General features: G+C 74.2%; 55 protein-coding genes, 1 tRNA gene and 1 pseudogene (2 of these 57 running past the window's edge). 31 read left to right on the top strand and 26 right to left on the bottom strand.

All coding sequences use genetic code 11. From position 1 onward, the window contains the following. The 3 genes from ACFCY1_RS02110 to ACFCY1_RS02100 form a co-directional block, all read right to left on the bottom strand. Window positions 1-607: the 5' portion of an RNA ligase family protein gene (locus tag ACFCY1_RS02110; RefSeq protein ID WP_375873209.1), read on the bottom strand. Its footprint begins 419 nt before the window's first position; the window shows 607 of its 1026 coding nt (coding positions 1-607); the start codon lies at window positions 605-607; its stop codon lies beyond the left edge, outside the window. Between the two features lie 84 nt (window positions 608-691). Then, window positions 692-1939: a 3-phosphoshikimate 1-carboxyvinyltransferase gene (gene aroA / locus ACFCY1_RS02105; protein ID WP_049656576.1), complete on the bottom strand. Its 1248-nt coding sequence runs from the start codon at window positions 1937-1939 to the stop codon at window positions 692-694. Between the two features lie 160 nt (window positions 1940-2099). Beyond that, complete coding sequence (locus tag ACFCY1_RS02100; RefSeq protein ID WP_375873208.1) at window positions 2100-2762, bottom strand: TetR/AcrR family transcriptional regulator; 663 nt, start codon at window positions 2760-2762, stop codon at window positions 2100-2102. Window positions 2763-2897: 135 nt separating this feature from the next. On the opposite strand from ACFCY1_RS02100, the gene ACFCY1_RS02095 reads away from it, so the two are divergent. Then, window positions 2898-4310 (top strand): amidase, encoded by a 1413-nt coding sequence (locus tag ACFCY1_RS02095; protein WP_375873207.1) that lies wholly within the window; start codon window positions 2898-2900, stop codon window positions 4308-4310. 110 nt (window positions 4311-4420) lie between these two features. Here the strand turns inward: ACFCY1_RS02095 and ACFCY1_RS02090 are convergent, their stop codons facing one another. After that, on the bottom strand, window positions 4421-5128 hold the full coding sequence (locus ACFCY1_RS02090) for a response regulator transcription factor (protein WP_049649405.1): 708 nt from the start codon (window positions 5126-5128) through the stop codon (window positions 4421-4423). Window positions 5129-5175: 47 nt separating this feature from the next. After that, window positions 5176-6390 (bottom strand): histidine kinase, encoded by a 1215-nt coding sequence (locus tag ACFCY1_RS02085; protein ID WP_375873206.1) that lies wholly within the window; start codon window positions 6388-6390, stop codon window positions 5176-5178. Between the two features lie 311 nt (window positions 6391-6701). Here ACFCY1_RS02085 and ACFCY1_RS02080 point away from each other — a divergent pair, with 311 nt between their 5' ends. The 3 genes from ACFCY1_RS02080 (at window position 6702) to ACFCY1_RS02070 (ending at window position 9825) form a co-directional block, all read left to right on the top strand. After that, entirely contained in the window at window positions 6702-7058 is a 357-nt protein-coding gene (locus ACFCY1_RS02080) for a hypothetical protein (RefSeq protein WP_375873205.1), read from the top strand. 278 nt (window positions 7059-7336) lie between these two features. Further along, window positions 7337-8563: a hypothetical protein gene (locus ACFCY1_RS02075; RefSeq protein ID WP_375873204.1), complete on the top strand. Its 1227-nt coding sequence runs from the start codon at window positions 7337-7339 to the stop codon at window positions 8561-8563. A 44-nt stretch (window positions 8564-8607) separates the two neighbouring features. Beyond that, window positions 8608-9825, top strand: a complete 1218-nt coding sequence (locus ACFCY1_RS02070) for a hypothetical protein (protein ID WP_375873203.1) — start codon at window positions 8608-8610, stop codon at window positions 9823-9825. A gap of 36 nt (window positions 9826-9861) precedes the next feature. Here ACFCY1_RS02070 and ACFCY1_RS02065 read toward each other — a convergent pair whose 3' ends face one another. After that, entirely contained in the window at window positions 9862-10446 is a 585-nt protein-coding gene (locus tag ACFCY1_RS02065; RefSeq protein WP_375873202.1) for a LuxR C-terminal-related transcriptional regulator, read from the bottom strand. 288 nt (window positions 10447-10734) lie between these two features. On the opposite strand from ACFCY1_RS02065, the gene ACFCY1_RS02060 reads away from it, so the two are divergent. From ACFCY1_RS02060 to ACFCY1_RS02040, 5 genes are all read left to right on the top strand, one after another. Continuing rightward, entirely contained in the window at window positions 10735-11004 is a 270-nt protein-coding gene (locus ACFCY1_RS02060; RefSeq protein WP_375873201.1) for a hypothetical protein, read from the top strand. A 352-nt stretch (window positions 11005-11356) separates the two neighbouring features. Beyond that, window positions 11357-11626 carry a hypothetical protein gene (locus ACFCY1_RS02055; RefSeq protein ID WP_375873200.1) on the top strand — a complete coding sequence of 90 codons (270 nt, stop codon included), beginning with the start codon at window positions 11357-11359 and terminating at the stop codon, window positions 11624-11626. A gap of 133 nt (window positions 11627-11759) precedes the next feature. After that, window positions 11760-12716 (top strand): hypothetical protein, encoded by a 957-nt coding sequence (locus ACFCY1_RS02050; protein ID WP_375873199.1) that lies wholly within the window; start codon window positions 11760-11762, stop codon window positions 12714-12716. A 133-nt stretch (window positions 12717-12849) separates the two neighbouring features. Then, window positions 12850-13311 carry a hypothetical protein gene (locus ACFCY1_RS02045; protein WP_375873198.1) on the top strand — a complete coding sequence of 154 codons (462 nt, stop codon included), beginning with the start codon at window positions 12850-12852 and terminating at the stop codon, window positions 13309-13311. 112 nt (window positions 13312-13423) lie between these two features. Continuing rightward, window positions 13424-13831 carry a hypothetical protein gene (locus ACFCY1_RS02040; RefSeq protein ID WP_375873197.1) on the top strand — a complete coding sequence of 136 codons (408 nt, stop codon included), beginning with the start codon at window positions 13424-13426 and terminating at the stop codon, window positions 13829-13831. A 17-nt stretch (window positions 13832-13848) separates the two neighbouring features. On the opposite strand, the gene ACFCY1_RS02035 is transcribed toward ACFCY1_RS02040, so the two are convergent. The 8 genes from ACFCY1_RS02035 to ACFCY1_RS02000 all read right to left on the bottom strand — a co-directional run bounded on the left by ACFCY1_RS02035 (window position 13849) and on the right by ACFCY1_RS02000 (window position 19050). Continuing rightward, entirely contained in the window at window positions 13849-14205 is a 357-nt protein-coding gene (locus ACFCY1_RS02035; RefSeq protein ID WP_375873196.1) for a peptidase inhibitor family I36 protein, read from the bottom strand. A 254-nt stretch (window positions 14206-14459) separates the two neighbouring features. Then, on the bottom strand, window positions 14460-14849 hold the full coding sequence (locus ACFCY1_RS02030) for a peptidoglycan-binding protein (RefSeq protein WP_117489846.1): 390 nt from the start codon (window positions 14847-14849) through the stop codon (window positions 14460-14462). Window positions 14850-15105: 256 nt separating this feature from the next. Then, entirely contained in the window at window positions 15106-15636 is a 531-nt protein-coding gene (locus ACFCY1_RS02025) for a hypothetical protein (protein ID WP_159028326.1), read from the bottom strand. 248 nt (window positions 15637-15884) lie between these two features. Next, window positions 15885-15968: transfer RNA gene (locus tag ACFCY1_RS02020), tRNA-Leu, on the bottom strand. 73 nt (window positions 15969-16041) lie between these two features. Further along, on the bottom strand, window positions 16042-16446 hold the full coding sequence (locus tag ACFCY1_RS02015) for a type II toxin-antitoxin system VapC family toxin (RefSeq protein WP_049649392.1): 405 nt from the start codon (window positions 16444-16446) through the stop codon (window positions 16042-16044). A gap of 9 nt (window positions 16447-16455) precedes the next feature. Continuing rightward, on the bottom strand, window positions 16456-16653 hold the full coding sequence (locus ACFCY1_RS02010) for a hypothetical protein (RefSeq protein ID WP_049649391.1): 198 nt from the start codon (window positions 16651-16653) through the stop codon (window positions 16456-16458). Window positions 16654-16956: 303 nt separating this feature from the next. Beyond that, window positions 16957-17958, bottom strand: coding sequence for an alpha/beta hydrolase (locus ACFCY1_RS02005; RefSeq protein ID WP_375873195.1), 1002 nt, complete (start codon window positions 17956-17958; stop codon window positions 16957-16959). A gap of 24 nt (window positions 17959-17982) precedes the next feature. Continuing rightward, window positions 17983-19050, bottom strand: coding sequence for an alcohol dehydrogenase catalytic domain-containing protein (locus ACFCY1_RS02000; RefSeq protein WP_375873194.1), 1068 nt, complete (start codon window positions 19048-19050; stop codon window positions 17983-17985). Between the two features lie 97 nt (window positions 19051-19147). Between ACFCY1_RS02000 and ACFCY1_RS01995 the strand changes: the two genes are divergently transcribed. Next, on the top strand, window positions 19148-19741 hold the full coding sequence (locus tag ACFCY1_RS01995; RefSeq protein WP_375873193.1) for a CGNR zinc finger domain-containing protein: 594 nt from the start codon (window positions 19148-19150) through the stop codon (window positions 19739-19741). A gap of 74 nt (window positions 19742-19815) precedes the next feature. Here ACFCY1_RS01995 and ACFCY1_RS01990 read toward each other — a convergent pair whose 3' ends face one another. The 3 genes and pseudogenes from ACFCY1_RS01990 to ACFCY1_RS01980 all read right to left on the bottom strand — a co-directional run. After that, window positions 19816-20073, bottom strand: a complete 258-nt coding sequence (locus tag ACFCY1_RS01990; RefSeq protein ID WP_375873192.1) for a DUF397 domain-containing protein — start codon at window positions 20071-20073, stop codon at window positions 19816-19818. Window positions 20074-20096: 23 nt separating this feature from the next. Beyond that, window positions 20097-20306, bottom strand: coding sequence for a DUF397 domain-containing protein (locus ACFCY1_RS01985; protein WP_375873191.1), 210 nt, complete (start codon window positions 20304-20306; stop codon window positions 20097-20099). 31 nt (window positions 20307-20337) lie between these two features. Continuing rightward, window positions 20338-21090: pseudogene (locus tag ACFCY1_RS01980) on the bottom strand (helix-turn-helix domain-containing protein); the annotation flags it as partial. Window positions 21091-21299: 209 nt separating this feature from the next. Between ACFCY1_RS01980 and ACFCY1_RS01975 the strand changes: the two are divergent. Both ACFCY1_RS01975 and ACFCY1_RS01970 read left to right on the top strand, forming a co-directional pair. Beyond that, window positions 21300-21728 carry an ATP-binding protein gene (locus ACFCY1_RS01975; protein WP_375873190.1) on the top strand — a complete coding sequence of 143 codons (429 nt, stop codon included), beginning with the start codon at window positions 21300-21302 and terminating at the stop codon, window positions 21726-21728. A gap of 14 nt (window positions 21729-21742) precedes the next feature. Continuing rightward, on the top strand, window positions 21743-22294 hold the full coding sequence (locus tag ACFCY1_RS01970; protein ID WP_375873189.1) for a hypothetical protein: 552 nt from the start codon (window positions 21743-21745) through the stop codon (window positions 22292-22294). A 117-nt stretch (window positions 22295-22411) separates the two neighbouring features. Here ACFCY1_RS01970 and ACFCY1_RS01965 read toward each other — a convergent pair whose 3' ends face one another. Both ACFCY1_RS01965 and ACFCY1_RS01960 read right to left on the bottom strand, forming a co-directional pair. After that, window positions 22412-22978 carry a LysM peptidoglycan-binding domain-containing protein gene (locus ACFCY1_RS01965; RefSeq protein WP_049649385.1) on the bottom strand — a complete coding sequence of 189 codons (567 nt, stop codon included), beginning with the start codon at window positions 22976-22978 and terminating at the stop codon, window positions 22412-22414. A gap of 308 nt (window positions 22979-23286) precedes the next feature. Next, the gene (locus ACFCY1_RS01960) at window positions 23287-24651 is read right to left on the bottom strand and encodes an alpha/beta hydrolase (RefSeq protein ID WP_375873188.1); all 1365 of its coding nucleotides are present in this window, start codon (window positions 24649-24651) and stop codon (window positions 23287-23289) included. A 68-nt stretch (window positions 24652-24719) separates the two neighbouring features. Here ACFCY1_RS01960 and ACFCY1_RS01955 point away from each other — a divergent pair, with 68 nt between their 5' ends. The 4 genes from ACFCY1_RS01955 (at window position 24720) to ACFCY1_RS01940 (ending at window position 29249) form a co-directional block, all read left to right on the top strand. Beyond that, a complete protein-coding gene (locus ACFCY1_RS01955) occupies window positions 24720-25337 on the top strand; it encodes a TetR-like C-terminal domain-containing protein (RefSeq protein ID WP_375873187.1) in 618 nt (205 codons plus the stop codon). 157 nt (window positions 25338-25494) lie between these two features. Further along, window positions 25495-26889: a tetratricopeptide repeat protein gene (locus tag ACFCY1_RS01950; RefSeq protein WP_375873186.1), complete on the top strand. Its 1395-nt coding sequence runs from the start codon at window positions 25495-25497 to the stop codon at window positions 26887-26889. Continuing rightward, window positions 26886-27917 carry an LD-carboxypeptidase gene (locus ACFCY1_RS01945; protein WP_375873185.1) on the top strand — a complete coding sequence of 344 codons (1032 nt, stop codon included), beginning with the start codon at window positions 26886-26888 and terminating at the stop codon, window positions 27915-27917. The genes ACFCY1_RS01950 and ACFCY1_RS01945 overlap by 4 nt, the downstream gene beginning before the upstream one ends. A gap of 105 nt (window positions 27918-28022) precedes the next feature. Next, entirely contained in the window at window positions 28023-29249 is a 1227-nt protein-coding gene (locus tag ACFCY1_RS01940) for an alpha/beta hydrolase family protein (RefSeq protein WP_375873184.1), read from the top strand. Window positions 29250-29261: 12 nt separating this feature from the next. Here ACFCY1_RS01940 and ACFCY1_RS01935 read toward each other — a convergent pair whose 3' ends face one another. Then, window positions 29262-29441 (bottom strand): hypothetical protein, encoded by a 180-nt coding sequence (locus tag ACFCY1_RS01935; RefSeq protein WP_147409168.1) that lies wholly within the window; start codon window positions 29439-29441, stop codon window positions 29262-29264. 215 nt (window positions 29442-29656) lie between these two features. Between ACFCY1_RS01935 and ACFCY1_RS01930 the strand changes: the two genes are divergently transcribed. After that, the gene (locus ACFCY1_RS01930) at window positions 29657-30847 is read left to right on the top strand and encodes a pentapeptide repeat-containing protein (protein ID WP_375873183.1); all 1191 of its coding nucleotides are present in this window, start codon (window positions 29657-29659) and stop codon (window positions 30845-30847) included. A gap of 206 nt (window positions 30848-31053) precedes the next feature. Continuing rightward, window positions 31054-32196, top strand: coding sequence for a hypothetical protein (locus tag ACFCY1_RS01925; protein WP_375873182.1), 1143 nt, complete (start codon window positions 31054-31056; stop codon window positions 32194-32196). A gap of 60 nt (window positions 32197-32256) precedes the next feature. Here ACFCY1_RS01925 and ACFCY1_RS01920 read toward each other — a convergent pair whose 3' ends face one another. Together ACFCY1_RS01920 and ACFCY1_RS01915 are read right to left on the bottom strand one after the other, a co-directional pair. Further along, complete coding sequence (locus ACFCY1_RS01920; RefSeq protein ID WP_375873181.1) at window positions 32257-32967, bottom strand: alpha/beta fold hydrolase; 711 nt, start codon at window positions 32965-32967, stop codon at window positions 32257-32259. 165 nt (window positions 32968-33132) lie between these two features. After that, a complete protein-coding gene (locus tag ACFCY1_RS01915; RefSeq protein ID WP_375873180.1) occupies window positions 33133-34518 on the bottom strand; it encodes an aspartate aminotransferase family protein in 1386 nt (461 codons plus the stop codon). 118 nt (window positions 34519-34636) lie between these two features. On the opposite strand from ACFCY1_RS01915, the gene ACFCY1_RS01910 reads away from it, so the two are divergent. The 3 genes from ACFCY1_RS01910 to ACFCY1_RS01900 all read left to right on the top strand — a co-directional run bounded on the left by ACFCY1_RS01910 (window position 34637) and on the right by ACFCY1_RS01900 (window position 37941). Next, window positions 34637-35386, top strand: coding sequence for an SDR family oxidoreductase (locus ACFCY1_RS01910; RefSeq protein ID WP_074005568.1), 750 nt, complete (start codon window positions 34637-34639; stop codon window positions 35384-35386). Between the two features lie 304 nt (window positions 35387-35690). Further along, complete coding sequence (locus tag ACFCY1_RS01905) at window positions 35691-36218, top strand: hypothetical protein (RefSeq protein WP_147409167.1); 528 nt, start codon at window positions 35691-35693, stop codon at window positions 36216-36218. A 172-nt stretch (window positions 36219-36390) separates the two neighbouring features. Further along, window positions 36391-37941, top strand: a complete 1551-nt coding sequence (locus ACFCY1_RS01900) for an AMP-binding protein (RefSeq protein WP_375873179.1) — start codon at window positions 36391-36393, stop codon at window positions 37939-37941. Between the two features lie 229 nt (window positions 37942-38170). Here the strand turns inward: ACFCY1_RS01900 and ACFCY1_RS01895 are convergent, their stop codons facing one another. Then, entirely contained in the window at window positions 38171-39022 is an 852-nt protein-coding gene (locus tag ACFCY1_RS01895; RefSeq protein ID WP_375873178.1) for a helix-turn-helix domain-containing protein, read from the bottom strand. A gap of 162 nt (window positions 39023-39184) precedes the next feature. On the opposite strand from ACFCY1_RS01895, the gene ACFCY1_RS01890 reads away from it, so the two are divergent. After that, on the top strand, window positions 39185-40390 hold the full coding sequence (locus tag ACFCY1_RS01890) for an MFS transporter (RefSeq protein ID WP_375873177.1): 1206 nt from the start codon (window positions 39185-39187) through the stop codon (window positions 40388-40390). A gap of 29 nt (window positions 40391-40419) precedes the next feature. Here the strand turns inward: ACFCY1_RS01890 and ACFCY1_RS01885 are convergent, their stop codons facing one another. Continuing rightward, entirely contained in the window at window positions 40420-41382 is a 963-nt protein-coding gene (locus ACFCY1_RS01885) for a GlxA family transcriptional regulator (protein ID WP_074005563.1), read from the bottom strand. Between the two features lie 15 nt (window positions 41383-41397). On the opposite strand from ACFCY1_RS01885, the gene ACFCY1_RS01880 reads away from it, so the two are divergent. Further along, on the top strand, window positions 41398-42048 hold the full coding sequence (locus ACFCY1_RS01880; RefSeq protein WP_338016376.1) for a cysteine hydrolase family protein: 651 nt from the start codon (window positions 41398-41400) through the stop codon (window positions 42046-42048). Between the two features lie 225 nt (window positions 42049-42273). On the opposite strand, the gene ACFCY1_RS01875 is transcribed toward ACFCY1_RS01880, so the two are convergent. Beyond that, the gene (locus ACFCY1_RS01875) at window positions 42274-43056 is read right to left on the bottom strand and encodes an SDR family oxidoreductase (protein WP_375873176.1); all 783 of its coding nucleotides are present in this window, start codon (window positions 43054-43056) and stop codon (window positions 42274-42276) included. 103 nt (window positions 43057-43159) lie between these two features. On the opposite strand from ACFCY1_RS01875, the gene ACFCY1_RS01870 reads away from it, so the two are divergent. Then, window positions 43160-44092 carry a sigma-70 family RNA polymerase sigma factor gene (locus ACFCY1_RS01870; protein ID WP_375873175.1) on the top strand — a complete coding sequence of 311 codons (933 nt, stop codon included), beginning with the start codon at window positions 43160-43162 and terminating at the stop codon, window positions 44090-44092. A gap of 107 nt (window positions 44093-44199) precedes the next feature. Here ACFCY1_RS01870 and ACFCY1_RS01865 read toward each other — a convergent pair whose 3' ends face one another. Next, window positions 44200-44775 (bottom strand): nucleosidase, encoded by a 576-nt coding sequence (locus ACFCY1_RS01865; RefSeq protein WP_049649370.1) that lies wholly within the window; start codon window positions 44773-44775, stop codon window positions 44200-44202. A gap of 351 nt (window positions 44776-45126) precedes the next feature. Between ACFCY1_RS01865 and ACFCY1_RS01860 the strand changes: the two genes are divergently transcribed. The 7 genes from ACFCY1_RS01860 to ACFCY1_RS01830 all read left to right on the top strand — a co-directional run. Then, window positions 45127-46668 (top strand): hypothetical protein, encoded by a 1542-nt coding sequence (locus ACFCY1_RS01860; RefSeq protein WP_375873174.1) that lies wholly within the window; start codon window positions 45127-45129, stop codon window positions 46666-46668. A 112-nt stretch (window positions 46669-46780) separates the two neighbouring features. Then, complete coding sequence (locus ACFCY1_RS01855; protein WP_375873173.1) at window positions 46781-47686, top strand: glutamate ABC transporter substrate-binding protein; 906 nt, start codon at window positions 46781-46783, stop codon at window positions 47684-47686. A gap of 284 nt (window positions 47687-47970) precedes the next feature. Continuing rightward, window positions 47971-49332: a hypothetical protein gene (locus ACFCY1_RS01850; RefSeq protein ID WP_234348701.1), complete on the top strand. Its 1362-nt coding sequence runs from the start codon at window positions 47971-47973 to the stop codon at window positions 49330-49332. Between the two features lie 5 nt (window positions 49333-49337). Then, a complete protein-coding gene (locus tag ACFCY1_RS01845) occupies window positions 49338-51878 on the top strand; it encodes a tetratricopeptide repeat protein (protein WP_375873172.1) in 2541 nt (846 codons plus the stop codon). A 3-nt stretch (window positions 51879-51881) separates the two neighbouring features. Next, complete coding sequence (locus tag ACFCY1_RS01840; protein WP_375873171.1) at window positions 51882-53192, top strand: protein phosphatase 2C domain-containing protein; 1311 nt, start codon at window positions 51882-51884, stop codon at window positions 53190-53192. Between the two features lie 110 nt (window positions 53193-53302). Beyond that, window positions 53303-54658: a VWA domain-containing protein gene (locus ACFCY1_RS01835; protein WP_049660919.1), complete on the top strand. Its 1356-nt coding sequence runs from the start codon at window positions 53303-53305 to the stop codon at window positions 54656-54658. A 73-nt stretch (window positions 54659-54731) separates the two neighbouring features. Further along, a protein-coding gene (locus ACFCY1_RS01830; RefSeq protein WP_375873170.1) for an FHA domain-containing protein crosses the window boundary here: on the top strand, window positions 54732-55617 show its 5' portion. It continues 422 nt past the right edge of the window; 886 of the gene's 1308 nt are visible here — the first part of the coding sequence; it begins with the start codon at window positions 54732-54734; the stop codon falls past the right edge of the window.

Below are 55617 nucleotides of genomic sequence, written 5' to 3'. Positions count from 1 at the left end.
CGGGCAGGCCGAGCAGGGCGGGCACCTGGCTGGGGTAGCGGACCGGCAGGTCGTGCAGGGTGTTCAGCGGGCCGTGGCCGAGCAGGGGGACGCAGGTGAGTCCGGCGGCCCGCGCGGCCGTGCGCAGGGTCCGGTCGGCGATCCACCAGCGGCCCTCGGGTGTCTCGACGGTGGCGTCGAAGGGCAGCCAGCGCAGGCCGGGGGCGTACCAGACGCCGGTCTGGACCGGGTCGACGCCGGGGACGGCGGGCACCCCGGGGTGCGGGTAGCGGCCGCCGGCCAGTTCGCCGTAGACCGTCACCACGGCGGCGGCGCCCCACGGTTCGCGCACCGCGGCGGCGAACCGGGCGGCCGCGACGGACAGTTCGGGCCAGATCCGGCTCACCCCGAAGAAGCCGTCCAGCCCCTCGTCGTCCAGCAGTTCACGCCGTTTCGCGGCCCGTACGGAGCCGCCTTCGCAGACCACGGCGAAGTGTGCCCCGTGCACCTTCTCGGCCGCGGTCCACTCGCGGCTGCCGGGCCCGCCGGAGCGGCCCCGGGCGGGGATCTTGGGGTAGGGCCGCAGCCCGGGCCCGTCGGACACCGTCTCGAACACCGTCTCGGACACGAACGGAATCCTCGCCGCCGGGGCCGCCGCCTGGCAACCGGGATTTCCCGGCCCGGACGACGACCCAGGTCGGAGCGGCGCGGGTCAGACCCCCCACTCCGCGCGCAGCGCCGCGAAGGCCTCGTGGAACCCCGGGAAGGTCTTCCGCACGCAGCCCGGGTCGTCGAAGGTGATGCCGGGGGTGCGCAGCGAGGTGACAGCGAAGGACATGACGATCCGGTGGTCGGAGTGGGTGGTGACCTCGGCCGGGCGGGGCGTGCCGGGCCGGATCTCGATCCAGTCGTCCCCGGTGGCCACGGTGACGCCCATCGCGCGCAGGTTGTCGGCGCAGGCCTCCAGGCGGTCGCACTCCTTGACCCGGGTGTTGTGGACGTCCTCGATCCGCACCGGCCCGGTGGCGAACGGGGCGATGGCCGCGAGGGTGGGCATGGTGTCGGAGATGTCCCGCATGTTGACGGTGATCCCGCCGAGCGGGCCCTCGCCGGCCACCGTGGTGCGGTCGGCGCCGACGTCCACCCGGGCGCCCATCCGCCGCAGCACGTCGACGAAGCGCAGGTCGCCCTGGAGCGCGTCCCGGCCGAGGCCGGGGACGGTGACCTCCCGGCCGGCCAGGGCCGCGGCGGCGAAGAAGTAGCTGGCCGTGGAGGCGTCCGGCTCGATCGGGTAGTCGGCGGCCCGGTAGCCGCCGGGGGGCACCTCGAACAGCTCGCCGGCGGGCGTCCGCTCGCGCTTCACCTCGACCCCGAAGTCGCGCATCATCGCCAGGGTGATGCCGATGTACGGCGCGGAGACCAGCCGGGTGACGGTGATCCGCAGGCCGTCCCGGGTGAGCGGGCCGAGCAGCAGCAGCGCGGTCAGGTACTGCGAGGACTGCCCTGCGTCCAGGGTGAGTTCACCGCCGCGGACGCCGTCGGCGAGGACCGTCAGCGGGTGGTGCCCCTCGGCCTCCTCGTGCCGCAGGTCCACGCCCAGGTCGCGCAGCGCCCGGGTGAGCGGGGCGACCGGGCGGCGGCGCATCTGGGCGGAGGCGTCGAAGCGGTACGTGCCGTGGCCGGCGGCGGCGAGGGTGGGCAGGAAGCGCGCGGTGGTGGCGCCGTCGCGGCAGTACACCTCGGCCTCCGGGACGGCGGGACCGGCTGGGCGGCCCTCCACCCGCCATGCCGCGGCCGTCCGCTCGATCCGGTACCCGAGGGTGTCCAGCCCCTGCGCGAAGCCCTCGGTGTCGTCCGAGGACAGCGGCCGGCGCAGGGTGGTCACGCCCTCGGCGGCGGCGGCCAGGAACAGCGCCCGGGCGGTGATGGACTTGGACCCGGGGATCTCCACAGCAGTCACGGCAGGCTCTCCCAACACGAGTGTCCGACAGGTGTCTCCGGTGACGTCGGGCCCGATCCTGCCCGACCCGGCCACCGCCGTGGCCGACCATCCACGGACTGGACGGTGACGGGGGCGACAACAGTGGGCGAAGGCTTCAGCCGCGTGCCGAGGGGCCGTTTCAGCAGCGCGCCCAGAGCCCGGCCAGGTGCGTGTGCAGGACCTCCTCCGCCTCCGCCACCGTCCGGTGCCCGACCAGTACGTGCGCGGTGAGCCCGTCGGCGAGGGCGAGCAGCGTACGGGCCTCGGTCCGCGCGTCCACCGCCCCGGCGGTGTCCGCCCCGCCCAGCGCCGATCCCCCGGCCGCCGGCCCGCCCGCCGTCGCCCCGCCCAGCGCCGATCCCCCGCCTGCCGCCTCCGCGACCAGCCGCACCACCAGCTCCTCCAGCGCCGCGTAGCTGCTCCGCAGGGTGGCCGCCAGCGCCGGGTTGACGGCGGCGCCGGCGACGAAGGCGAGCCAGATCCTGGCCTCGGCCCGGTGCTCCTCGCGCAGCAGCGCCACCTCGCCCGCCACCAGCCCGAGTTCGGTGGCCGCCGACTGCGCAGGGCCGGCCGTGAGCCGGTTCCGCACCCGCGCGGTGACCCGCTCCCCGACGTGCGCGAGCGCGGCCAGCAGCATCTCCTCCTTGGTGCGGAAGCAGCGCTGGACGGCCCCCATCGAGACCTCCGCCCGGGTGGCGACGTCCCGCAGGGTGACGCCCTCCAGCCCGTGCTCGTCCACCAGCAGGCAGACGGCCTCGGCGATCCGCCGGCGCCGGCCCTCGTGGTCCACCTGTTTCGGCATGCCCGTCCTCCTCGCCGCCGTGTTCTCCGATATTCGATATTCCGATGCAAGCGTATCGGTTCCGGGCTAGGGTTCAGTTCCGTTCCGATGCGACCGCATCGGAACGAGCCCGACGACCCGCCGAGGAGCGCCCCCATGTCCCTGTGGAGCAAGCCCGCCACCGAACTCGCCGCCGCCGTGCGCGGCGGCGAGGTGTCGGCCCTGGAGGTGGTGGACAGCCACCTGGCCCGGATCGACGAGGTCAACCCCCGCCTGAACGCCGTCACCCAGCTCCTCGCCGACCGGGCCCGCGCGGCCGCGCGGGACACCGACCGACGCCGGGCCGCCGGCGAGCCCCTCGGGCCGCTCGCGGGCGTGCCGTTCACCGTGAAGGAGTGCACCCCGATCGCCGGCGTGGCCACCACCTTCGGCACCCCGCGCTTCCGCGACCACGTCGCCACCGACGACGCCGTCCCGGTGGCCCGGCTGCGCGCGGCCGGGGCGATCCCGATCGGCCACAGCAACCTGCCGACCCTGATCCTCGCCGGGATGCACACCCGCAGCGAGCTGTACGGCGACACCTACAACCCCTGGGACCGGCGCCGCACCCCGGGCGGCACCAGCGGCGGGGACGGCGTGGCCGTCGCCGCCGGGATGGCCCCGCTCGGGCTCGGCAACGACTCCGGCGGCTCGGTCCGCATCCCCGCCTCCTTCTGCGGGGTCGCCGCCCTCGATCCGACCACCGGCCGCTTCCCCGCCGACCAGCGCCTGATCGGCCCGGACGACCCCGGCCCGGCCTCCCAGGTCCTGGTCACCGACGGCCCGTTGGCCCGTACGGTCGCCGACCTGCGGCTCGCCTACGAGACGCTGGCGGGCACCGACCCGCTCGACCCGCGCGCCGTGCCCGTCCCGCTGTACGGCGAGCCGCTCGCCGCCCCCGTCCGGGTCGCCGTCGTCGCCGACCCGGGCGGCCACGGCGTCCACCCCACCGTCCGCCGCGCCGTCGAGACCGCCGCCGACGCGCTGCGCGACGCCGGGTACGACGTCCAGGAGGTCCCCGACGTCCCGCGGCTGGACGAGGCGCTCGACACCTACCACCGCCTGACCGGCACCGAGTTCGCGCCGAACTGGCCCGCCGTCCGGCAGCTGCTGGGCGAGGGCGGCGACCGCTTCATCGAGCTGACGATGCGCAGCTCCCCGCCCGTGGACGGCCCCGGCCTGATCCGGCTGCTGGGCACCTGGATGAACATCCGCCGCTCCTGGGCGGAGTTCCTGCACGCGTACCCGCTGCTGCTGGGCCCGGTGTTCACCGAGCCGCCGGTCGAACCGGGCCTGGAGTCGCGGGACCAGGCGGGCCGGGACCGGGTCGCCTCGGCCATGCGGCTCTGCTCGGTGACCAGCTTCGTCGGCGTCCCGTCCGTCGCCGTCCCGACCGGTCTCGCCGCGGACGGCCTCCCCACCGGTGTGCAGCTCGTCGGCCGGGCCTTCCGGGAGGACCTCTGCCTGGCCGCCGCCCAGGCCGTCGAGGACCGCCTCGGCACCCTCGCCCCGATCGACCCGAGGCCGTAAGCCGCAGGCCGTAAGCCACAGGCCGCACGCCCACACACCGCACACCGCAGGCCGCACCGACCGCCGGGGCTGCTCCCGCCGTGGCCACATCACCGTGGCCGCACCGCCGCTCAGGCGCCGGGCAGCCCCGGCACCACCAGCCCGCTCTCGTACGCGATCACCACCGCGTGGGTCCGGTTCTGCGCGCCGAGCTTGCCCAGCACGTTCCCGACGTGCGTCTTCACCGTCTCCTGGCTCACCGCGAGGGCCTGCGCGATCTCCGGGTTGGAGAGCCCGGTCGCCATCAGCCGCAGCACCCCCTCCTCCCGGCCGGTCAGCGCCGCCCTGGGCAGCGCCTCGGCCGACTCCAGCGGCCGGGCCGCGACCATCCGGCGCAGCGCGGCGGGGAACAGCACCGCCTCCCCGGCGGCCACCACCCGTACCGCCTCGGCGATCTGCGGGACGGGCCGCCGCTTCAGCACGAAGCCGCTGGCGCCGGCGCTCAGCGCGGCGGTGACGTAGCCGTCGTTCTCGAAGGTGGTGATCACCACGACCTTGGGCGGGTCGGCGTCCTTCAGCAGTTCGCGGGTCGCCTCGATCCCGTTGCGGCGCGGCATCCGCACGTCCATCAGCACCACGTCCGGCCGCAACATCCGCACCTGCTGGACCACTTCGACGCCGTCGGCGGCCCGCCCGACCACCGTGATGCCCTGCTGGGCGCCCAGCAGGGTGCTCAGGCCGCTGCGGGTGACGGGGTCGTCGTCGGCGATCAGGAGGGTGACGTCGGGCGCCGCCCCCGCGGCGGGGTCGGCCGCCCTGTCCTCACCGGCCCCGCTCACGCTCCCGTCGGCCCCGCTCCCCCCGGAGCCGCGACCACCGCCCCCGCTCACGCCGACCACCGCATCGGCAGCCGGACCGCCAGCCGCCACTGCCCCTCGCCGTACGGGCCGGCCTCGAACTCGCCGTGCAGCAGCCGCACCCGCTCGGCCAGCCCGGGCAGGCCGTGCCCGGAGGTCGGGAAGCCACCCGCCCCGGCCCCGTCCGCCACCCCGTTGACCACGCTCAGCTCCAGCTTGTCCGCCCCCGCCGCCACCCGCAGCTCGATCGTCCCGCCCGAGCCGTGCCGCAGCGCGTTGGTCAGCCCCTCCTGGACGATCCGGTACGCGGCCCGGGAGAGCGTGCCCTGCACCTGCGCCAGGTCCCCGGTGGTGCGCGGCGCCACGACGGCGCCCGCGTGCCGGAGCCGGTCGATCAGTTCGGGCAGGTCGGTGAGGGTGCGGGTCGGCGCGGTGCCGGACTGCTCCTCGCGCAGCGCGCCGAGCACGTAGTCGAGGTCCTCCAGCGCGGCCCGGGTCGACTCCTCGATGCTGCGCATGGCGGCCCGCGCCGCGACCGGGTCGTCGGCCAGCACCTCGCCCGCGACGGCGGCCTGGATGGTGGCGGCGGTCAGGGTGTGCCCGATGGAGTCGTGCAGTTCGTGGGCCAGCCGGTTGCGTTCGGCCAGCAGCCGCTCCCGCTCGGCGGCCATCGCGAGCCGCTCGGCCGGCGAGGGCCCGAGCAGCCGGGGCGCCAGCCACCGCAGCGCGCCCGACACGGCCACGAACAGCGCCGCCGCGAGCACCAGGGCGAGCACTCCCACGATCCAGGCCCAGACGCCCGTCACGTCCGTGGCCCAGCCGAGGAGGCTCACCCTCGCCGTGCCCTCCGCCCAGCGCCCGGGCAGCGCCACGGCCGTCACCAGCAGCGTGCTGCCGCCGATCAGCACGGTCCAGCCCAGTGCCACGTACGCCACCACGAACGCCGGCGTCCGCCACCACTCCGCCGCGGCGGCCCCCTTCACCGGGGCGGGCACCGCGACGCCCAGCGTCCTGCGCGCCCCCGCCGCCAGCACCCGGCGCACCACCCGGGGCAGCCCGCACAGCCCGAGCAGCACCGCCCACAGGGGCAGCGCCACCCAGACCGAGTCCGGCCGGCCCGACAAGCCGAGCGGCACCCCGAGCGCCACCATCGCCACCGGCAGCGCGGCCACTGCCCCGACCACCGCGAACAGCACACCTGTATACGTCGACCCGCGCAGCAGCGGCTTCAGTCCCTTGATCATGTCCGCCAGTATCACCGGCCTTCGCACCCTCGCCCTCCCCCGATCGAGGGAGGATCTCCGCAGGTCCGCGCTGTGCCCCCGCGCCGTCCGCCACCCGCCGGCTCCGCCGACTCCGCCGAGCGCGACGCGGCTCCCCGCGGCGGGGCCCCGGGCGCGGTCCCACGCCGCCCGCCCGAGCGCCGCCCGTCCGAGGGCCGCCGACCTTCACCGACGAGGGCCCGCGTCGAACTCGGCCGGAACGCGACCACTCGTTCGCGTGATTCGGGGTCGAAGCCACCGCCGGGGCCGCCGGAGATCAGACCATCGCAAGGATGACGATCAATCAAAAGCTCTTCCGGCAAGGCCTGTTGGCGACCGCCTCCACTGCCACGGCGCTGGCCGTCACGACCGGCACCACGACGACCACCCCGGCCGCACCCGCCCAGCGGGACGGCGGCCCGCAGGCCTACCGGGTGTCCGTCCGGGCCGGTGGGGCCTGGGAACTGCCCCCCGGCCTGACCTCCTTCACGGTGTACGTCCGGGGTTCCGGCGGCGGCTCCGGTGGCGGCTCTGGTGACAGCTCCGGTGGCGGCTCCGGTGGCGGCGGCTCCGGAAGCGGCTGGAGCGGCGGCCGGGACGCCGCCGAGGGCACCACCGGCAGCGGCGGCCCGGCGATCGCACCCGGCTGACGCAGCCGGGCGGAGGCGGAACGACGCCCGCCCCGGCACCCCCACCGCCCCGCTCGGCCGAACCACGGGAAATCGGCCGCCGCCCCGGATCCGCACCCCTCCCGACCTGCCCGATGCGGATCCGGGGGTGCGGATTCCGGCCGTTTCGGTGATCGGCCTGCCAACGAACGGACGGTGGCCGAGACTTGGCCACCGGACCGGGCACCCGACCAGCCTGACTCCGACGAAACGTCAATTCGCTTGATCCACAAGGTCATTGAAGAGACAGGAGTTTCCGGATGGCTGGTTCATCCACCCCGCGCACGGCCGCCCTCGCCGCCGCCGCGACGGCCGTCGCCCTGCTCCTCGGCCCGGTACCCGCCGCAACGGCCGACCCCGGCCCACCGCTCCCGACCCCACACCTGCTCCCGACCCCCCACCTCCTACCGCTGCCCGCCAACGCCGGCCCGCTCAGCACCGCGTACAGCCTGAACAACGCGGGCGACGTCCTCGGCGAGTGCTACCTGGACATCCCCGGCCGGTTCGCCCCGCGCGCCCTCCGCTGGAACACCGGCAACCTCGGCCTCACCGCCCTGGAACCGCTGCCCGGCGAGATCGGCACCCGCCCGGGCGCCATGAACGAGGCCGGCACCGCGGTCGGGGTCTCCTTCGCGACGCTGACCGACAACCACCCGGTCCGCTGGGCCCTCGACGGCACCTCGACCGCACTGGAACTTCCGGCCGGAGCCCGCGGCGGCGGCGCGAACGGGATCAACAACACCGGTGTCGTGATAGGCGATTCGTACGACGCGGTGTTCCGCCCCCTGCCCGTGAAGTGGCGGGCCGACGGCACCAGGGTCGCCCTGCCGCTGCTGGACGGCGACGACACCGGTGCGACCACGGCCGTCAACGACGCGGGCTTCGTCATCGGCTGGTCCGAACGACGTCTCAGCGGCGAGCCCCGGAAGCGCGCGGTGGTCTGGAGCCCGTCGGGCACCGTGACCGCGCTGCCGCTCCCGCCTGGGATCGACGTGGCCGGGGTCTACCGGATCACCGACGCCGGTGTGATCGTCGGCCCCGGACGGCGAGAGGGGAGCACCGAGCTCGACCGGGTGGTGCTCTGGGCGGCGGACGGCACCGTCCGGGACATCGGCGAGGGCCGGCCGAACTCCATCACCAACACCGACACCGTCGTCGGGGCGGCGTTCGACGCCGCCCGCTCCCTGCACGCCGCCTACTGGAACCCGGACGGCACCCGGACGCTGCTCGACGGCCCGGCAGGCCAACAGAGCACGGCGCGCACGATCAACAGCGCGGGCACCGCCGTCGGCACCGCGACGGGTTCGGACTGGGACCACGGCACGGCACTGCTGTGGAAGCGCGACGGGACGGCCGTCACGCTCCCGCCGTCCTCGCTCAGCCCGTACGCCTCGGCCTCCCTCGTCAACGAGTCCGGGGTGATCGTCGGACACGCCACCGTGCCCGGCGAGCAGTCGCTGCCGCGCGCGATGGTCTGGAAGCCCTGATGGCCACGACCCGAAGTCGCCCCGACGAAACAGGAGTTCTCCGCATGACCGGTTCACGCACTTCTCGTACGGCCGCCCTCGCCGCCGCCGCGACGGCCGCCGCCCTGCTCCTCGGCCCGATACCCGCGGCGGCTGCCGCTCCCGCCCACTACCTGGCCTCCCCGCAGTTCCTGCCGACCCCGCCGGACACCGCCTACAGCGAGGTGTGGGGCCTGAGCCGCGACGGCGCCGTCGTCGGCGAGTACTCCCCGAACACCCCCGGCCGGTACACCGTGAGCGCCATCCGCTGGAGCCCCGACCACCTCGGCTACACCGTCCTGGCGCCGCTACCCGGCGACCTGTCCAGCCGCCCGAGCGGGTACAACGACACGGGCACCGTGGTCGGGGCCTCCTTCGTGTCGATGAGCGACAACCACCCGGTCCGCTGGGCCCCGGACGGCACCCCGACCGCCCTGGAACTGCCGGCCGGGGTCCGCGGTGGCGGCGCGGGAGCGGTCAACGACGCCGGTGTCGTGGTGGGCGGCTCGTACGACGAGGTCTACCAGCCCAAGCCCTTGAAGTGGCGGGCCGACGGCACCCGGGTCGACCTGCCGCTGCTGCCCGGCGACACCATGGGCTCGACCGCCTCCGTCACCAACGCGGGCTTCGTCGCCGGCAGTTCCGTACGGCGCCTCGCCGACGGCGACTACCAGGAGACCCCGGTGCTCTGGAGCCCGACGGACACGGTGACCGCGCTCCCGCTCCCGCCGGGCGTCGACGGCGCCCGGGTGGACCGGATGACCGACGACGGCGTGGTGCTCGGGCACGGGCGGCGGGCCGGCGGCACGGAGTTCGACCGGGTGCTGGTCTGGACGGCCGACGGCACCGTCCGCGACGCCGGCTACGGCCGGACACGGGCCGTCAACAGCGCGGGCACCGTCGTCGGGGCCACGTTCGACGCGGCGCACTCCACGTTCGCCGCCCGCTGGAACCCGGACGGCAGCCAGACCCTGCTCGGCGGCCCGGCGGGCCGGCAGAGCGAGGCCATGGCGGTCAACAGCGCGGGTACCGCCGTCGGCAGCGCCCAGGGCCCGGACTGGACCCGCGCCACCGCCCTGCTGTGGCAGCCCGACGGAACGACCGTCACGCTCCCGCCGTCCCCGCTCAGCCCGTACGCCCAGGCCAGGTACATCAACGACGCCGGACTGGTCGCCGGTCACGCCGTCGAGCTGAACGCGGCCGGCCAGCCGGTCGCGTCCCACCCCGTGGTCTGGAAGCCCTGACGCGGAACGGCCGGTCCCCTCTCGGACCGGCCGTTCTCAGCCCTGCTCCGGCGCGGGCCCGAGGGCGTCGCGCAGCATGGTGCGGGAGGTGATGCCGAGCCGCTCGTAGATCTGGTACCGGTGCGCGCCGACGGTCCGGTGCGAGAGGAACAGCCGTTCGGCGATCTGCTTGTTGGTGAGTCCGGAGGCGGCGAGGCGGGCGATCTCCAGCTTCTGGACGCTCAGGCCGTGGGTGTTCGAGGCGTCGGCCCCCGGCCTGCTCGCGCCCGTCGCCCGCAGTTCGTTCCGCGCCCGCTCGGCCCACGGCCGGGCGTCCGGCTCCTCGAACACCTCCAGGGCGGCGGCGAGTTGGGCCCGGGCCCGGACCGTTGCCCGGGCCCGGCGGAGCCGTTCGCCGTGGGCGAGCCGGACCCAGGCGTGCTCGAAGCGCCACCGGTCGGCTCCGGGGGTGTCCAGCGCGAGGGCGAAGCGGCGCAGGGCGTCCCGGTCCTCCTCGGCGCAGAGGGCGGCCGACGCCTCCAGCAGCATGGCGTGCCGGGAGGACACCGCGCCGAGGCGGTCGAGGTAGAGGGCGCCGGTGCCGACCCGGGTGACCAGGACGGGGTCGGGCTCGTCCGCCAACGAGGCCGACCGCAATCCACGGCCCCGTGAGCCCGGCGGCCGGTCGGCCCTCGGGTCGGACGGCCGCCGCCGCTGTCTCCTGACGCACCGCCTGCTCCGCCCGAACGACCTCGGCGATCGACCGCCCGAGCGGCCGTTTCCGCAGGTCGGCGCGGCGCGCCTGACGCACCGTGGGCACCGTTCGGATGGCGACCCCGCTTGCGCGGGGCGGCGGCGCGTGTCCCGCTGGTTCCGGCGGGCCGATCGGCGCCGCCGCTCATGACCTCGAATCCCACGGAGGAAACCACCATGCGTGCTCTCAAGCGTGTTCTGGCCGCCAGCGCCCTCACCGTCCCGCTCGTGATCGGCGCCGCCGGCATCGCCTCGGCCCAGGAGGGCCTGGACGCGAACTTCGGCAAAGGTCAGTTCGTCGTCAACCAGAACGGCGCCGGCGTCGCGGATACGAACTCCACCGTCAACTCCGACGGCCTCCAGCACACCGACTTCTGGATCTGGTCCGACGACACCGGCGTCTCCGGCGCGTTCACCGGCTCGGGCGCCACCTGGCAGCAGGGCTGACGATCCCCGCACCGCCGCCGGCCGTACGGGGCCCCGGGACAGGGCCCCCGCCGAACCGGATCCCGGAATGACGAAACGGCCGGTCGACCACGAGGTCGACCGGCCGTTCCCATGGCCCCACCCGGAGAGGAACCACCTACCACAGGCCCGCAGGGCTGCTCCGCCCGAACGACGTCGGCGGATGATCGCCCGATCGGCCATTTCCGCAGGTCGGCGCGGCGCGTCTGACGAACCGTTAGGCCTGTTCGGATGGCGGCCTCGCTTGCGGGGGCTGGCGGTGCGTGTCTGGCTGGTTCCGGCGGGCCGATCGGCGCCGCCGCTCATGACCTCGAATCCCACGGAGGAAACCACCATGCGTGCTCTCAAGCGTGTCCTGGCCATCAGCGCCCTCACCGTCCCGCTCGTGATCGGCGCCGCCGGCCTGGCCTCGGCCCATGGGGGCGTCGACGCGGCCTGGGGCCAGGGCTTCTTCACCGCCGGCCCGGACGGTGCCGGTGTCGCGGGCGCCGAGTCCTCGGTCAGCCCCGAGGGCGTCTCGCACGCCGACTTCGGGATCTGGTCCGACGACGAGGGCGTCACCGGTGGGTTCACCGGCTCGGGCGCCACCCTGGTGAACGGCTGACGGACCCCGCACCACCGGACGTACGGGGCCCCGGGACAGGGCCCCCGCTGAACCGGATCCCGGAATGACGAAACGGCCGGTCGACCACGAGGTCGACCGGCCGTTCCCGTGGCCCCACCCGGAGAGGAACCCCATGACCCGGGCCCCCAGGCCCTCGGAACTGGCGCGGCGGGCATGGGCGGCGAACCGGCCGCTGGCCGGGACGGCCGCCCTGATGGCCCTGATGCTGGCCGTCGCCCTGGTCGGCCTGCTCACCGATCCCCGGTCGATCACCGGGCAGCCCGCCTGGGCGAAACCGGCCCGCTTCGCGCTCTCGATCGCCCTCTACACCCTCACCCTGCTCTGGCTGCTCACCTTCGTCCGCGGCCACGACCGCCTCGTCCGGGTGGTCTCCCGGGTGACGGCCGTGTCGCTGGTCGTCGAGATGGCCCTGATCGCCGCCGCGGCGGCGGCCGGCACGACCAGCCACTTCAACTTCGCCACCCCGACGGCAACGGCGGTGTGGATGACGATGGCCGCCTTCATCGTCGCCACCTGGGCGATGGCCCTGGTGGTCGTCGTGCTGCTGCTGCGCCAGCGGGTGCGGCCGCCGGTGTTCGCGTGGGGGCTGCGGCTGGGCATGGCCGTGAGCGCCCTCGGCATGGCCGTCGCGTTCCTGATGACGCTGCCGACCTCCCCGCAGCGCGCGGCCGCCAGGCGGGGCCACGGCCTGCCCGTCGTCGGCGCGCACACCGTCGGGCTCGCTGACGGCGGCCCGGGAATGCCCGTCACCGACTGGAGCACCCTCGGCGGCGACCTGCGGATCCCCCACTTCCTCGGCCTCCACGCGCTCCAGGTGCTGCCGCTGCTCGGCTTCCTCCTCGCCACCCGGCCGCGCGGGCTGTCCGAGCACCACCGGGTCGCGCTGATGGGGATCGCCGGGGCGGCCTACCTGGGCCTGGTGCTCGTCCTCCTCTGGCAGGCGCTGCGCGCCCAGCCGGTCACCGCTCCCGACGCGGCGACCGTGGCCGTGCTGCTCGCGCTCGGAGCCGTCGCGGGCGCGGCGGTCTTTGAGGTCCTCCGCCACGCCCGCCGCGCGGAGGGCCGGTAGCCGGAACGGCCGGTACGGGGCGGCCGCCATTCGAACCAAATCCCGGTCACACGGTCTGCCCCGGGGCCTCCGATTGGTACGCAGGCAGACCGGGATCGGAGGGCGGTCCCGCGAACAAGGGAGAAGCGAGGACATGAAGAACCTCCGGGTCGCAACAGCCGCCGTCTGCGCACTTGCGGGCGCTTTCGCGGGCACGGCGTCGGCAGCGGTCGCCCAGCCCGCGGACACCGGCCCGAGGCCCGTCGCGGCCCACGTCCCGCCCGCCCCCTCGGGCGACCGGGGCGTCGTCCCCGGCGACCCCGAACTGCGCCCGCTGACCTGCGAGAACGGCCACATCTTCTACGGCTGGGACGGCGCCCCCCGCACCTCGTCCGACTTCGTCGGCCTCTACACCACGAAGCCCGACCCGGCCGACACCAGCAGGAACCGCCTCGCCTACGCCTTCGTCTCCTCCGCCGGCGCCGTCCGGCACTCGTTCGACTCCGAGTACCAGAGCGGCACCGGCCTGTGGGCCGCGTACTGGACCCGCGACGCGGACTCGGAGACGTACGTGATCGTCAGCGAGGAAGGCCCGACCAGCAAGTTCTGCAGCTGAGCCCTCTCGGCACCGGCCGGTCGACCGTCGGGTCGACCGGCCGTCACCCGTGGCGGGCCGGGAGGACCGGCCGGCCACGGCATTCGACCACCACAGGAAGGAAGGCGAGGCAATGAGGAACCCCTGGGTCGCGGCAGCCGCCGCGTGCGCGCTTGCGGGAGCCGTCGCGAGCACCGCGTCGGCGGCCCCCTCGGACCGGACGGCCCATGTCCGCAGCGGCCCCGAGGTGCGCCCGCTGAGGTGCGAGAACGGCCGGATCCACTTCGGCTGGGACGGCGCCACCTACGACTGGACCGACTTCGTCACCCTCACCCGCGGCAGGCCCGACCCGGACTCCACCGCGAACCGCGTCGCCTTCCGCTACGTCACCTCCGAGGACGGCACGGCCGTCCGGCACTCCTTCGACTCCGAGCTCCAGAGCGGCACCGGCCTGTGGACCGCGTACTGGACCTACGACGTGGACCTGAACAGGAACGTGATCGTCAGCGAGGCCGGCCCGGAGGACAAGCTCTGCACCTGACCCCACGGGGGCCTGCGTCAGCCGGTGGGGTCGTCCTCCCCCACCGGCCGCGCGGACTGCACCGGGTACGGGAAGCTGGCGGCCCCCCGGCCCGGTTCGAGGGTGACGGCGAGGCCGCCGTACGCGGGCGACTCGTAGAAGCACCAGGCGACGTGGCTGGTGTTGACCACGCTCTCGACGGGCGGCTCGATCAGCAGCCGCGGCTGCCGGATGTGCACCAGCAGGCCGTGGAAGTCGAGTTCGGTGAACGCGCACACCGTACGGCCCCGGGGCCGGGCGAGTTGCCGGGGCACGGACGGCGCGCCCGCCGCCGGGATCACGGCCGCGCTCGCGATGGCGGCGGCGGTCAGCGAGACGGCCGCCCGTCTCGGCACGGACCACTCCAACGCCAACTCCCTTCCGATGCACCGGTGATCGGCGGTATCGCCGTTCGGGAGGGGGATCCCACCCCGGAGGGGAGGGGTAAACGGCGCCGGGGAAAGTCGTAAGTACACACACCGGGCGGCGTGGTGGCGAATCCGTCATCCGACCATGGGGAAGGGCACGCGAAGGGGCTTGACGGCCAGGCCGCCGAGCCCCTCGTCAGTCACTCACCGGGCCGGGTGCACCCGGCCCGTCGCGGCCCGCGTCAGCCCGGGAGCTGGCCGCTGCAGTTGACCAGCCAGGCGCCGAGCTCCGGGGAGTGGTCGCCGCCGTGGTTCGAGGCGTTGTAGGCCCGGCTGACCGCGTTCTTGATGGAGCCGCCGGTGGCCGGGCCGACGACGCCGTCCGGGCTCAGGCTGTGGCCGCTCTGGTAGTGCACGACGGCGTTGTAGGTGAGGCCGCCGAAGTCGTTGTCGACCTGGAGACCGGCACTGTCCACGTAGTTGAGGCCCTGCTGGAGGCAGCCGACGGCCGAGCCGGAGCTGCCCTTCGCGAGGGTGCTCGCGGCGCTGGCGGAACCGGCGGTCAGGGCGACGACGGCGGTCGCGCCCACGGCCAGGGCGGCGGCGCGGCGGGTCCAGGTGTTGATGCGCATGATCAGTGCCTCTCCTTGAGTTCCGGCTGGCGCCGGCCCCCCGCGGATCGTCGTCCGCCGCGGGGCCGGCGTGGCTTCGCTGGTGACGACGATGCTCCGATCGGCGCGCCGGAGCCAGGAATTCGCCCCTGGTCGAAACCCTTGCCCCCGGCCCGGCGGTCTGCCCGGGACCGTGCGGAGCCGGCACGCTCCGACACACCGCCGTCCCCGGCCCCGCGACGGTGCGGGAGCCGGGGACGGCGGCGGGGAGGAGGGGTCAGCGGTCGGCCTGATAGCCGTTGATCTTGCTCAGCGGGCCCTTGGTGCCATCCTCGTAGACCGGCTGCTTCTGGACGTCGCCGTAGATCTGGAAGAGCTTCTTGGCCGGGTCGGCGGCGGTGGGGTTGCAGTTCGGGTAGCCGACGTACCAGTAGATGCTGGCCACGCCGTCGCCGTCGACGGCCGGCGAGACGGTGGTGTAGAAGGTCACCAGCCCGATCTTGGCCGGGTTCGGCCCGTTCGGGTCGTGCAGTTCCCAGGCGCCGGAGACGGTGGCGGAGGCGGCGTTCGGGGCGACGGTCAAGGTCATGTCGTCGTTGAACTGGACGGACGAGATGCCGAGCCACGTGCTGATCACGTCGTCGAAGACGTACGCCCGCGCCGGGTAGGTGTAGTCGGCGACGTTGCCGCCGCACTGGCCCGCGGCCCGCGTCTGCGCCTGTACGGGCGCGGCCAGCGCGAGCGAGCCGGCGGTGGCCATGACGGCGGCCGAGACGGCCACGCGTCTGAGCATCCTTGTGTGCTTCATGCTCCCAGAATCCTTCGTTCGTTGGCGAAGTGCCCTTGGGATCAACCCTGTTCGCCCGCCTTGAGCGCCGCAATCCCCGTGCGCCGAACAGCCGAACAGCCGACACCCATCGACCCGGACCCGAACGGCCGAGAGCCCCGCACGGATTCGCGCGGGGCCCTCGGCGGTCACGGCAAAACGGTCACGATAAAACGGTCACGACAAAACAAAGCGGCCGGTTGATCCGAAGATCAACCGGCCGTTCGCTGTGCGCGAGGGGGGAGTTGAACCCCCACGCCCTTTCGGGCACTGGAACCTGAATCCAGCGCGTCTGCCTATTCCGCCACCCGCGCATCTGGGTGATGAGGAAAACTATAGACCATCCGGAGGGGCACTTCCGACCACGTCCGGGCAGACGGCCGGGGGCTACTCCGCTCCCAGGATTCGGAGGCCGTGCTCCTTCTGGAAGTACGCGTAGTCCTTCAGGTTCAGCGTCGCCAGCGGAAGGTCGTAGGTGAGACAGCAGGCCGCGATCCACATGTCGTTGACGGGACGCGGAAGACCGGCCTTCAGGCCGGCCGCCGAGAGCCTGCCCCAGGTCGCGGCCACCGCTTCGTCGCCGGGGAGAACCGGGATGCCGGAGATCCAGTCCGCGAGCTCCTGGCGGCGCCTCCCTCCCCAGTCGCGAACCTCACTCCACTTCGCCAGTTCCCCAAAAGTGACGAACGTGATCACCGGTCGACGGCCCACCAGGCGACTGGCCAGCGGATCCGCCAACCTGCGCTTGTGCGTCAGGGACGCGACGTCGGTGTCAAGAATGACAGGCTGCACCTTGCTCCCTCAGGCCACGTTCCGCTGGCGTTCGGCGCGGACGAACGCCAGGAACTCGTCGAGCTCTTCGTCCGACTCGAAAGTGTCGGCCTGGAGCTCATCGAGGGACCGTATGGGCTGCGTGTTCTTGGCTGCCAGCAGTTCCTCGACCGTGACTCGGGGGCGCGCGGGCGGGTAGATCGGGCGTTCAACTTCCGAGGCGCTCATGAGTGGCCTCCCGCAAGTGATCGGCTAGGGCTTACGAAAGCCATGATAGAGCCCGATCACACCGGGTGATGCCTTCGCTACCCGTCCGCCGCCCCTGGACTCCGCAGGCGGGGAGCGGCCATGGCGGTGTCTCCTTCCGCGGCCGCTCAGGCCTGGAACTCGTCGATGACGACGACACCGGTCGGGCCGTACGTCTCCAGGGACTCCAGCACGTCGCCCGCCTCGTGGAGGCTGACGATGCGGGTATAGACCATCCGGAGGGGTACCTCCGACCACCTCCGGGCAGACGGCGGGAGACCGGGTCTACGCCGGGGGCCGGGGGTGCTGGGGCGCGGGGGTGCGGAAGTGGCGGGCGAGGTAGCCGAGCCAGGCCTGCTCGAAGCTCTCGGCGAGCTGTGACTCGGGGGCGAACAGGTCGAAGGCGTGGTACGCGCCGGGGTAGAGGTGGAGTTCGACGGGGACGCCGTGGGCGCGCAGGCGCATGGCGTAGTCGAGGTCCTCGTCGCGGAAGGAGTCGAGTTCGCCGACGGCGACGAAGGTGGGCGGCAGTCCGCCGAGGTCGGCCGCGCGGGCGGGGGCGGCGTACGGGCTGACCTGGTCGGTTCCGGCGCGGTCGCCCAGGATCGCCCGCCAGGCGAGGAGGTTGGTGGCGCGGTCCCAGATGCCGAGGTCGCTGATCTCGTGGCTGGACGCGGTCCGGTTCCGGTCGTCGAGCATGGGGTACATCAGCGCCTGGAACAGCGGCGTGGGGCCGCCGTGGTCGCGGACCAGCAGGGCGGTGGCCGCCGCGACTCCCCCGCCGCCGCTCTGGCCGCCGATGCCGATCCGGGTGGCGTCCAGGCCGAGCACCCCCGCCTCGTGGAGGAGCCACCGGTGGGCGGTGTGCCCGTCCTCGGCGGCGCCGGGGGCGGGGGTCTCCGGGGCGAGCCGGTAGTCGACGGCGGCGACGGCGCAGCCGAGCCGTGTGCTGAGCCGCTTGAGCCAGGGGTCGTCCTGAGCGGCGAAGCCGAGCACCTGCCCGCCGCCGTGGAACCAGAGCAGGACCGGCAGCGGGCCGGGCCCGGCGGTGGTGGGCCGCAGCAGGCGGATCGGCACGTCCGGGCCGTCGGGCCGGGTCGCGCGGTGTTCGGTCACGGTGACCGACGGGTCGTCGGGGGTGGAGTCGGCGACGGCCGCGGCGAAGGCGCGGAGGGTCTCGCGGGTCGCGGGGATGTCGGTCAGGTCGAACGCGCCGTTGGGGGTCATCGGGACGGCGTCGAGGGCCCGGCGCAGTTCCGGGTCGACCAGCAGGCGGGGAACGGGCATGGTCGTGCTTCCTTCCACCGGTGCTCAGGCCCGGAACTCGTCGATGACGACGACACCGGTCGGCCCGTACGTCTCCAGGGACTCCAGCACGCCACTCGCCTCGTGGAGGCCGACGGTGCGGGTGACGATGCGGCCGGGGTTGAGGCGGCCGGCCTCGATCATGTTGAGCATGGTGCCGAAGCGCTGGCCCTGCATGCCGAAGGCGCCCAGGAACTCCAGTTCCTTGACCATCATCACGTCGATCGGTAGCCCGACGTCGCCCTTCTCCGCACCGGTGGTGTGGCCGAGTTGGAGGTGGCGGCCGCGCGTGCGCAGGGAGAGGACGGAGTTGCGGCAGGCCTCGGCGATGCCGACGGCGTCGACGGACACGTGGGCGCCGCCCCGGGTGAGGGTCCTGACCGCCTCGGCCGGGTCGTCGGTGGCGGCGTTGACGGTGTGGACGGCGCCCAGGGCGCGGGCGGCGTCCAGCTTCTCCTCGGAGATGTCGACGGCGATGACGTTGGCGCCGGTGGCGGCCGCGATCTCCACCGTGGACAGGCCCATGCCGCCGCCGGCCCCGTACACGGCGACCCACTCCCCGCCGCGTACGCGGGCCTGGTCGACGACGCCGTGGAAGGCGGTCATGTAGCGGCAGGCGAGGGCGGCGACATCGACGAAGCCGACGGTCTCCGGCACCCGGACGAGGTTGACGTCGGCGAAGCGGACCATGACGTACTCGGCGAAGGCGCCCCAGTAGGAGACGCCGGGGACGAGCGAGTCCACGTGCTCGCACACGTGCTGGTTGCCGCTGCGGCACATCTCGCAGGAGCCCTCGCCGGGGTTCATCGGGAAGATGACCCGGTCGCCGTCCTGCCAGTCCCGAACGTCCCGGCCGACCTCCACGACGGTGCCGGCGAACTCGTGGCCGAGGACGAACGGGGGCTTGACCTGTGGCCCTCCCGTCCAGAAGTCCCCGGCCCACAGGGCCCAGTCGGTGCGGCAGATCCCGTTGGCGCCGACCCGCACGATGGCGCCGTCGGGCGGGCAGACGGGGTCGGGCACGTCACGGATGACGAGGGGCTGGTGGAGTTCTTCGATGACTGCGGCGCGCATGGACGCGACCTCCTCGGGGAAAGTCCACCGGTTCAAGTGGTGGACCTTGAAGCTATGCGCCCGCTTCGATGCGTGTCAACCGCTTAGAGTGGTGGACATGAGTGACGAAGACGGCCGACGAGAAGGGCGCCAGCGCGCCAAGACCGACTTCCGGTTCGACGACGCACGGCTGTGCTTCGCCTTCGCCGGCACGCTCGCCGATCGCGGCAAGGAGCTGCACGTCGAGCGGCTCGCCGAACCGGAGGACCTGAGCCGGTGGAGCGTGGAGAGCGGCTGCACGACGGTGGCGCCGAGCTGCGACGAGGCAGAACTGGAGGGAGCGAGGCGACTGCGCGAGGCGATCCAGCGGACGGGCGTCGCGCTGGCGGAGGGGGCGCCGCCCGCGCCCGAGGACGTCGCGGTGGTCAACGGCGCTGCGGCCGAGGCGACTTCGGTACCGGTGCTCGCTGCGGACGGGGCGTCCGTGCGGTGGGACGGGGACGGGATCGCGGCCGTGCTGTCGATGGTCGCGCGGGACCTGATCGCGCTCTGCGCGTCCGAGGAGCAGCGGACGCGCGTGCGCATCTGCGGAAACCCCGACTGCGGAACGCCGTTCGTGGACACATCGAGGGCGGGCGCGCGGCGCTGGTGCTCGATGAAGACCTGCGGCGCACTCGCGAAGAAGCGCGCCTACCGCGCGAAGGCGAAGTAGCCCCGGGCGGGGAACGCCTCGGGGCGGGGCACCAGTTGGCGCCCCACCCCGAGGGAGGGATATGGAGGGGTGACTCAGCCCTCGATCGGCAACTCGCCGGCCCGGACCGCCGCGACGAAGGCGCTCCAAGAGGAGTCGGGGAAGAGGAGGGCCGGGCCCTGGGGGTCCTTGGAGTCACGCACCGGGACGGCGCCGGGCAGGAAGCCGAGGGCCACCTCGATGCAGTCGCCGCCGTCGTCGCCGCTGTAGCTGCTCTTCTGCCAGACCGGCAGCGCCACCTCGACGCAGGCACCGCCGTCGTTGCCGCTGTAGCTGCTCTTCCGCCAGGTCAACACAGCCAGCTCCTTGGGGAGTTCTACGCCGGAAAGTCGCCCTCACGGACGGCCGCAACGAAGGCTTCCCAGGCGGAGGCCGGGAAAACGAGGGCCGGGCCCTGCGGGTCCTTGGAGTCACGCACCGGAACGAGGCCGGGGAATCCGGGGGCTACCTCGATGCAGTTGCCGCCGTTGTCGCCGCTGTAGCTGCTCTTCCGCCAGGCGATCACGGCGAGCTCGTTGCTCATCATCTTTGAAACCCTCCAGCGCCTCGGCGATCAGCCGAAGCGAGTCACTCTCCGACAGGCACTCGGCGCGGAGCTGATCATAGCGACGCTGATGCTTGGCCACGATGTCAGGAGCATCGCTCATATGCCCCTGATCAAGGCTCTCCGAGTACACCGAGCGCTGCCCATCCGGCAGCTCCAGCAACACCATGGCTGTGTTGAAGACGACCCGACGGCACGAGAACGGCGCCACCTGAATGATGATGTTCGGGAGCTGGGCCATTTCCAGCAGGTGCTCCATCTGCTTTCTCATCACACTCGGCCCACCTACGACCGTTCGAATAGCGCTCTCGTCGAGAATGACAAGCAGCAGCGGCCCATCGGGTTCGAGGAAGCGGTCCCGCCGACTGAGCCGAGCCCTGGTCAGCTCCTCAATCTCCTCCGAGTTGCCAGCCGCAACTCCATGAGCGAAGAGCGCCTGCGCGTACTGCCTGCACTGCAGCGGGCCGTAAATCATGCTGTCCTGATATGCGCGCACCCCAACCGCGATAGCCTCCCGGTCCATGTGCTCCTGGAACCAGTCCGGATGCTCGATCGCGGCGCTCCAGTCCACCCAGCCGTACAGCCGCGTGAGCAGTTCGGTGGCGTTCAGCAACTCCCCGAGCTGCGCGAGCTCCTCGAGCGACGGCTTCCGCCGTCCGCCCTCCATCCGCGAGATCACCGTGCGGTCGAGGTGCATCTTCCTGCCCAGGTCCTCCTGGCGGTAGCCCATCGCCGCGCGCGCGTGGCGGATCTCCTCGCCGAACATGATGGCGGAGCTCGCCGTCGGTCCGTGCCCGGTCTTCCTCTGTGCCATGACTGCCCCCAGCTGTGCTGCGCGTGCCCAACACGCGGATTTGGGGACCACGGTATCCCCACAGGCCGATCATTGTTACCGGAACGCAGTCATCTGCATGCGCAGCGTGAACAGTGCGCTCCTGTCGCACGCCCCCCTCCGCCCCCGTGAGGTGCTCCCCCATGCTCTCGTCCCGCAGGCCCCGCGCGTTCGTCGCGCACCTCGACTCCCGCGCCGAGTCCACGCCCCTGGCGCGCTACCTGCTCCGCGCCTACCTCTCCGGGCTGCCCTCCGGCGACCGCTACGCGGACACCGCCGAACTCCTCCTCGGCGAGCTGTTCGCCAACGCCGTCCAGCACTCCGACGCGCCGGACGACCGCCACATCGAGATCCGCATCGCCCTGATCAACTCCCGCCTGCGGCTGGAGGTCCACGACGCCGGCAGCGGCCTGCCGTCCCTCCACACCCCCACCGCCTGCGACGAGCACGGGCGCGGCCTGTTCCTCGTCAACAAGCTTGCCGAACGCTGGGGCTGCACCTCCCGTCCCGACGGCATCGGCAAGTTCGTCTGGGTCCTCGTCGCCCCCGCGCCCGCCCCCACCCTCGCCTGAAAGCCCGAACCCCCATGCACCTCACGACCCTGGCCCGGCACGCCCTCTCCCGGGGTGCCACCCCGGCCGCGGCCTTCGCCCTGATCGCCCGCCTGGGCCACCCGTCCCTGCCCGTCGCGCGCGCCGTCTGCCTCGCCCTCGACATCCCCCTCGCCGAGACCACCCGCCGCCTGGCCGAGTGCTACGACGCCCTGCTCTCGAACCCCCGCCCGGACTCCGAGAACGACACCGGTGAACTCCTCGAAGCCCTCGGCGTCTTCGACGTCCCCAAGTCGCTCACCGACACCGAACTCGCCGTCGTCGAACACTTCCTGGCCGCCATCGACGCCCACGGCAGCCTCCGCCCCGGCCACCGTCACGGCCTCCAGCGGTGGTTCACCACCGGCAACCTCACCACGGCCTACCTCTCCCTGGCCGCCGCCCATCCCATGCCCCGCACCGGCGACCCCGCCCTGTACTGGACCACGCTCGTCACCGCCGGCGAACTCCTCACCGCTACCCCCGGCCCCGACAGCCGCATCAAGTACGCCCTCTCCCACTGCCGCACCCAGGCCGCCCGCACCTGAACGCCCTGCGTGGGAAGTCGGCGGGGCCGACTTCCCACGAGCCGGTCACCGGCACACCGGATCGACGATCCGGTGATCAGGGCGAGGTGCCCGGGCGCGGACGCCCGGACCGCACGATTACGGAATCGTCAGCACCTGACCGACGTTCACCAGGTCCGGGTCGTCGATGCCGTTGGCCTGCGCGATCTCCAGGTAGCGGCTGCCGTCACCGTAGAAGCGCTCGGCCACGGCCCACAGGGAGTCCCCGGGCTCGACGGTGTAGGTCTGCACCGCGACGGGCTCCGGGGTCGGGACCGGCTCCGGCTCCGCGACCGGAGCCGGGGCCGAGACCGGGGCCTCGGCGGCGAGGGGGAAATCGGTGTTGGTGTCCGTCGCCCACCGCGCCCCGCCGTCCCGGGCGTACAGCACCACGTTGCGGTCGGCCTGCACGACCAGGCGGTCGACGTCCTGGCCGTCGGTCCCGGTGGACCACGCCGCACCGTCGCCCTTGTAGAGCACGAAGTTGCCGTCCTCCTGGAGCACGGCCCGCTCGACGCCCTGGTTCTGGGTCTCGGTCGCCCACACGACGGCGCCCGGCTCGGAGAGCACCAGGTTCCCGTCCCCCTGGAGGGTCAGCGTGTAGGCACCGCCGGTCAGGGACTGGCCGAGACCGAGTTCGTTGCCAGCGTACAGAGTGTCACTCATGGATATTCCTTTCGGATAAGGGACTTGGCGTCGTCGAGCCGGGCTAGCGGCACGTCAGAGACAGGCAGCCTCACCCGCCGCCGGCGCACGAACACCAGTCCTTGGACTCTAGGTGCCATCGGGGTTTGCACACAATTCACCGCATCGGGTGACATCCCCGGCACAGCGGCCGCGCCCCTGCGGCCGCCCGCAGCTGCCCCCCGGCAATCCCGCCCCGCACGAGAAGTCGACCCCGCCGACTTCCTGTGCAGAGCAGTCTCCCCCGGCACGGCCGCCGGCGGTCCACCCCGTACGCGGCTGCCGGGCCTTCACTCGTGGTCGCGCAGGAAGGCCGGAATCCCCTCGCGGGTCGGGGAGTTCGGCAGGGGCGCCGGCTCGCCCTGGAGGAACGCGCCGATCACGGCCGCCGCCCGGTCGTTGTTGCCGTCGAGGCCGTTCCACATGTGGTGCCCGACCCCCGGCATGAACTGGGTGCGCTGGATCGCGGGGTCGGCGGCGAGGACGGCGGTCGCCCACTGACGGACCTGCGAGGAGCACTCGGCGATCATCAGCATCGCGGGGGTCCGGGACCGCCCCAACTGCGGTGCGATGGACGCCGAGTCCCGGACCGTCCGCTGGACGCGGAGGCTGGCGGCGGGGCTGAAGGAGAAGTTCCGCGCGCTGTCCTCGACGGGGATGCGGTGCGCGTCGCGCGCGCAGTAGGCGGATGCGGTGTCACCGCCCAGGTCGGCGGCGGTGAAGGCGTTGTCGCCCTCGGCCTGTCCGATCAGCCCGGTGCCGGGGCTGAGGAGTCCGAGTCGCAGCAGGCCGAACGCCACCGCGTAGCGGGGGACGTGCGTCGACCGCGGCCCGGTCGGGTCCGGGGCGAGGCCGCGCGCGGATTCGCGGCCCTGGTGCCCGGCGATCCGCGCGGTGGGGCCGTCCATCGGGCCGGGTTCGGCGATGACCGCCCGGTGCACGCGCGCGGCGGTTCCGGGATCGGCCAGGGCCCGGGTGAGCACGACCGCGCCCGACGAGAACCCGAGGACGTCGACCGCGCCCGCGCCCAGGCGGTCGACGAAGGCGCCGAGGTCGCGGACCGACCGGTCGGCCGTGTACTGGTCCATGGGGAGCAGGCCGCTGCGTCCGCCGCCGGGCTGCTCGTAGGCGTAGACGTCGTAGCCCTGCCCCGCCAGGAGTTGCAGGAACCGGTGGTCGAGCAGCGAAATGCCGCGCACCGGACCGCCGTTGAGGTACACGAGCGGGACGGGGTGCCGGGGGCCGGGCCCGGCGGGCGGGTAGTGGTACACCGCGACGCTGCTGCCGGTGTCCAGGCTCCAGTGCTCCGTGGCCACGAACGGCAGGTCCGGCGGGTACTGCCGGGCCGTGGGCACGGTCGGGACGCAGACCGGCGCCGTCAGCGCCGCCGCGACGACCACCGGCAGGAACGGCACGAGCCGGGCCGCCCGGGTGCGGCTCCGGCCCCGGTCCCGGCTCCGGCTCCGGCTCCGCCACCGTGCGAGGGCGGTCCCGGCCGCGAGGACCGGCAGCCAGGCGGCGAGCCCCGAGCCCGCGCCGTCCGTGAGGACGACCAGGGCGAGGAAGGCGAGGACCGACGCCAGGACGGCGGCCAGGGCCGACAGCGAACGGGCGGCGCGGCGTAAGAGGGTCGCGGGCAGGGCGAACGGGGACAAGGTGGAGCCCTCCTTGTTTCGTAACGCTGTTTCAAAACGACGTTATCAAAGGCGGTAGGCTCCCCGTCATGGGAAGGCCGAAGACGAACGACGAGACCGTCGGAGAGCGGCTCGTGGCGTGCGCGACCGAATGGCTCGCCACCCGCCCGCAGGAGACCGTCACCGTCCGGGCCGTCGCCGCGGCCGCCGGGACCTCGACGACGGCGGTGTACTCCCTCTTCGGCGGCAAGGACGGACTGATCTCGGCCGTCCGCGACCAGGCCGTCGCCGGCCTGTTCCGCGCCGTCGCGGACGTACCCACCTCCGCGGACCCCCTCGCCGACATCTACGCCCTCGCCACGGCCTACCGGCACTGGGGGCTCGAACACCGCCACCTGTACACGGTGCTGTTCGGCGGGGTGCAGTCCTTCAAACCGTCGGACACGGTCGGCACCAGTGACCCCGTCCGACCGCTCACCGCCGCGATCGACCGGGCCGTCGCGGAGTCCGTCCTCGACGGCCCGGCACCCTCGATCGCCCTCTCGCTCTGGGTGACCCTGCACGGGCTCGTCACCCTCGAACTCGCCGGAGCCCTCGACGCCCCCACCGCGCGGGCCGCGTTCAAGTCGACGATCCACGCCGCACTGCGCGGCTGGACGACCCCCGCGGTGTTCCGCGGACTCCGCGAAGCCGAACCCACCCCCTGACGGGCCCGCCCCGCGCGCGCGAGAAGTCGGACCGGCCGACTTCTCGTGCACGCGGGCGGTGGACGCCGAGGGCTTGCCCGTACGGTCCGGCCCCGGTCCGCCCCTGGGCAGGGGCGAGCCCAGGGCCGCTGTCAGTAGCGGTTCGTACGCTCCCCGCGTGAACATCGACGACCTCTCCTGGCAAGCGCACAACCTCGGCGGCGTCCACCCGCGCATGGCGCAGACCCTCCTCGACCTGGGCCAGGTGGAGCTGCTCGCCCGGGCGGCGCAGGAGCGCGGGGACTGGAACTGCGCGAAGGCGGCGGCACTGGAGCTGGGCACGGCCGGGGAGTTCGATCGGGCGCTGGCACTCCTGGACCCGTTCACGGACATCGGCTGGCGGGCCGCCGAGTGGGCCACCGCCGAGGTCATGATCCGGCAGGGCGAGGCCGACGAGGCCCTCGCGATGGTGCGCCCGGACGCGGCCGAGCTGGACGACGCCCACGTGTGCGTGCGCTACGCCGAGTTGTCGGCGAAGGCCGGGCGGATCGACGAGGCCATCGAGGTGCTCACGCCCCACCTCGGGGCGTCCTGGCCGCTGTCGTGCCTGGTCGAGGCGACCGAGGGCCAGGGAGCGGACGACCAGGTCCTCGACGTGCTCGCCCAGGCCGCGGAGCGCGCGGGGACCGAGCCCACGGACTCGCTGGAGCGGTGGCAGGTGCTGCTCCTGACCGCCCGGGTCCTGGAACGCGCCGGGCGAACCGACGAGGCCGTCCAGACCCTGCGCACCGAAGCGGCCGCCGGCCGGCACCACCCCGTCAACTTCCCCGAGTACCAAGCGGAACTCCTCGCCCGGCAGGGCCTGATCGAGGAGCTGGCATCCCTCGCCGCCGACCAGCCCTACGCCGCCTTCGACGCGTACGCGAAGGCACTGGAGGACGCGGGGCGCGCACCCGAGGCCGAGACCCTGCTGCGCGAACGCATCGAGGCCCACGACCTCTCGAACGACCGCGCGGCGCTGATGGACCTCCTCGTCCGCCAGGGCAGGATCGACGAAGCCGTCGAGACCGGCCGGCCCACCTTCGACTACTACGACTGCGGGAACCTCCTCCACCGGACACTGGACCTGCTCGTCGACGACGGCCGCCCCGACCGCGCGCTCGAACTCGTGGAAGGGCTCACCGGCCCGTACGCCGAAGGGCACCCGGACGACGTCCTTCAGCTGCGGCTCCGGCTGCTCGGCGAGGCCGGCCGCTGCCCGGAGGGCATCGCGGAGGCCACCGCCCTCAACGAACGGCAGCCCGGCGCGTGGGACACCTCGCTGGCACGGCTGCTGGAACTGGACGGCCGACTGGAGGAGGCCATCGCGCTCCTCCGCGCGTCCACCCACTACCGGGCCACCCTCGACCTGGCCGACATGCTGCTCCGGAACGGCCGCCCGGCCGAGGCCCTCGCCGCCATCCCCACCATCGCCGAGGAACGCGCGGCCGCCGAACGGCGGGGGTGGTGGCAGAACCCTTCCGGCGAAAGTCGGGTGACCCCGCCGACGGCGGCGGCGACACTGGCGCCATGACTGGTTCCGCACCGCCTCGACTGCTTCGACCGCGTGCCCTGGCGCCCGGAGACCTCGTCGTCATCGCCGCGCTGTCCGGTCCGCTGCCGCCCGCGTACGAGCCCAACGTCGAGCGGACGGTGGCCGTGCTGGAGCGGATGGGATTCCGCGTGCGCCGGGCTCCGCTCCTCGAAGCGGGCCGCCGCCACTGGTGGAGCGCGGCCACGCCGGCGGAGATCGCCGGGGAGCTCAACGCCCTCCTGCGCGATCCCGAGGTGCGCGCGATCGTCGCCAGTGACGGCGGCCAGACGGCGCTCGGCTACCTCGACCTGATCGACGTCGAGGCGATCAGGGCCGACCCCAAACCGATCCTCGGCTACAGCGACATCTCCCTGCTGCACCTGGTGCTCCACGCGCGCACGGGCCTGGTCGGGTTCCACGCCGACATGGCCGTCCCCGGCTTCGGCGGACACTGGCGGTCCGCGCCCGCGGCGCGCCAGGCTGAACTCGAGGCGCTCTACGCCAGGTTGCTGACCGGCACCGAGGCGATCGGCGCACTGCCCGCGAGCCCGTCATGGGAGTGCTGGCGTCCCGGCCGTGTCGAAGGGCCGCTGATCGGCGGGTTGATCAACCGGATCGTGCTGGCGCAGGCGACGCCCTTCGCGCTGCCGCTCGAACGGTTCGACGGCGCGGTGCTGTTCTGGGAGGAGATGGGCGGCCTGGCCTCGTACGTGTGGAGCTACCTGCACGTGATGCGGCACAGCGGCATCCTCGACCGGATCGCCGGCATGGTCGTGGGCGTCCCGCGCGAGATCGGCGGCCTCGAACCCGGCGCGTCCCCGACCCTGCGCGAGATCGTCCTCGACGTCCTCGGGGACCGTGACATCCCGGTCCTGGGCAACGTCGACTTCGGGCACGCCGGCCCCAATCTGCCGATGCCGGTCGGCGTCCGCGTCGGCCTCGACGCGCGGCAGCGGACGCTCGCCCTGCTCGAACCGGCGGTGGAGCCCCACGAGCCGACCAAGGGAGCCCCGCGCCGCACGACGTAGCCCCGGCGTATGACCCGGTACCCCGTGGGGGCTACGAACGACAACAGGACGGTTACCTCAACGGGTTGATCCGACACGGAGCCTCGGGACCCTAGCGTCTGTCCCATGAGACGCAATCGCCGTATCAGCGCAGTCGCGGTGCTGACGCTCGCCGCCCTCACCACCGGAACCGGCGCCGGGTTCGCCGCCACGGCCGGACCGTCGGCCGCACCGGTGGTCGCACCGGTGGCCGCACCGGTGGCCACGCACGCGTTCGACACCGCACCGGCCGCGGCCGCCGCACCCGCGCGGACCTTCCAGGGCGCGCTCCCCGCGCCGACCGGCCCCTACGCCGCCAGCGAGGACGTCATCCACCTCACGGACACGAGCCGCCTCGACCCGTGGGTGCCGTCATCCGGCCCCCGCCAACTGGCCGTCACGATGGTCTACCCGGCCGTCCCCGGGACCGGGACCCCGGCCCCTTACATGTCCCTCGGCGAGGCAACCGGAATCGTCCAGCGGCAGAACCTGCCGGCGAGCTCCGGCATCACCCCACAGACCATCGCCGGAGTCACCACGCACGCCTTCGACGGCGCGCGGCCGCAGCCCGGCAAGTATCCGCTGGTGGTCCTCTCACCCGCGTACGAGGACCCGCGCGTCACGCTCACCGCGCTCGCGACCGACCTCGCCAGTCACGGCTACGTCGTCGCGCTCGTCGGCGACACCTACGAGGACAGCGGCGAGACGCTGGCGAACGGCCAGACGACGCCGTGCGCGATCTGCGGCGACCCGTCGCGGATCGACTCCATCCCCACCAACCGCGCGCGGGACGTGTCCTTCCTGATCGACCAGTTGACGCACGGCAATACCGCGTGGCGCCTGGCACACCTCATCGACAAGCACGAGATCGGCATGGCCGGACACTCCATCGGCGGAGCGGCGGCCTCCGCCGCGATGGTCGCCGACCCGCGCGTACGGGCCGGCGTGAACATGGACGGCGCCTTCAAGCCGGTCCCGACGCCCGGCCAGATCAACCGGCCGTTCCTCATGCTGGGTACGCCCGACAACCACCCGGCCGGTGGCGGCGACACCACGTGGGGGCAGGCCTGGGACGCCCTCGGCGGCTACAAGAAGTGGCTGACGGTCGCCGGCGCCGACCACTTCAGCTTCAGCGACCTGGACCTGCTCCACGAGCAGGCCGGGTTCCCGGCGCCGCCCCTCTCCCCGGCACGCGGGGTGGAGATCACCCGCGAGTACGTGACGGCGTTCTTCGACCGGACGCTGAAGGGGATCGACGGTCCGCTGCTGGACGGCCCCTCGCCGGACAATCCGGAAGTGGTCTTCCAGCGCTAGCGCGGCGCCGGACTAGCCCCGCTGGGCGACCAGCCAGGCGAGCAGGCCGGTCACGGTGGCGCCGCCCGCCGCCGTGGCCATGCCCCGGACGAAGTACAGGGCGACGGTGCGCCGGACGACCCGCCACCGACGGCGCCGTCCGGCCACCTCGCCACTCCGTCCCGCCCCACCGGGCCGACCGTGCTCGAACATCGCGCTCCTCCTCATCCCTTGGACGGCCGCCTCTCACGGCCTGGATCAACCCTGGCGGCGGACGGAGGCAGCACCGCGCCCGGTCGATGAGACCGGATGAAACAGGAGGCCTGCCGCCAGGAACCCGCGTTCAACTGACAGAACCGCCCCGCCACTTCATGATGGACCGACAGTTACGGACGAAATCTGACAGTCCATCGAGGGGTAGCGCAGCCTTGGCGGGAATCGTCGTTCCGACCAGCGAGAAGCTCCCGCCCGGGCCACGCAGGGACCTGGTCGAAGCCCTGCACGGGCTGTACCGGGGCGCGGGCAAACCCAGCCTCCGCGAGATCTCCCTCGGCATCAAGCAGCGCGACGAGCTGCCGACGACGGTGAGCCACGACACCGCGAGCCAACTGCTGCACGGCGTGGCCGTACCCGCCTGGGCGCGGGTGGAGTCCATGGTCCGGTACCTGGCCGGCACCGCCGTCGGGCGGCAGAAGCCGGACCCGGAGGACGAGGTCGAACGCTTCCACCGGCTCTGGCTGGCCGCCGACGACGCGGACCCGGCCACACCGGCACGGCCGCCTGCGGTGGACAAGGACCTGTGGGCGGAGCTCCGGTCCACCGATCCGGAGCGCCGCATCGCCGCCCTCCACCGCCTGGAACGCCTGGCCTGGCGCAACCCGCCGCGGGAACAGGAGGACCCCGCCCGGCCGTGGCTGTCGATGCTGGCCGACTTCCTCCGGGAAGCCCGCCCGCTCGGGGAGTCCTCCGGTCCGGAGTCGGCTCGGTTCGAAGACCTCCAGGTTGCGGTACTGATCCTGGGCCGTCTTCCCGAGCAGTATTTCGGCGACCCTTTCGACCTCACGCGGCTCGATCTCCGGAACCTGGTCTGGGACGGCGCCCGGCTCTGGAACGCCGACCTGAGCGGGAGCCTGCTGTCGGGCAGTTCCCTGCAGTACGCACAGCTTGCAGAGGCCCAGCTCGTGGAAGCGACGCTCACCGACGTCGATCTGGAACACGCCGACCTCGCCCTGGCCGACCTCATCCGGTGTGACCTGTCCGGCGCGACCATGCGGGGCGTCAGAATCACGAACGCGGATCTGTCTTACGCCATCCTCTCGGGGACGAACCTGGCGAGCGCTTCGGCTCACCAAGCCGTACTGTCGGGCTGCAAGGCCGAGTACGCCGACTTCCGCTACGCGGACCTGCACAAGGCCAGTTTCAGACGGGCCGTCCTGACGGGCTGCGTGTTCGAGCACGCCAAGCTCGCGGGAGCAGACTTCACCGGCGCGGAACTGAGCAGCAGTCCCTTCTTCGGGGCAGACCTTTCCGGAGCGCTCTTCACCGTGCGCGGTTTGGCGCAGGTTGTATTGACGCCCGACCAGCTGAAGTCCGTCAAGGTCGTGCCCGATCCCGACTGACAGACCTCCGGCTCAAGCAGCTCACGCGCGGGAGATCGGCCCCGCCGACTTCCCGCGCACCCCAGGTCAACTCCTGGTGAATCCCCGCAGAGCCCTTCCCCTCGCCCACGCGGCCGCCCGTCAACAGCACAACCGTCCGGGATTCCCGATTCGCCACCGGTGGTAGGCACTTCCTCGGTCATTCCGATCGGAACGGGGGTCGTGCCGTGCTGTGGTTCGAGTCGGCGGTGTTCGCGCTCTTCCCGCCCTTCGTGGCGGGGGTGCTCTACCCGATCGCCATGGGGGTGCTCGACTTCGCCGACACCTGGAAGGGGTGGTGGATCCCGCCATGGGTCGCCGGACGGGTCTCGCGCGCCGTCCTCCCCGGTGCGGCCGAGCTCGGCCGCTTCGGCGACAGCCTGCACGCGCCGGTGTCCTCCTCCCCGGCAACGCTGCGGGAGCACTGGCGGCGAGGAGTCCGGAGGTCCGGCGGCATCGACACCTGGCTCCTGGTCTTCGCCCTCATCCCCTCGGCCGTGTTCGGATCGCTCGCCGCGGCCGGACTCGACCTCACCGTCCGCCCGAGCGCTGCGGACGATCCGGCCTTCGTCCGGAACAACACGCTGCCGTTCTTCTCGCTCTCCGCGGGCCTGGGCAGCGCGGCCTTCCTCTGGCTCCACCGGTCCGGTCAGCTCTACCGGAGGCGGATCGGCGAGAGCCTCCCGCTCACCTCGGCGGTCGAACTGGCCAAGCTCCTCCGCCGGTGCCAGCAGGCGGCCGACGGCACCCTCCCGCTGCTGGAGCTGGACCGGCACGTCACCCGCTACACCAACCGGCTCGGGTGGTTCGCCGCGTACGGGGTCGATCGCGAACGGCGCCGCGACACGCTCCGCCCGCACATCGCCAAGGTGCAGCAGGCGCTGGAGCGGGAGGCGTCGAACGTCCTGCGGGACGGCCCCGCCGCCGTCCCCGGCCTCGCTCGGCTGGTCGCCACCCTGCTCGACCGGTCGGTGCAGGGCCGGTGGATGGGCCTGCTGGACGAGGCGGACCTTCCGCCAGAGCCGGTCGACCTGGTCGCCGGCCGCGAGGACAGGCACGATCGGCTGGTCGTCCTGGTCGGCAGCATTGCGGCGGCGGGCATCGTGGGCGCCGCGGCCTTCGCCGACCTCCCCGCATCGGTGGTCGCTCCCGCCGCACTGACCGCCCTCATCGGCCCGGCGGTGATGTGGGGCAGCGAGAAACTCAGCGGCACACGCCGGTTGTTCGACGCCCAGACGGCCGGCCTCAGCAGCGCCGCCGCCCCCACCCCCGCCCCCGCAGAGCCGGGCCCGCCCATCCCCGAGCAGCCCGCACCCGCACCGGCCCCCTAACGGGTTCGCCCGGTCGCGCGGGACGTCGGCCCCGCCGACTTCCTGCGCGGTGCGGGCCCGCTACAGCGCCGCCAGGTACGCCTCCAGGCGCTCGGCCAGTTCTTCCGGGTGGCCGAGCATCGGGAGGTGGTCGCCCGGCATCTCGTCCGGCCGGAGGCCGAGCCGGTCCTGGACGAGCCGGCGCAGGAAGGCGGGCGGGAAGAAGCGGTCGCCGGTGGCCAGCAGGAACCTGGTCGGCACCTGCGGCCAGGCCTCCAGGGGCCACGGTGTCCCGAACGGCGTGGCCGACTGGCGTCGCCCGTGCTCGGTGAGGAGTTCCTCGGCCAGGGCGGGCGGGGTGTCGTGCAGGAAGAGGGCGCGCTCGTCCTCCTCCGCGCCCTCCGCCACGCCCCTGCCGCGGTCGGATTCGCGGCGGGCCTCCGGGTAGCCGGTGTTCTCCCACCACGCGCCCGGCGTCTCCCCCGGCGCCGGCACCTGGGCCTGGAGCATGACCAGCAGGTCCACCGGCAGCCGGGCGCACACCAGCGGGCCGGTGAAGCCGCCGAAGGAGTGCGCGACGACCACGAGCGGGCCCGTCCGGTCGCTGGTCGGCCGTTCAGGAGCCACCGCCGCCACCACCGCGTCCGCGTACTCGGCCAGCCCGGCCGTGTCGTCCTCGCACGGCAGGTCCGGCGCGACCACCTCGTGGCCCCGCCCCCGGAGCTCGGCCGCCAGCGGCTCCCAGCACCAGGAATCGGCAGCCGCGCCGTGGATCAGCACGAACGTCGCCATGGAACAGTCCCCCTCGTACGCCGGTCAACTCCGGTTTCCCGGAACTCCCTTGCCGCGCGCGAGCCTACGACCCGCCTCCGACAATCACCGGTGGACCCGCCCGCCTCCGCCCGGCCGCGCGCGGGAAGTCGGCCCCGCCGACTTCCCGCGCACAACAGCGCCGGCTCACAGAGTGCGGAACGCGCCCTCCACGGCTTCGCAGGTCTCGTCCAGGTCGTTCTCCGTCACGGCGGCCGAGACGAACCAGCAGGCCATCCCGTACGCGTTGACGTGGATCCCCCGGCGGAGCAGCTCGTGGCGGAACGCGTGGTGGCGGGCCTGGTCGCTGCGGAGCAGGTCCCGGTAGTGCCGGGTCGGCTCGCCGTCGGCGGTGAACACCACCTGGAACATCGCCCCCACCCCCTGGACCGCGCAGGGGACGCCCCGGTCCCGGGCGGCCCGCCGGACGGCCTCCATGATCCGTCGGCCGCTCTCCTCGACGTGCTTCACGGTGTCCGGCCGGTTCAGCCTGCGCAGCGTCACCAGCGAGGCCGTCGCGGACAGCGGCGAGGCGTTGTACGTGCCGCCGTGCTTCACCCGTCCCTCGGCCACCGGCTCCATCACCTCGCGCCGCCCCGCGAAGGCCGCGATCGGCAGGCCCCCGCCGAGCGCCTTGGCGTAGACGGCGAGGTCCGGCACGACCCCGAACAGCGCCTGGGCGCCGCCGGGGCCGGTGCGGAAGCCGGTGCAGACCTCGTCGAAGACCAGCACGATGCCGCGTGCCGTGCACTCCTCCCGCAGCAGCGCCAGGTATCCCGGCGCGGGCATGGTGCAGGCGTTGTTGGCGACGATCGGTTCGCAGACGACGGCGGCGAGTTCGCCCCGGTGGGCGTCCAGGACCGCGCGCAACACCCCCGGGTCGTTCCACGGGCAGACCACGACGTCGCCGACGACACCGGCCGGGATGCCGGCCGAGTGGGGCACGGAGCGCGGCGCGCCGTACGGCCCGGCCTCGACGGGGTCTGGCCGGTTGGAGACGGCCAGGGTGTCCGACCAACCGTGGTAGTGGCCCTCGAACTTGAGCACCTTGGACCGCCCGGTGTACCCGCGGGCGGCCCGCACCGCCCCCTGCACCGCCTCGCTGCCCGAGTTGGCGAACCGGACCAGTTCCGCGCAGGGCACCATCTCCCGGATCAGCTCGGCGAGTTCGACCTCCACCGTGTTGCAGGTGCCGAACATCGTGCCGGCGCCCAGGACGGCGCCGAGCGCCTCGGCGAGCTGCCGGTCGGCGTGGCCCAGCACGGCGCTCCCGTAGCCGGCGAGGTAGTCCACGTACGTGTTGCCGTCGACGTCCCGGACCCGCGCGCCCGAACCGCCCACCAGGTAGAGCGGGTAGGGGTCGGGGCCGGTCGAGGTCAGCCGGGCGGAGGAGCTGACGCCGCCCGCCAGTGACTCCTTGGCCCGCTCGAACCACTGCCGGCTGCCGTCGGTCCGGCCCGGTACCGGGTCGGGGACATCCACGTGCGCCGGGCTGCGGCCGTTCGACTGCGCCGCCGGGTTACGGCCATTCATGTGCGACTCCTGTTTGGTCGAGGGTTGTCCGGGCACGCTCGGGGTGCCCTTCGTCGGGACGGGTTCCTGCCGGACGGCATCGCGAGCAGAGCAGGGCAGAGCAGAGGGGACGTGGGGCATGGCGGAGCGGACGGCGGTCGTCACCGGGGCGGGGCGCGGCATCGGGCGGGCGAGCGCGCTGGGCCTGCTGGCGGACGGCTGGACGGTGGTCCTGGTCGGCCGCCGCAAGGAGCCGCTCGCGGAGACGGCCGGGCTCGCCGCCCCCGCCGACCGCGACCGCGCCGTCCCCTTCCCCGCCGACATCACCGACCCGGTGGCCGTGGACGGCCTGTTCGAGTTCGTCGAGGAACGGTTCGGACGGCTGGACCTCCTGTTCAACAACGCCGCCGACGTCATGCCGTACACCCCGACCGAGGACGTGGCCGTCGAGGACTGGCACCGCGTGATGGACTCCATCGCCACCGGCACCTTCCTCTGCTCGCGCGCGGCCTTCCGGATCATGAAGCGTCAGACCCCGCGCGGCGGACGGATCATCAACAACGGCGCGCCTTCCGCACAGACGCCCCGCCCGGACTCCGCCGCCTTCACCGCCGCCAAGCACGCGGTGGCCGGGCTGACCCGCTCGCTGTCCCTGGACGGCCGCCGCCACGACATCTCCTGCGGCCAGATCGACATCGGGAACGTGACCCCGCCCGACCACCCCCAGCCGGCCGTCCTCCAGGCCGACGGCTCACGGCGGGTCGAACCGACCATGGACGTGCGGCACGTGGTCGACATGGTGCGGACCATGGCCGGACTGCCGCTCGGGGTGAACATCCAGTCCGTCCTGGTCATGCCCAGCGCCATGCCGTACGTGGGCCGCGGCTAGCGCCCGTCTTCCTAGGCCGACCGGGCGCCGCGCCGCCCCCGCACGGAACGTCGCGACACCGCCCTGACCCATGTCCCGTCCCCCGTCCGGTTGCCGCTGCCGTTCGACCGGCGTCGACCGCGGTTCACCGGGCCGTTGCCCGGATGTCCCCGCGACGCCGCCGAAGCCGACGCCCCGAAGCTTCTGTCCCACCCCGGCCCGAAGCAATCCGCCGACGCGGCGAACGGCCGAAAAGTCGTCTCCCCCTCCCGCGGTGCCCCTCGCGGCGCGATCATCGTGCCGACGCCCGGTCACCACCAGCCCGTTGGGGGAGCCCTTGTTCCGCGACACCCGCCCGCACGGCATCCGCATACCGACGCACCGCGAGACCGCCGAGGAGTGGGGCGAGCAGATCGCCGTGCTCCGCGACGCCCCGCGCGGGTGGCGCTTCCTGCTGGGGCGGCTGTCCTCCGACGGCTACCTCTGCCACCTCGACCTCAACTACCACCTGGACGGCGAACTCGTGGCCGTCGTCCAGACCTCGCGCCCCGTCCCGTCCGGCCACCGGGTGGGCTCCCTCACCACCCCGCGGTCCCAACTCTCCACCTTCCTGGCGAATTCGGACCGCCTCGACCCCCGCATCCACCTCGCCCCGCCGGACGGCCCGCCCACCCCCGGCGAGGTCCGGCTCCACGGCGTCCCCGTCCCCGTCGAGGTCCACCGCAGCCACGGCTGCCGCAGCGCCCTGATCTCCCGGCTCCCCTCTCAGCCCGGCTACGCGATCGTCACCGCCGCGACCGAGCACTGGGCCGCCGCCACCGACCTCGCCCTCCGGCCCCCGGCGGCGTTCTGACCGCGCGGGCCCCTCAGCGGGTGTGCGCCCCGAAACAGGCGGGCGCCCACGATCATTCCCCTGTCCGGGTGACGGACGATCACATTCGGCCCTCCTCGGCAGTTCCCGGACCAGGGGCGGAGGTTGGGGTTAGCCTGTGGACATGGTTGCAAACTACAAGGAAGAAGTAGCCATGCCCGACGCGGAGTTCGTCAGCGGTCCCGCTCTGATCCTCCAGTCCCTCGCCTCCGATCCCGACCGGCAGGCCATCGTCACCGCCGACGGCGCCGAGATCACCGCCGGCGACTTCGCCGCCGCCGGCTACCGCCTCGCCCACGAGCTGATCGCCCGGGGCACCGCCCTCGGCACCACCGTGACCCTGCTGACCGGCAACACCCCCGAGGCCCTGAGCGCCCGGTACGCGGCGGGCCTCGCGGGGGCCCGGGTGGTGAACCTGTACGACGGCATGAGCACCCCGGTCCTGGCCGAGATCACGGCGAGCGTCGACACCACCGTGCTGCTCGTGGACGCCGAACGGTACGCCGAGGCAGCCGAGTTGCTCCCGCTGATCGACGTGCCGACCGTCCTCACCCTCGGCCCCGGGCCCGGCGGCGACCCCGCCGCCCTCGGCGAGGACGTCATCGCCGCCTCCGCCCACCACCCCGCCGAACCCCCGGCCGTCCGGGTCGGGCCGGAGGACGACCTCAGCATCCGCCACACCGGCGGCACCACCGGCATCCCCAAGGGCATCCTCAGCCTGCACGGACCGTACCGCCACATCTTCGACGCCCCGATCGGCAGCGACCCCGCCGCCGGCGCGCCCCGCCTCCTCGCCGCCACCCCGCTCGCCCACCTGGCCGGCATCTTCGCCGACCTGACCATCCAGCACGGCGGCACGGTGGTCCTCCAGCGCTCCTTCGAGCCCGGCGCGGTCCTGGCCGCCATCGAGCGCGAGCACATCACCGACCTCTGGGTGCTGCCGCCGCTGCTCCACCAGCTGCTCGACCACCCGGCGATCGGCCGCACCGACCTGTCCAGCCTGCGGTACCTCTCCTACGGGGGCAGCGCCGCCTCACCGACCCGGATCCGCGAGGCGCTCAAGGTCTTCGGGCCGGTCCTGGTCGGCCTCTACGGGATGTCGGAGGCCCAGCTGATCTCCTTCCTCACCCCGCAGGAGCACGACCGGATCGGCCCCGGCGGCCAGGTCCCGGTCGGCCGGCCCGTCCCGGGCGTCGAGGTGGCGATCCGCTCCGACGACGGCACCGACCTGCCGACCGGCGAACAGGGCGGGATCCACCTGCGCTCCGACGCCGTCATGGCCGGGTACTGGAAGCGGCCCGACCTCACCGCCGCGGTGCTCCGGGACGGCTGGCTGAACACCGGGGACGTCGGCTACTTCGACGAGGACGGCTACCTCTACCTCTCCGACCGGGTCAAGGACCTGATCATCGTGGTCGGCGGCCACGTCTACCCCTCCGAGGTGGAGGACCTCCTCCTCACCCACCCGGCGGTCGCCCGCTGCGCCGTCTTCGGCGTCCGCGACGACCAGGAGGCGGAGCACGTCCACGTCGCCGTCGTCCCCGCCCCGGGGCAGCGGCCCGACCTGGACACCCTCCGCGCGTTCGTCACCGATCGCAAGGGGCGGATCTTCGCCCCCGAGGTGCTGCACCTCGTGGACGAGATCCCGCTGACGCCCGTCGGCAAGCCGGACAAGAAGCGGCTGCGCGCGGCCGCCACGGCCTGAAGGCCCGCACCCGCCGGACCGCACCCGCCGGACCGCAGCGGGCGCGGCGGCCGGGGTGCGCGGCCGCACACCGAACCGGCACCGGTCCCCACGGGAATCCCCACCCGGCTTCACCCCAAGGTGGGGTTTGGCTCAACACGCCACGGGCCCCGTGCCGAGAAGCCAACGGGGTGGCGGCGCTGAGGGCCGCCACCCCGTCGGCTTCTCCCCCTTCTCCCCTTCTCCCCCGCTACGGCCGCCGCGACCGCGCCAGCGCGTCGAGCGCCGCCGCGGCGGCCGGGTCCGGGCCGGGGGTGTAGACCTCCAACCGGTGGTCCGGCCGGTCGGGTTGGAGCCACACCTGGTACGTCACCTCCAGCGGCCCGACCGCCGGATGGTCCAGCGTCCTGCTGCCGAAGGTGCACTCCCGCACGTTCCCGCCCGCCCACCAGGCGGCGAACTCCGGGCTCTTCATGCTGAGTTCGCCGATCAGCCGGGCCAGCTCACGGTCCTCCCCGTACCGCCCGGCGACCAGCCGCAGGTAGCCGACGTGGGTGCGGGCGTAGTGCTCCCAGTCCCGTTCGAGCTCGCGGGTGCGCGGGTCCAGGAACAGCAGCCGGCTCATCGACGGCCGGGTGGCCGGATCGTCCGGCGCCCCGTACGGGAGGTGTCCGGCGAGCAGCGCGTGGCCGAGGCGGTTCCAGGCGAGCACGTCGTTGCGGCGGCCGAGCAGCAGGGCGGGCACGTGGTCCAGCGAGGCGAGGAGGTGCGCCGAGCGCGGGTCCGGCTGCTCGACCGGAGGGCGGCTCCGTACGGCCCGGGGCGGGCGGCGGGCGAGGTCGCCCAGGTGGGTGCGCTGGGTGGCGTCCAGGCGCAGGACGCGGGCGATCGCGTCGAGCACCTGGTCCGAGGCGTTGGTGCTGCGCCCCTGCTCCAGCCGGGTGTAGTAGGCGACGCTGATGCCCGCCAGCCCGGCCAGCTCCTCCCGGCGCAGCCCGGCCACCCGCCGGTGCTCGGCCGGCACGCGCAGGTCCAGCTCGGCCGGGGTGACGGCGGCGCGGCACAGGCGCAGGAACTCGCCCAGCTCGCTGTTGGCTCCCATGCCCACCGAGGCTACGGCGGAAGGTTTCCGCAGGCCAGCGCCGTGGGTGACCCTCCGAGGAGTAGGAACGACAGGTGGCTGGCCGGGGGCGCGCGGGGCGCCGGAGCATGGCCCCGTCCGGCCGCGCCCCGGCCCCGCCCCAGCCAAGGACCCTCCACCGCCATGCCCCCCGCCCTGCTCGCGCTCGCCCTCAGCGCCTTCGCCGTCGGCACCACCGAGTTCGTCACGAACGGCCTGCTGACCGCCCTCGCCACCGACTTCGACGTCACCGTCGCCCGTGCTGGGCTGGTCACCACCGCCTACGCCGTCGGCCAGGCCTGCGGTCCGGCACTCGCCCTGCTCACCCTGCGGATGCCCCGCCGGCGCCTGCTCGTCCTGCTGATGCTGCTGTTCACGGCGGGCAACCTCGCCTCGGCCCTCGCGCCGACCTTCGGCCTGCTCCTGGCCACCCGCTTCCTCACCGGGTGCACCCACACCGCCTTCTTCGGCGTCGCCTCCGTCGTGGCCTCCGGGCTCGTCCCGACGGCCCGGCGGGGAGCCGCGATCGCCCTGGTGTTCACCGGGCTGAGCCTGGCCAACGTGCTCGGCCTGCCGATCGGCACCCTGGCCGGGCAGGCCTGGGGCTGGCGCGGGGCGTTCGCGCTGGTCGCCGTGTTCGGCGCGGCGGGACTGCTCGGCCTGCTGCGGCTCCTCCCCCGTACGGACACCGCCCCCACCGACGCCCCCGCCTCCGCCGCGTCCTCGCTCCGCGCCGAACTGGCCGTCTTCGCAGGCCTCCGCCTCTGGCTGGCCCTCGCCGCGACGGCCGTCGGCTTCGGCGGGCTGTTCGCCTCCTTCACCTTCGTCCAGCCGATGCTGACCGCGGTCACCGGCTTCGGAACGGGCGACGTGGTCTGGCTGCTGGCCGTCTACGGCGCCGGGCTGGTCGCGGGCAACTGGCTGGCCGGCCGGGCCGCCGACCGCGCCCTCGTCCCGACGACGGCGGCCCTGTTCGCGGCCCTCGCCCTCACCCTCGCCCTCTTCACCGCCACCGTCCACCACAAGGGCGCGGCCGTGGCCACCCTCTTCCTGCTCGGCTTCTGCGGCTTCGGCCTGCTCACCCCGACCCAGGCCTACGTCCTGCGGGTCGCGGGCCGCGACTCCGCCCTGGTCGGCACCGCCAACACCGCCGCCTTCGGCGTGGGCATCACCCTCGGCTCCCTGCTCGGCGCCGCCGTCATCGAGCACGGCGGCCCCCACCCCGGCACCGCCCTCCCCCTCACCAACCTCGCCGGCGCCGCCATGACGGCCCTCGGCCTGCTGGTCTTCGCCCTCTCCGCCGCAACGGGCCCCCGCCGCCCCGCCACCGCTCCATCAACTCCCGGATGACGTCACCCGGTTCAGCCGGTCCGAACCGCTCAGCCCTCCTCGCGGCCGCGGAAGGCCCGGCGGTACTCGCGGGGGGCGACGCCGACCCGGTCCACGAAGACCGGCCGCAGGGAGACCGCGGAGGCGAAGCCGCAGTGGGTGGCGACGGTGTCGACGGGCAGGTCGGTCTCCTCCAGGAGGCGCTGGGCGGTGAGGACGCGCTGGTCGAGGAGCCAGCGCATCGGGGTGGTGCCGGTGGTGGCGGTGAAGCGGCGGGCGAAGGTGCGTTCGGACATCAGGGCGGCGGCGGCCATCCGGCGCACCGTCCAGGGGGTGTCGAGGGAGGCCAGGACCTCGGCGCGGAGGCGGGCCAGCGGGTCGTCGCCGACGGCCGCGTCCGGGACCGGGGAGGGCAGGAACTGGTTCTGGCCGCCCGCCCGGAAGGGCGCGGTGACCATGGCGCGGGCGATGGTGGCGGCGGCCCGCTGGCCGTGGGCGGTGCGGACGAGGTGCAGGCAGAGGTCGATGCCCGCCGCGACGCCGGCCGAGGTCCACAGGCCGTCGCCGCCGGTGAAGAGCACCTCGGGCCGGACCGTCACCGCCGGGAAGCGGCGGGCGAGTTCGGGGGCGAGCGCCCAGTGGGTGGTGGCCTCGCGGCCGTCCAGCAGGCCGGCCTCGGCGAGGACGAAGGCGCCCGCGCAGAGCGAGGCGATCGGGACGCCGGCCGCGGCGACGGCCCGCAGGGCGCCCAGGACCTCCGGGGTATGCCGGGCCCCCGGGTCCTCGACGCCCGGCACCACCACCAGGTCGCAGTCGGTGAGCGCGCCCAGGGCGTGGTCGGGGAGCCGCTCCAGCCCGCCGCCCAGCCGCACCCGGGCGCCCTCCGGCCCGCAGACCCGCAGGTCGAAGAGGGGCTGGCCGGGCCGGATGGCCCGGTTCGCCCACACCTCGCCGATCACGGCGTAGTCGAAGGCCCGGACACCGTCGAAGATCAGGCAACCCACCGTACGCATGGCAGGAATCTATCGATGGTCGGCATCTCCGCCCATCACGCCTCCCCGGCCCCGCCGACCACCATGGACGGCATGACGAACCTCGACGCCTTCGACGCCCCCCTCGCCCTCGACCCCGACGCCGTCCTGCTGCTCATCGACGTCCAGAAGGGCTTCGAGGCCCCCGCCTTCGGCCCCCGCGACAACCCGCAGGCCGAGCAGCGGATGGCCGAGCTGATCACCGCCTGGCAGGACACCGACCGCCCGATCGTCACCGTGCAGCACGACGGCCCGGGCACGCCGCTGGCCGGGGGCACCCCGGGGCACGACCTGAAGGACTTCGTCGCCGGGCTCACCCCGGCGCTGCACGTCACCAAGACCGTCAACAGCGCCTTCTACGGCACCCCCGACCTGCACGCCTGGCTGCAGGAGCGCGGCGCCCGGCAGGTGGTGGTCACCGGGATCATCACCAACGTGTGCTGCGAGACCACCGCCCGGATGGCCGGCAACCTCGGCTACGACGCGATCTTCCCCACCGACGCCATGCACTCCTTCGACATGGCCGGCCCGGACGGCACCACCATCCCGGCCGCCGACCTCGCCCGCGCCACGGCCGCCACCCTGCACGCGATGCGCTTCGCCAAGGTGGTGACCACCGAGGACGTCACCGGAGCCGCCCGGGCCTGAACAGCGGCTCGTAGGCGTTGCCCTCCTCGGCATTGAGCAGCACGTACGACGCCCCGGGGCCCAGCGCGAGCTCCCGCAGCCGCGCCAGGGCCCCGAAGGCCGGGGGACGTCGGGCCCGAGCACGGCGGCCGGGGGGCCGCTGAGCCCGAGCGCGGCGGCGGAGTCGGCGCGGACGGCGTCGAGGAGGGACACGGCGGCCACCCCCCGGACCACGACGGGCAGCCGTCAGGCCGCCAGCCGCTCCGCCAGGTACTCCTCCCAGGTCCGCCGCCCGTGGTCGGCGCCCGCCGGGGCCAGGTTCTCCCCCGCCCGGTACGCCCGCCCGACCTTGCCCGGCACCCGGAGCGGCAGCCGCCGGCGGCTGCGGCCGCGCGCCGCGAGGTAGCCGCGGGTCAGCTCCTCCATCGCGTACACCGTCGGACCGGCCAGGTCGGGCACCGCCCCGGCCGGCTCGCCCAGCGCCAACTCCACCAGCCGGGCGGCGACTTCCCGTACGTCCACGGGCTGCCAGCGGACCCCGCCGGGGGCCGGGACGAGCGGCAGCCGGGCCGTCTTCTCCGCCACCGTGAACGCCAGGTCGTGGAACTGCGCGGCCCGCAGGACCGTGTACGGCAGGCCCGATTCGGCCACCGCCCGCTCGGCGGCGTGCTTGGCCCGGAAGTAGCCGAGCGGCAACCGGTCCGCGCCGATCACCGAGATGTACACCAGGTGCCGCACCCCGGCCCGCCGGGCGGCGGCGACCAGCAGCCGGGTGGCGACGTCGTCGCCCTTGGGGCCGCCCGCCAGGTGCAGCACGGTGTCCACGCCCGCCAGCGCCCCGTCCAGCCGGGCGGCCGCCGTCGCCGGGTCGCCGAGCAGGTCGCCGCGCACGTACGCGACGCCGTCGGCGTCCGGGCGCTCCCGCCGGCTGAGCACCCGCACCGGCAGCCCGGCCGCGCGCAGCAGCGGGACCACCTGTCGGCCCAGGGTCCCGGTACCTCCGGTGACCAGCACCGTGTTCTTCGTCATGACCGTCTCCGATTCGTCCCGGGAGGGGAGTTGATCTCCCCGCCGCGGCCGTTGTTGGGTGACTCCTGCTGCCCTGACCCCCGGCGACGAAGGAATGTGACACGTGGACGAGAAGGTGGACGGGGAATCCGCCCGGACCGCGCTCTTCGAGGAGCACCGCCCGCACCTGCGCGCGGTCGCGTACCGGATGCTCGGCTCGATCAGCGAGGCCGAGGACGCCCTCCAGGAGGCCTGGCTCCGCTACGACCGGACCGACACCGCCGGGGTGGACAACCTCGGCGGCTGGCTGACCACGGTGGTCTCCCGGGTCTGCCTGAACCTGCTGCGCACCCGCGCCCAGCGCCGCGAGGAGCCGCTGGAGCCCGCCGGGCCGGGCGGTGAGCCGGGCCCGCCGCGCATCCCGGACCCGCTGCTGCGGCGCGAGGGCGTGGTGGACCCGGAGCAGGAGGTGATGCTCGCGGACTCGGTCGGGCTGGCGCTGATGGTGGTGATGGAGTCGCTGTCACCGGCCGAGCGGGTCGCCTTCGTGCTGCACGACCTGTTCGCGGTGCCGTTCGAGGAGATCGCCCCGCTGATCGAGAAGACCGCCGCCGCCACCCGCCAGCTGGCCAGCCGGGCCCGCCGCAAGGTGCAGGGGCAGGCGCCCGCGCCCGACCCGGACCTCGGCCGGCAGCGGGCGGCCGTGGACGCGTTCTTCGCCGCCGCCCGCCACGGCGACCTGGACGCGCTGCTCGCCGTGCTCGACCCGGACGTGGTGCTGCGCTCGGACGGCGGCGCGCTGCTGGCCCGGCACACCGTGGTGCTCTCGGGCGCCGGCACGGTGGCCGGCCAGGCCGTCCTGTGGGGCACGCTGTCGCCGTTCGCCCGCCCGGCGCTGGTCAACGGCACCGCGGGCGCGGTGGTCATCGGCGACAACGGCCGGCCGCTGTCGGTCATGGCGTTCACCGTGGTGGACGGCGCGATCGTCGCGATCGACGTGCTCACCGACCCGGAGCGGCTGGCGGGCCTGGACCTCACCGACTTCCGGAACGGCTGACCCGGGAGGCGGGGCGGGGAGGGCGGCCGCGCCCTCCCCGGTCAAGCCCGGTCGGCCCTGCGTTCCCCCCGGTCACCGCGCCACCCTGACCAGCCCCTGAGAGGACGTCACCAGCCCTGCGCGACCACCCAGTCGGCCAGCTTCCGGGCGCAGTCGTCCACCGCCTCCTTCCAGCTGTGCTCCGCACCGTCCCCGGCCTGGTCGCTGACGTGCTTGACCAGCCGCACCGGCAGCCCGGCGCGGTGGGCGACGGTGGCGACGGCGTAGCCCTCCATGTCCACCAGGTCGGCGTGCTCGGCGAGCCGGTCGCGGGCGTCCGTGTCGGAGACGAAGAGATCGCCGGTGGCCAGCACCGGGCCGTCGCCCTTGCCGATCACCAGCGGGGCCCCGTACTCACGCCCGGTGAGCGCGTGCAGGGCGGCGGTGTCGAGGTCGTGCTGGATCACCTGGACCACGTGGTGGGTGCCCTCCCAGCCGGGGCGCAGCGCGCCGGCCGTACCGAGGTTGATCACCTCGGACGGCTTCTCGCCCTGCGCGAGGACGGTGGCCAGCGCGACGGCGGCGTTGACCTTCCCTATCCCGGTGAGCAGCACGGGCAGACGGTCGTCCAGGTGGGCGGCCTCCTCGCGCACGGCGACGACGAGCAGCGGACGGTCGGGCGAGATCGTTCCAAGCAGGCGCATACCTCCATCGTACGGAGCGAGGGGTCGCCGCACCCGGGAAAGCCCGCCCGCAACCGGACCCCCGCGCTCCGCCCGGCCGGGGGAACCGCGTAGGGTGCGGCCCGCGTCGGACGGTTCGCCACCTCTCGGGACGACCGGCAGGAGACGACCGGCGGGAGCGGCACGAACCGTACGGACCGTACGGGCCGCACCGACGGCACCGGCCGCGCCGGTGCCACGGGCCGTCCGGGGGACGTGCACGACATGCTCAAGATCGGCGCAAGTCAGGTGTGGTCGGGGGGAGTCACGGCCATACTGCTGCCATCGGTCGGGCCCCGGGGACGGGCCCGGCCCCAGGGGAGGATGAGGCGGGTGGCAACACCAGTAGGCAACGGCGCGTCCGGCGCCGCGTTCCCGGCACGGCCGAACCAGCTGCCGGGGGCGCCGGGCGCCGCGGTGGCGACGGCCGTGCCGGTGGCGGCGGCCGCACCGGGGGCACCGGCCGTCCCCGGATCGGCCCCGCTCGCGAAGTCCGGCGGGGCGCCCCCGGCGGCCAGACCCGGTGGGGCGCCCGAGAAGCGCCCTCCGGCGGCCGTCGCCACCGGCGTGCGCGCCCGGCTCGCACAGGCCACTCGCACGCCCCCAGGCCGGCTGCGACTGGCCGGCGTGGTGCTCGCGGTGCTCACCGTCGCCTTCGGCGGGCTCACCGCCTGGCAGCTGGAGACCAGGGCACAGGCCGCCGACCGGGTGGTCTCGTACAGCCAGCCGCTCAGCCGGGACGCCGCCGAGATCCACCGCAGCCTGGCCGACGCCGCCACCACCGCGGCGAGCGGCTTCCTGCTGGCCGGCGCCGAGCCCGACGCGGTCCGCACCCGCTACGAGCAGGACATCGCCACCGCCGCCAAGCTGATCGCCCAGGCCGCCGCCCGGACCACCGCGACCTCGCCCGCCCAGGGCTCGCTCTCCCGGCTGAACCAGCAACTCCCCGCCTACGCCGGCCTGGTGGAGACCGCGCGGGCCGACAACCGGCAGGGCATCCCGCTCGGCGGCGCCTACCTGCGGTACGCCTCCGAGCAGATGCAGACCGTGCTGCTGCCGGCCGCCGCCGAACTGGCCGCGGCCGAGAACCAGGAGCTGGCCGACGACTACGCCGAGGCCAAGGCGGTGCCGTGGGGGGCGTACGGCCTGGCGCTGGTCACCCTGGCCGCGCTGGCCTGGGTGCAGCTCACGCTGTTCCGCCGCACCAACCGGGTGTTCAACATCGGGCTGCTGGGCGCCACCGCCGCCGTCCTGGCCGGCGGGCTGTGGCTGGCCGTCACCGGTCTGACCACCAGCGCGGCGCTCAAGCGGAGCGTCCACGAGGGCGCGGCCCCGCTGAAGGCGCTCAACACCGCCCGGGCGGACGTGCTGACCGCCCGGCTGGCGGAGAACCTCCACTTCGTCGCCCGCGGCTCGACCACCAAGTACGCCGACCAGTGGACGAAGGCCGTCGGAGACCTCGCCGGAACCACCGACGTCCCGGCGGACCGGTCCGCCGGCTCGCTGCCGGAGGCCCTCCGCCTGGCCCCCTCGGCCGCCCAGCCGGGCGTCCGGGAGGCCGCCAGGCAGTTCGACGAGTGGCGCAAACGGCACGACGAGGCCCGGAAGCGGGAGGTGTTCGAGGCCGACTACCAGGGCGCACTGGAGGCCACCGTGACGGCCAAGGGCGACGCGGCCACCGCCGACGCCTCCTTCAACGCCACCGACAAGGCGCTCGCCCAGGCCGCCGACATCGAGCAGGACCGCTTCAAGCAGGCCGCCGAGGGCACCGGCGGGGACCTGCGCACCGCCGCCGTCGCCGCCGCGCTGCTCGGCCTGGTGGCCGCGGCCGCCGCGCTGCGCGGCCTGGGCCGGCGACTGGCCGAGTACCGGTAACGGGCAAGGGGGAGAGCGACCGATGCGCACCAGGGGTTTCAGGAGCTTCAGAGGTTCCAGTGGTTCCGGCCGTTCCGGCGGTTCCGGGAGGAGGACCAGGCCCGCCGTCGCGGTGGCCCTGCTGGCGGCCGGCGCGGCCGTGCTCGCCGGGGGCGGCCCGGTCGGCGCCGCGCCGGCGGCCGTGCACCGGGCGAAGCAGGACCAGCAGGAGCAGCAGGAGCAGGCCGACGGCTGTGACGTCACGAAGAGCGTGCCGCCGAGCACCGACGACGGCCCGGCCGTGAAGGCCATCAAGGCCAGGCGCAGCCTGGTGATCGGCGTGGACCAGAACAGCTACCGCTGGGGCGCCCGCAACCCGAACACCGGCCAGATCGAGGGCTTCGACATCGACCTCGCCCGGGCGATCGGCGCGGCCGTCATGGGCGACCCGGAGAAGGTGGTGCTCAAGCCGGTGGCCACGGCCGACCGGATCGACGCCATCAAGAAGGGCCGGGTCGACCTGATCGTCCGCACCATGACGATCAACTGCAAGCGGATGGAGGACGTCGCCTTCTCCAAGCCGTACTTCAACATCACCCAGCGCGTCCTGGTGCCGACGGCCTCGCCGGCGAAGAACATCGACGACGCCGTCAAGGACCAGCGGGTCTGCGCCGCCGCCGGCTCCACCGCGCTGACCGTGGTCACGGAGAAGAAGACCGCCCGGCAGGTCGTCACGGTGGAGAACCAGCTGGACTGCCTGGTCCTGATGCAGCTCGGCAAGGTCGACGCGACCATGACCGACAACGGCCTGGCGGCCGGTCAGGCCGCGCAGGACCAGACCGTGCGGATCGTGGACGGCGAGGCCCAGCCGGAGGTGGTCGGCGTCGCCATGCTGAAGGACAGCACCGACCTGACCGCCCGCGTCAACCAGGTCCTGGCCGACTACTACGCGCGCGGCGACTGGGCCCGTTCGTACGAGCACTGGCTCAAGCCGTACATGCTCAACGAGGCCGACCGCTACTGGCCGGGCACCCGCTGAGCCGGCGTCGGGGCCACCCCGGGGTCCACCCCGGGCCGGTCCGGGGGCGACGCGGGGGACGGCGCGGGGGAGGTAGCGCGCGGGCCGTCAGCGGGGCGTTGACGGTGCCTTGACGCCCCGCGCCCGCTCCGCCCGAACGGCCACCGGCTAGGGTTCGGGACGATCACCACGGGGAGACCGGTGGTGGACACGGGGGTTGTCGTGGGACCGCACGTCCGGTACGTCCAGCACGTCAGGCACGTCAGGAACGTCGGGATCGCACGCGAGGAAGGAAGGACACCGCGGTGGCGGCATCGGCTGGCCCGGTACTGAACCGGGAGGAGGTCGACCGCGCGCTCGCCCGCCTCGGCGCGGAGCGGGACGCGGTCGAGTCGGCGCTGCTCGCCCTCCAGGACCACTCGGGCCTGCGGCTGCTGGACGGCGCCGAGCTGTCCGGACGCACCCTGGAGCGCTGGTCCGTCGCCGGCAAGGGCCTGCCCCTGCTCTGGGCGCTGTTCGACCGCTACTCCGAGGCGCTGGCCTCGGCGCGCGCCGTCCGGGCCCGCAAGGCCAAGCCCGGCGCGCCCGAACTGGCCGAGCTGAGCGAACTGCTGACCGGAGACGCGGTGACCGTCCCCGGCGGGGTGGTGCCGGACGGCCCGCAGGTGCTCGGCGCGCCGGCCAGGCTGGTCGAACGGATCAGCCTGGACGCGCTGATGGTCCGGATGAACTCCTGGTACGCCACCGTGCTGGAGGTGGTCAGCGCCGCCGACGCGGTCTGGTCGGCGCTCCCCGCCCGGATCGACCTGCTGCTGGCCGAGCTCCAGCGGGTGCGCACCCTCGCCGCCTCGCTCGGCGTGCGCACCGGGAGCCACCCGCTGGGCGACGACCTGGCCGGGATCGAGCAGGACCTCACCGGGCTGCGCGCCGAGGTCCACGGGGACCCGCTGGCGCTGTGGCGCCCGGCCCGGGTGCCCGCCCAGCGCGGCACCGTCCCGGAGGGCTCGGCCTTCGCCGGCCCGGCCGGGGTGGTCGACACCGAGCGGTTCGACCGGGCCGGGCGGGCGCTGGACGGCGTCCGGCTGGAGCTGGAGGACCTGCTGCGGCTGCGCGACGAGGCCGAGGAGCGCCTCCAGGGCGTCGGCGACCTCCTCCAGCGGGCCGACGCCACCCTGGCCGAGGCCCGCCGGGCGCGCGGCGAGGTGCTGGCGAAGATAGCGTCCAGCGACGTCCCGGCGGTGCCCGGACCGGCCTCGGCGCTGCGCGAACGGATCGTCGCGGCCCTGGACCTGCGCCAGGCCGGGCAGTGGGGCCGGCTGGCGCCGCTGCTGGACACGCTGGAGGACGCCGCCGCCAAGGAGCTGGGCCGGGCCCGGCAGTCGCTCACCGAGGTGACCCAGCCGCTGGCCGTCCGGGCCGAGTTGCGCGGCCGGCTGGACGCCTACAAGGCGATGGCGGCCCGGCTGCGGGTCTCCGAGGACCCGGAAGTGATCGAACGGTACGAGAAGGCGCGCTGGCTGCTGTGGAGCGCGCCCTGCGACCTGCGGGCGGCGGCCGCCGCGGTGGCCCGGTTCCAGCAGTCGCTGCGCCCGGCCCAGACCGAGGCCGGGCAGGCACAGGAGGCGGCCGGCCAGGAGCCGGCCGACGGACAGGTCCAGGGGGGCTGAGGGTGATGGGCGGGACGTGCGAACGGCCGGAGTGCTCCGGCAGCGGCAGGATCGACGCCGACGGCTACTGCGACGAGTGCGGGCTCGCCCCGGCGGGCGGGACCACCGCGACGACCGGAGCGGCGGGGGCACCGGGCGCGGGGGCGACAGGGGCCACGGGGACACCGGCCGCCGGCCCCGGCGCGCCCTGCCCGCGCGACTGCTCCGGCACCATCGACCCGGACGGCTACTGCGACGAGTGCGGCCTGACCCCGCCCGGCGGCGACACCGGCGTCACCCAGCCCCACGTCCCCTCCGCCCGGGTCTCCCCCGGCCCCGGCCGCGGCGGCTCCGGCCACGACGGCTCGGCCCGCTCGCTGTCGGTCCGCACCGGCTCGGCCCGCTCGATGTCCGGCCGCTCCCGCTCGCACCGCTCGACCCGCACCGGCAGCAGCCGCTCCCTCTCGGTCCGCTCCACCCGGGGCGGCTCCACCGCCGGCACCCGCAGCCGGCTGGGCGCCGGCCTGGTCACCGTGCCGACCGTCGAGGCGGCCGACCCGTCCCAGGCGGTGCTGGCCGACCCCGAGGTGCCCGAGCGCAAGCGGTTCTGCTCCAAGTGCGAGACCCCGGTAGGCCGGGAGAAGAACGGCCGCCCCGGCCGCCCGGACGGCTTCTGCACCAAGTGCGGCACGCCGTACTCGTTCACGCCCAAGCTGCGCCGCGGCGACCTGGTCGGCGGGCAGTACGAGGTGGTGGGCTGCCTGGCGCACGGCGGGCTCGGCTGGATCTACCTGGCGGTGGACCGGCGGGTCCACGACAAGTGGGTGGTGCTCAAGGGCCTGCTGGACACCGGGGACGAGGACGCGCTCGCGGCGGCCGTCGCCGAGCGGCGCTTCCTGGCCGAGGTGGACCACCCGAACATCGTCCGGATCATCAACTTCGCCGAGCACCCGGACCTGCGCACCGGCTCCACCGACGGCTACATCGTGATGGAGTACGTCGGCGGGAAGTCGCTCAAGGACATCGCCAACGAGCGCCGCACCGCGGACGGCCGGCGCGAACCGCTGCCCGTCGAGCAGGGGATCGCCTACGCGCTGGAGGCGCTGCCGGCCCTGGGCTACCTGCACGGCCGGGGCCTGGTGTACTGCGACTTCAAGATCGACAACGTGATCCAGAGCGGCGACACGCTCAAGGTCATAGACATGGGCGCGGTCCGCCGCTTCGACGACGACGGCCCGATCTACGGCACCATCGGCTACCAGGCCCCGGAGATCGCCACCGACGGCCCCTCCGTCGCCTCCGACCTGTACACCGTGGCCCGCACCCTCGCGGTGCTCACCTTCGACTTCCAGGGCTACAGCGGCACCTACCGCGACTCGCTGCCCGGCCCGGAACAGGTCGAGGTCTTCGCCAGGTACGAGTCGTACTACCGCTTCCTGGTCCGCGCCACCGACCCGGACCCGGCCCGCCGCTTCGCCTCCGCCGAGGAGATGGCCGACCAGCTCACCGGCGTGCTGCGGGAGGTCCTGGCCCTCCAGGACGACCGGCCCCGGCCCGCGCCCTCCACCCTGTTCGGCCCCGAACTGCGCGTCGTGGACACCGAGTTGGTCCTGCCCACCGAACAGGCCGGGCAGCTCCGGGTGGCCCCCCTGGACCCGGCCGCCGCCGCCCTCGCACTGCCCGTCCCCCGGGTCGACCCCGGCGACCCGAACGCGGGCTTCCTCGCCGTCCTGGTCACCCCCGACCCCGAGGAGACGCTCGCCGCACTGGCCGCCGCGCCCGCCGTCTCGGTCGAGAGCCGGCTGCGCGAACTGCGCGCCCTGCTCGAACTCGGCCGCCACGACGACGCCGTGAACCGCCTCACCGAGCTGGAACGGGACCAGCCGGACGACTGGCGGGTGGTCTGGTACCGCGGGCTGACCGCCCTCGTCGACGGCTCCTCCACCGCCCTCCGGGCTGCTGCGGAGGCCTTCGACGCCGTCTACGACGCCTTCCCCGGCGAGGCCGCCCCCAAGCTGGCCCTCGCCATCTGCGCCGAGCTGCTCGGCGACGGCGGCGACGCGGCCGAGTTCTACCGGCTGGTGTGGGCCACCGACCACGCCTACCTGAGCGCCGCCTTCGGGCTGGCCCGGGTCCGGCTGGCCGAGGAGGACCGGACCGCCGCGGTCCGCGTCCTGGAGACCGTCCCGGCCACCTCCAGCCACTACACCGCCGCCCGGATCGCCGCCGTCCGGGCCCGGCTGCGCGAGCGCCGGACCACCGACGACCTGGCCGCCGACCTCGGCGCGAGCTCCGCCCAGCTGACCGCGCTGCGGCTGGACGCCCGCCGCCGCGAGGAGCTCGCCGTCGAGGTGCTCGACACGGCCCTCGGCTGGGTCGGCGCCGAGGAGGCGGCCGGCCGGCGCACCACCGACCTGGTGGTACTGGGACGTCCCGCACAGGAGCGGGAACTGCGCTTCGCCCTGGAACAGTCCTACCGGGTACTCGCCCGGTTGGCCGACCGGGCGGAGACCAGGATCGAGATGGTGGAACGGGCCAACCGTGCCCGTCCCAGGACGTGGGTGTAGCAGATGCCGCAGCAGACCGAGTGCCCGAGCTGTTCGGAGCCGATGGACCAGGAGGACGCCTACTGCGGCTCCTGCGGGACCGGCCGGGACGGCCGGGCGGCCCCCGGCTCGATGCCCACGAGCTGGGCCGCCGCCCGCGGCGAGGCCGTACCGTCGCCGCGCGGGCAGGTCTGCGTGCACTGCGGGCAGCCGCAGGTCGCCCCGGACGGCTACTGCGAGGGCTGCGGCAGCGCCCAGCCGCGCCCGCGCGACCACATGGAGAAGGCGCTCGGGGGCGTCGCCGGGGTCAGCGACCGCGGCGTGCGCCACCACCGCAACGAGGACTCCTTCACCGTCGCCGCGACCTCGCTGCCCGGCGGCGAGCCGGTCGTGGTCGCCGTGGTGTGCGACGGCGTCTCCTCCTCCGACCGCCCGGACGAGGCCTCGGAGACCGCCGTGGACGCCGCCTCCGAGTCGCTGCTGACCGCCCTGGAGGCCGGCCGGGACCCGAACTCGGCGATGCGCCAGGCCGTCGCCGACGCCGCCGACGCGGTCGCCGGCCTCGCCACCGACGGCGCCGGCCCCACCCGGCCCGACCTCAACGCGCCCGCCTGCACCTTCGTCAGCGCGATAGCCGCGGGCGGCCGGGTCACCATCGGGTGGGTCGGCGACACCCGGGCGTACTGGATCCCGGACGACCGCGCCGCCGCCGAGCCGTTCCGGCTCACCCAGGACGACTCCTGGGCGGCCCGGATGGTCGAGGCCGGGCTGATGAGCGAGGCCGAGGCCTACGCCGACCCCCGCGCGCACGCGATCACCGGCTGGCTCGGCGCCGACGCCGAGGAGGTCGTGCCGCACACCCTCGACTTCACCCCGCACGTCCCCGGGGTGGTGCTGATCTGCACCGACGGGCTGTGGAACTACGCCGAGGCGGCCACCGACCTGGCGTACTACGTGCGCCCGGACGCCCGCACCGAACCGCTCGCCACGGCGCAGACCCTGGTGAAGTTCGCGGTCGCGGCCGGCGGCCACGACAACATCACCGTCGCCGTGCTGCCGATCGACCCGCCGGCCGCCGCCCTCGAGGCGGCCGAGGAGACCCCCACCGCGTTCGACCTGCCGGTGATCGCTCCGCGCGCGGCCGTCCGGCCGGCCCCGGAGGAGGACGAGGACTACGAGCCGACCCTGCCGGACCTCCCGGTGATCGGCTCCGCCGCCGCCCCGCTGCCCCCGGCCCCGCCCGTACCCCCGGTCCCCCCGGCGCCGTCCGTCCCGCCGACCGCGCCCGCCGTTCCGCCCGTCCCGCCGCAGCCGCCGCACCCGCCGACGGCCTGACCCGACCACCCGCCGGACGCTCCGGCGGCACGGCCCGCCGGCCCCGCCCGGCGGGCCGCCCCACCGTCCTGAGCACGTCCACCCCTCACCCGACGGGAGCCGACCGCCCCATGGCAACACTGGCGAAGCCGAACCTGCCCAGGTTCAACGTGGAGATCTTCCAGAACGAGTACCTGGCCGACGGCGCCCGCGAGGTCAACGCCATCGTCACCGTCACGGCGACCGGCGGCGGCACCTCGGGCGGCCGGCCCCTCGGCTTCGCCGACGCCACCGCGGCGGGCGCCGGCACCGCGGCGGCCGTGGTCGTCCTGGTGGACTGCTCGGGCTCGATGGACTACCCCAAGACCAAGATCAACGGTGCCCGTGAGGCCACCGCCGCCGCCATCGACGCGCTGCGCGACGGCACCGCCTTCGCGGTCGTCGCCGGCACCCACGAGGCCCGCGACATCTACCCCGGCGACGGCACCCTCGCCACCGCCTCCGCCACCACCCGCGCGCAGGCCAAGGAGTCGCTGCGCCGGCTCACCGCGGCCGGCGGCACCGCGATGGGCACCTGGCTGGCCAAGGCCGACCAGCTCTTCCTCACCCGCCGCGACATCGCCATCCGGCACGCCGTCCTGCTCACCGACGGCAACAACGAGCACGAGTCGGCCGAGGACCTGGCCCGCACCGTCGAACGGGTGACCGGCCACTTCACCGCCGACTGCCGCGGCGTGGGCACCGACTGGCGGATCGACGAGCTGCGCCGCATCTCCTCGGCGCTGCTCGGCACCACCGACATCGTCGCCGAGCCCTCCGGCCTGGCCGAGGACTTCCGCTCGATGATGGCCGGCGCGATGGGCAAGCAGGTCGCCGACGTCGCGCTGCGGATCTGGACCCCGGCCAACGCCAGGGTCCGGTTCGTCAAGCAGGTCGCCCCCGCGGTCGAAGACCTGAGCTCCCGCCGCACCGAGGCCGGCCCCCGGGCCGGCGACTACCCCACCGGCTCCTGGGGCGACGAGAGCCGCGACTACCACGTCTGCGTCGAGGTGCCGGCCGCCTCGGTCGGCAACGAGATGCTGGCCGCCCGGATCAGCCTGGTGCTGCCCGAGCAGGTCGCCGGCGGCACCCCCGAGGTGCTCACCCAGGGCCTGGTCAAGGCGGTCTGGACCGACGACCTGGCCTCCTCCACCCGGATCAGCCCGCAGGTCGCCCACTACACCGGGCAGGCCGAGCTCGCCTCCTCCATCCAGGAGGGCCTGGAGGCCCACCGGGCCGGGGACGTCGACCGGGCGACCGCCAAGCTGGGCGCCGCCGTCCGGATCGCCCACGCGACCGGGAACGAGGGCACCTACAAGCTGCTCCAGAAGGTGGTGGACGTGGTGGACCCGAAGGAGGGTACGGTTCGGTTCCGTAAGAACGTGAGCGAGGCCGACTCGATGACCCTTGAGACCCGGTCGACCAAGACGGTACGTGTGAAGAAGTGACCGCTGAAGACGTGACCGGGCCGGCACCCCGGCGCGACGCCGCACGGAGCCGGCCCGAAACGAGGGGGACCTGATGCCGATCTGCCCGAGGGGCCACGAGTCGCAGGCCGAGGACTGGTGCGACTTCTGCGGCTTCCCGATGACTCCGCCGGCCCCTGCGCCGGGGGCGCACGGAGGCTACCCGGGGGCGCACGGGGGCGACTCCGCGCCCGGCGCGCACTCCGGACACCCGGGGTACGGCGGCGCCTCCTTCGGCGCGCCGCCGCCTCCGCCGCCGATGCCGCCGGGGGCCGTCCCGCCGCACGGGGCACCCCTGCCGCCGCCCGGCCTGGTGCCCCCGGGCCGGCACGGGGCCGTACCCCCGCACGGGGCCGTCCCGCCGCAGGCCGGACCGCAGGGCCTCACCGCGGGCCTGGCCGTCTGCCCGATCTGCCGCAGCCCGCAGACCGGACGGTTCTGCGAGGAGTGCGGCTACGACTACGAGCTCTCCACGCCCTCGCGCCGCCAGGTGCCCGGCGCGGCACAGCAGCAGCAACAGCCGCCGCAGCAGCCGCTGAACATCCCGGCCTCCTACGGCGGCCCCCCGCCGCAGCAGGCCCAGCACGGCCACGCCCAGGCCGGTCAGCCGCCGCACGGCCACGCCCAGGCGGGACAACCGCCGCACGGCCAACCGCCGTTCGGCCAGCAGCCGCTCGGGCAGTCCCCGCTCGGCCAGCCGCCGGCGGCCCAGCAGGCCGTCGCCCCGCCCGTCCCCCAGCAGCCGCAGGCCCCGGCGCACCAGCACACCTACGGCTACCCGCCGCCGGAGGGCGCGTTCCCCGACACCTCGGTGCGCGAGGACTCCGGCCCGGTGTACGCCCAGCCGACCGGCCCCGGCCCGAACAGCCGCGGCGGCGACTTCGGCACCTCGTTCAACCTGGCCCCGCCCGTCCCCCAGCAGCCCCAGGAGACCGCCCCGG

Source organism: Kitasatospora sp. NPDC056273 (genome assembly GCF_042268845.1).
GTDB lineage: Bacteria > Actinomycetota > Actinomycetes > Streptomycetales > Streptomycetaceae > Kitasatospora.
This window is presented reverse-complemented; position numbering and strand designations above follow the sequence as displayed.

Excerpts from the sequence above, each read along its gene's own strand:
- ACFCY1_RS01920 (WP_375873181.1), bottom strand. The coding sequence starts at position 32,967 with ATGGCGACGTTCGTGCTGATCCACGGCGCGGCTGCCGATTCCTGGTGC.
- ACFCY1_RS02000 (WP_375873194.1), bottom strand. The coding sequence starts at position 19,050 with ATGCGCGCCGCAGTCATCGAAGAACTCCACCAGCCCCTCGTCATCCGT.
- ACFCY1_RS02060 (WP_375873201.1), top strand. The coding sequence starts at position 10,735 with ATGCGTGCTCTCAAGCGTGTTCTGGCCGCCAGCGCCCTCACCGTCCCG.
- ACFCY1_RS01895 (WP_375873178.1), bottom strand. The coding sequence starts at position 39,022 with ATGGGAGCCAACAGCGAGCTGGGCGAGTTCCTGCGCCTGTGCCGCGCC.
- ACFCY1_RS02010 (WP_049649391.1), bottom strand. The coding sequence starts at position 16,653 with ATGAGCGCCTCGGAAGTTGAACGCCCGATCTACCCGCCCGCGCGCCCC.
- ACFCY1_RS01865 (WP_049649370.1), bottom strand. The coding sequence starts at position 44,775 with ATGCGCCTGCTTGGAACGATCTCGCCCGACCGTCCGCTGCTCGTCGTC.
- ACFCY1_RS02075 (WP_375873204.1), top strand. The coding sequence starts at position 7,337 with ATGGCTGGTTCATCCACCCCGCGCACGGCCGCCCTCGCCGCCGCCGCG.
- ACFCY1_RS02100 (WP_375873208.1), bottom strand. The coding sequence starts at position 2,762 with ATGCCGAAACAGGTGGACCACGAGGGCCGGCGCCGGCGGATCGCCGAG.
- ACFCY1_RS01900 (WP_375873179.1), top strand. The coding sequence starts at position 36,391 with ATGCCCGACGCGGAGTTCGTCAGCGGTCCCGCTCTGATCCTCCAGTCC.
- ACFCY1_RS02045 (WP_375873198.1), top strand. The coding sequence starts at position 12,850 with ATGAAGAACCTCCGGGTCGCAACAGCCGCCGTCTGCGCACTTGCGGGC.
- ACFCY1_RS02085 (WP_375873206.1), bottom strand. The coding sequence starts at position 6,390 with ATGATCAAGGGACTGAAGCCGCTGCTGCGCGGGTCGACGTATACAGGT.
- ACFCY1_RS01965 (WP_049649385.1), bottom strand. The coding sequence starts at position 22,978 with ATGAGTGACACTCTGTACGCTGGCAACGAACTCGGTCTCGGCCAGTCC.
- ACFCY1_RS02070 (WP_375873203.1), top strand. The coding sequence starts at position 8,608 with ATGACCGGTTCACGCACTTCTCGTACGGCCGCCCTCGCCGCCGCCGCG.
- ACFCY1_RS01890 (WP_375873177.1), top strand. The coding sequence starts at position 39,185 with ATGCCCCCCGCCCTGCTCGCGCTCGCCCTCAGCGCCTTCGCCGTCGGC.
- ACFCY1_RS01945 (WP_375873185.1), top strand. The coding sequence starts at position 26,886 with ATGACTGGTTCCGCACCGCCTCGACTGCTTCGACCGCGTGCCCTGGCG.
- ACFCY1_RS01845 (WP_375873172.1), top strand. The coding sequence starts at position 49,338 with ATGGGCGGGACGTGCGAACGGCCGGAGTGCTCCGGCAGCGGCAGGATC.
- ACFCY1_RS01995 (WP_375873193.1), top strand. The coding sequence starts at position 19,148 with ATGAGTGACGAAGACGGCCGACGAGAAGGGCGCCAGCGCGCCAAGACC.
- ACFCY1_RS01985 (WP_375873191.1), bottom strand. The coding sequence starts at position 20,306 with ATGATGAGCAACGAGCTCGCCGTGATCGCCTGGCGGAAGAGCAGCTAC.
- ACFCY1_RS02025 (WP_159028326.1), bottom strand. The coding sequence starts at position 15,636 with ATGAAGCACACAAGGATGCTCAGACGCGTGGCCGTCTCGGCCGCCGTC.
- ACFCY1_RS01915 (WP_375873180.1), bottom strand. The coding sequence starts at position 34,518 with ATGAATGGCCGTAACCCGGCGGCGCAGTCGAACGGCCGCAGCCCGGCG.
- ACFCY1_RS01935 (WP_147409168.1), bottom strand. The coding sequence starts at position 29,441 with ATGTTCGAGCACGGTCGGCCCGGTGGGGCGGGACGGAGTGGCGAGGTG.
- ACFCY1_RS02040 (WP_375873197.1), top strand. The coding sequence starts at position 13,424 with ATGAGGAACCCCTGGGTCGCGGCAGCCGCCGCGTGCGCGCTTGCGGGA.
- ACFCY1_RS02005 (WP_375873195.1), bottom strand. The coding sequence starts at position 17,958 with ATGCCCGTTCCCCGCCTGCTGGTCGACCCGGAACTGCGCCGGGCCCTC.
- ACFCY1_RS02055 (WP_375873200.1), top strand. The coding sequence starts at position 11,357 with ATGCGTGCTCTCAAGCGTGTCCTGGCCATCAGCGCCCTCACCGTCCCG.
- ACFCY1_RS01970 (WP_375873189.1), top strand. The coding sequence starts at position 21,743 with ATGCACCTCACGACCCTGGCCCGGCACGCCCTCTCCCGGGGTGCCACC.
- ACFCY1_RS01910 (WP_074005568.1), top strand. The coding sequence starts at position 34,637 with ATGGCGGAGCGGACGGCGGTCGTCACCGGGGCGGGGCGCGGCATCGGG.
- ACFCY1_RS02080 (WP_375873205.1), top strand. The coding sequence starts at position 6,702 with ATGACGATCAATCAAAAGCTCTTCCGGCAAGGCCTGTTGGCGACCGCC.
- ACFCY1_RS01835 (WP_049660919.1), top strand. The coding sequence starts at position 53,303 with ATGGCAACACTGGCGAAGCCGAACCTGCCCAGGTTCAACGTGGAGATC.
- ACFCY1_RS01885 (WP_074005563.1), bottom strand. The coding sequence starts at position 41,382 with ATGCGTACGGTGGGTTGCCTGATCTTCGACGGTGTCCGGGCCTTCGAC.
- ACFCY1_RS02050 (WP_375873199.1), top strand. The coding sequence starts at position 11,760 with ATGACCCGGGCCCCCAGGCCCTCGGAACTGGCGCGGCGGGCATGGGCG.
- ACFCY1_RS01955 (WP_375873187.1), top strand. The coding sequence starts at position 24,720 with ATGGGAAGGCCGAAGACGAACGACGAGACCGTCGGAGAGCGGCTCGTG.
- ACFCY1_RS01840 (WP_375873171.1), top strand. The coding sequence starts at position 51,882 with ATGCCGCAGCAGACCGAGTGCCCGAGCTGTTCGGAGCCGATGGACCAG.
- ACFCY1_RS01940 (WP_375873184.1), top strand. The coding sequence starts at position 28,023 with ATGAGACGCAATCGCCGTATCAGCGCAGTCGCGGTGCTGACGCTCGCC.
- ACFCY1_RS01975 (WP_375873190.1), top strand. The coding sequence starts at position 21,300 with ATGCTCTCGTCCCGCAGGCCCCGCGCGTTCGTCGCGCACCTCGACTCC.
- ACFCY1_RS02095 (WP_375873207.1), top strand. The coding sequence starts at position 2,898 with ATGTCCCTGTGGAGCAAGCCCGCCACCGAACTCGCCGCCGCCGTGCGC.
- ACFCY1_RS02030 (WP_117489846.1), bottom strand. The coding sequence starts at position 14,849 with ATGCGCATCAACACCTGGACCCGCCGCGCCGCCGCCCTGGCCGTGGGC.
- ACFCY1_RS01875 (WP_375873176.1), bottom strand. The coding sequence starts at position 43,056 with ATGACGAAGAACACGGTGCTGGTCACCGGAGGTACCGGGACCCTGGGC.
- ACFCY1_RS01880 (WP_338016376.1), top strand. The coding sequence starts at position 41,398 with ATGGTCGGCATCTCCGCCCATCACGCCTCCCCGGCCCCGCCGACCACC.